This is a genomic window from Pseudoalteromonas luteoviolacea, assembly GCF_001750165.1.
GTDB classification, from domain to species: Bacteria; Pseudomonadota; Gammaproteobacteria; order Enterobacterales; family Alteromonadaceae; genus Pseudoalteromonas; species Pseudoalteromonas luteoviolacea_G.
The window spans coordinates 4,320,064-4,377,734 of sequence record NZ_CP015411.1 but is presented as its reverse complement, the minus strand read 5'-3'; the positions used below and the strand labels follow the sequence as shown (position 1 = coordinate 4,377,734).

Here is a 57,671-nt window from a genome sequence, read left to right as displayed (position 1 = left end):
TACTTTTTTCAATAAATAAGCTCTATTAATTCCAATTCGTGAATTAATTATTTAAATGAGGTGTTATGAATAATAAGTGGAATAAATTGACAGTTAAATACGCTTATTGAACTTTGCAATTAAATCCAGACAACACTCGCCTTGAACTTGACAGGTGGATTTTAACTACATGATTTAAAGATGCTTTGTAGAAATTTAGTGTCATCAATCTGACGTATAGATGAAATAAAAAAGTCATTTTTCATCCGTAGACTTGCGCCTGCTCACAATTGATTAAGTTTTAGGAACATTCCAATGAAAATTAAATTTGCTGCGCTCGCAGTGTCTGTTGCTCTGCTTTCAGGTTGTAATGACGATAATACAAACTCCGTAGAAGTCATTAAAGAAGTGGAAGTGATCAAGGAAGTTGAAGTTAGCCCAACGGCTATTACGTCTGTAAAAAATGTGATTCTAATGATTGGTGATGGTATGGGACCTCAGCAAGTTGGTTTGTTAGAAGAATATGCTCAGCGCGCACCAAATTCTGTATATAAGAGTAAAAACAATGAAACCGCATTATCCAAGTTGGCCAACCAAGGTCATTTAGGGTTGTCTTTAAATGCACCCCATGGGGCCTCAGGCAGTTTGGTTACTGATTCAGCTTGTTCTGCAACGCAGCTGGCAACAGGCATTGCCGCTGGTTCTGAAATGATTGGCTTAGATGTCGAAGGTAATAAAATTGCGACGATTTTAGAAAAAGCCAAAGCAATGGGAAAGGCGACAGGTTTAGTATCTGATACACGGATCACGCATGCAACGCCTGCTGCATTTGCAGCTCATCAACCACACCGTTCTTTAGAAAATGACATTGCTGCTGAGCTGATTTCGTCTGGTAATGTTGATGTTATGCTCTCAGGCGGTGCGCGTGCATTTTTGCCTAAAGATGTGCAGAAAAATGAAGAGGCGAAAGCACAGCTCGCTGAAATGGGTATGCCCGCTGATGTTTATGCGGCATCCAAACGTGGAGATGAAAATAACCTCGTTATTCAGGCAAAAGAGCAATTCGGGTACGATTTGGCATTTGATAAAGCGCAATTAGCTGATACTGAAGGTGAAAAACTGTTAGGTTTGTTTGCAAACTCTGGCATGGCAGATGCGATCGCATATAAAAAGTGCCAAGCTGAGAGCTCATGCACGCAGCCCTCATTAAAAGAGATGACTGTCAAAGCGCTCGATATTCTCTCTAAAGATGAAGATGGCTTCTTTTTAATGATTGAGGGCGGACAAATAGATTGGGCTGGTCATGCGAATGATGCAGGCTGGATGCTTAATGAGTTACTAAAATTTGATGAAGCTGTAGAAGCTGTGTATGAGTGGGCTAAAGATCGAAGTGACACGCTGGTGGTCGTTACTGCAGATCATGAAACAGGTAGTTTTGGTTTCAGCTATACAACACATAATAAGCCTGAAACTGGGGTGCATTTATCTGGCGATGGTATGGGGGAGCATACTTATAAGCCAAAGTTTAACTTTGGTCCGCTCGAGCAATTGGACAAGCTGTACAATCAGACTGGTACGTTTTTTAACGTAATGGCTGATGTTAATGATAACAATGACTTTAGCAATAGCACGGATCATCAGTGGCAAGAAGCTATCAAGAATAACACTTCGTATGAGGTCAGTATTGAAGAGGCTGCGATCATGCTTGAGACTGAAGGCGTCGATAGTGAAAACAGACCTTACCCTGCCTTCTCTGATTTTTCAGACTTTTATGTGTATGGGAAAGATGACTTTACCGGTAAAATTGGTCGCGTGCTTGCCAAACACCAAAACGTTGTGTGGGGGACCGGAACGCACACTGCTGCGCCAGTGCCAGTATATGCCTTTGGGCCAGCGGGTGTAACTCAACAGTTTTCGACCCTTCAACATCATGTCGATATTGCTAATAAGATGATGACCGCGCTGGGTGTCAATGAATAATCAATTCAATCCAAACGACCAAAGCCATCGAAGTTGATGGCTTTTTTTGGTTAATGTCTATGGGTAGTGAGATAGTCAATAAAGGCTGTTTTGGGCAGTGGTTTACTGTAAAAATAACCTTGACCGAAATCGCAGCCTGCTTGCTTTAACAATTCATGTTGAGTTTCAGTTTCAATGCCTTCAGCAATGACTTTAAGTCCGAGTTGATGTGCCATTAAGATCATCGTTTCACACAGTACGAGGTCATCTTGATTGTATTCAATACCATCAACAAAGCGTTTATCTATCTTAATGAATTCGGTATCCATTTGTTTGAGATAGGCAAGAGATGAGTAGCCTGTACCAAAGTCATCTAAAGCAATGGCAAAGCCTTGTTGGATCAATTTTGTTAAACGCTTTTGACTTCGTCCTTCTCCTTGCATCATTAATCCTTCAGTAATTTCCAGTACTAGCATGTCGGGTGTAAGTTGATGTTTGGCGAGTTGCTGTTGCCATGCCAATAAGGTTGTGTGCTTTGCACTAAATTGGATCGGTGAAACATTAATGCTCAATTGAATGGGTTTATTGAGCTTTTGCGTTTGCTGTAAGACCTCAATGGCTTGTTCAAATGCCAATTCACCTAGCTGGTGGATCAGTTGTGTTTCTTCTGCTAGAGGAATAAATGCTCCCGGGCTTATCATACCTTTATCAGGGTGTTGCCAACGGATCAGCGCTTCTGCTTTGGTGATCTGTTGAGTTTGCATAGAAACTATGGGCTGGAAGTGCATTTCGAATTGATGTTGTGCCAGTGCTTGACGCATATCTTTAAGTAACAGAATACGCTGTTCAGCTTGCTCTCTGAGTTCTGCGCTGAACAGCGCGAAGCCATTTCTACCGATCTGTTTGGCTTTGTACATAGCTTGATCCGCAGCTTTTAAGAGTTGCTCTGTGTTTTCGCCATCCTTTGGCGCAAGCGCAATTCCTATACTCGCTGCAATATGGCAAGCTTCACTGTCCAGGATGAATGGAGCTTTTAGCGTCTCTAAAATGTTTTCCGCGAACTCAGTAGCACATTGTTGGTCGGCGCAACGATCATATATCAGCACAAATTCATCGCCGCCAATTCTCGTTAGTCGTGCTGATGACTCTGTTAATTTTTTAAGGCGTTTTGCGATTTGTTGTAGCAGTAAATCACCGAAATAATGGCCTAATGTGTCGTTGATATCTTTAAAATGATCAATATCTAGCAGTAGCACCGCAAAGTTGTGTTCTGGTAAACCAAAAAGTGTATTGAGCTGTTTTTTTAGGCTTGTGCGATTTGGCAGATCGGTCAGTTCATCAAAGTGGCTTTGACGCCATAATTGCTCATCTTTTTGTTTTTTATCAGTAATATCTGCAAAAATACCTACCCGGCGATAGGGTTCTTCATGTTCATCATAGACGGTATCAATGGTTAGCCATTCTGTATACAGCTCGCCATTTTTACGTTTGTTGATGATCTCACCTTGCCATTTACCTGTTGTGATGAGCGACTGCCAAAGTTGCTCATAGAAGCTGGCATCATGACGGCCGGAACTGAGTATCGAGGTGGTTTTGCCAATAACTTCATATTGTTCATAACCCGTGATTTTAGTGAAAGCGGGGTTGGTATCGAGAATATAGCCCTGGGCGTCAGTGATCACCATGCACTCACTGCTGTTGTTATATGTCATTGCGGCTAGATTAAGCGCTTCTTCCTGCTGCTTTTTTTGACTTATGTCACGCATTATCAGGATGGCTTCACCATTATGTTCAATGCGTTTAATACGGATCTCAAAAACTCTTTGTTGACCATGTTCTTTATGCACATATTCAAAGTAAGTGCTGGGTTGGTTAGGTAGCATGGCCAGTGCAGCTTTAATGCGAATATTGATATGGTTTGGAAATACCTCTTGTATGGTTTTCTTGTCGCTTACCCGGTCACCATGTTTATCTAATATGTGTGCGTTTTTGCTGAGGCGAAGATAGTTGTCAGGAAGCGCTTGGATCAGAGTGTTCAGTTCAGCGTGTTTATTATGTGCAACGGTTTCTGCATCAAGTCGCACTGTGGCCATTTTATCAAAATGCACCGCAAGTTTCCCAAGCTCGATTGGCATATCTTTTTGGTCTAACTTTTGTGCCTTACCATTTGCCAGCGCGCCAATAGCGTTACTGAAATTATTCAGAGGGATCAACAGTGAGCGGTTTAATTGAATGCGCCCAAACCAACTCAGTATGAGGATAGTCAGTAAAAAAAGTAGGGTGACCATCAAGAATTGGGTATTTACTTCATGCAATACATCTTCAAACGGGAAATCAAAATAAATATTAAGTTCCGATTGGGGGGCTTGTAAGGGGAGTCTGAAATAGACATGATGAAGCCCATTTTCATCTTCTATGGTTTGTATGGAGTGTAATTGCAGGTCGGTTGGCCAATCATCGCTCACTGAGCGCCCTAACGGTTTATTGGAGTAAGGATACTCGGCGACAATTTGCGCATAGTTATCAGCAACCATTACGCGGGTACCAATGGGGAGCGGCAAGTGAGAAAGGGACTCGCTCCAGTTGGTAAGTCTTCGCACTGCAAAAATAACCATTTCTATTTGATTGTTTACATAAACAGGTTGAGCGAAGTTTAAGGTTTCCGTGTATACACTTCGATCCTGTTGATATTCACCAATACTAAAGGTACCAGTGGTGATGGCTTGCAGAAAATAAGCGCGGTCGGCAATGCTAATTGGGGCTTTCAATGGCTGTAGCGAGCAGAAAACATGACCGCTTGGAGTGGCTAAGCCAAAATTTGCAAATTCTTGGTTTATCAATAGTGCATGCTTTAGCAATTGTGGACAGCCTTGTTGCTGCGTATTCAATAGTGCTGGGTTTTTTGCTAAGTTTTGCAGTAGCAGCTGGGTGTCCGTAATATCTACTCTTTGTAAAGTCGCAATCTGATTGGCGAAAAACAGTGCATCCTGTTCTTTGCTATGCAAAATATCTGAACGTTGTGCAACTAACAGCGCAAAAACAGCTAAAAATCCAGGGATTGATAGCAAAAGCATTAGTCTAAAAAAACGTTTTTTTATTGATGAATAAAGAATAGTTAGGTCTCAATTTGTAAATACATGTATATCATAACCGCGACTGTGTAAATCGCCAAACCTAAGTGCGACATATCTATTTTTCACTCCACTTTTTATAAGTTTATCGTTTTTACCAGTATTGCTTTGGGAAATATTTTTCATTCTTGTAGTACTTATTTTTCGCAAATTTTATATTAATCTGTGTGTTTTTTTTCTGTATTTCCACTTTTTACCACATGAATCATAAACTTCTTCGAAAGCCTGATTTCTTCTGGTTTTTTGCTTATCTATTGAAGGCCTCTTAGCTTGACAAAATGGCTTGTCAAGCCCTAGACTTGTCAACTGTGGTAGAATGTGGGTTAAAGTGGATCAAATTGGATCAAAATGTACATTTCTTAGCTTGTAGAGCAGAGGCAAGATGTTTCGCGGTGCGAACTTAATTAGCCTTGATGACAAGGGGCGCTTTTCGATACCTACAAAGTATCGCGAGACGCTATTGTCTGAAGAAATGGGTACGGTTATTTGTACCATTGCGATTAATGAACCTTGCCTTTGGGTATATCCATTGTCTGAATGGCAAGATATTGAAGCGCGTTTACAGAAACTATCAAATACAAATCCACGTGTTAGGCGGTGGCAAAGAATGCTACTGGGACACGCGACTGAATATCAATTAGATAAAAATGGTCGGATTTTATTGGCGCCAGCTTTGCGCAGCTATGCCAACCTAGGCAAGAAAGTAATGCTTGTAGGCCTGTTAAATAAGTTTGAGATCTGGGATGAGTCACGTTGGAATGAGCAGATGCGCCTTGATACAGAAATTGAGCGCAGCGGCGATGTTGAAGACAGCTCAGATCTTGATGGTTTTTCTTTATAGATTATAGGTATAACTCACAATTATGAGTTCAGAATTAGAACATATATCGGTGTTGATGAATGAGACGCTCGATGCACTAGATATTAAGCCCAGTGGCATTTACATTGATGGCACTTTTGGTCGTGGCGGTCACTCGGGTCAAATTCTGAATCGCTTGGGTGATTCTGGGCGTTTGCAAGCAATTGATCAGGATCCACAAGCGATAAAAGCTGCACAAAAATTTGCGCAAGATACACGCTTTTCAATAGCGCACAACCGCTTTTCAAACATAGCACAAGTCGCTGATGAGGCCGCTTTAACAGGTCAAGTTGATGGTATTTTGCTCGATATTGGTGTGTCTTCTCCACAGCTAGACGATGCTGATCGTGGGTTTAGCTTTATGAAAGACGGTCCTCTGGATATGCGTATGAACCCCAGCGCAGGGCGCAGTGCGGCTCAGTGGTTAGCAGAAGCTGAACTTGAAGACATGGTATATGTGATCAAAAAATATGGCGAAGAGAAATTTGCGAGACGAATTGCGCACAAGATCATTGAAACTCGTGCAGAAACTGACATTACAACAACCAAGCAGTTGGCAGATTTAATCGATGAAGCTGTGCCTGTAAAAGATAAACATAAGCACCCTGCAACACGCACATTTCAGGCGATCCGTATTTATATCAACAGTGAGTTAGAGGAAATTCAAACAGCCCTATCAGCTTCGCTTGATGTATTGAAGCCTGGCGGCCGTCTGGTTGTGATCTCATTCCATTCACTTGAAGATCGCATCGTGAAGCAGTTTATCAAAAAGCAAAGTAAAGGGGAGGCTATTCCAAGAGGCTTGCCGCTAACGGATGATCAGATCAATAGAAACTTAACGTTAAAAGCGATTGGTAAAGCGATTAAACCCAGTCAAGATGAAATTAACCGTAACCCCAGAGCAAGAAGCTCAGTGTTACGCATTGCTGAGAAGCTCTAAATGGCTAAACCTGCACAACGCAAACCTCAGTTATTTTTAGAAATTTGCCAAGTACTTTTGGCAAATAAGCTGACGTTTTTGTTACTGGTGAGTGTGTTTATATCAGCATTGATCGTAGTGCAAATTACACACTCTACTAGGCAGCAGTTGATTTTGCAGGACAAACTACTTCAGCAGAGGGATGAGCTTGATTTAGAGTGGCGTTATTTACTCGTAGAAGAAGAGTTTTACTCACAGCATGCAAGAATTGAAGAAATTGCAAAAACACAATTAAAAATGTTGCGCCCGACTAGCAAAGAAGAACAGGTTATCGAGCTGCCATGAAAAACAAAAAAAAATCTTCTCAAAACTTAATAGCATGGCGATTCGCATTGGTGTGTGTGATGCTGGTGTCAGTGTTTTTGGCATTGATTGCAAGGGCTGCTTATTTGCAGGTGATAGAGCCAGATAAGGCTCGTGAAGAAAATGCAAAGCGCACGGTACGAAAAGAAACCTTGCATGTTCAGCGGGGGATGATCTATGACAGGAATGGCAAAGAGCTTGCTGTAAGCGTGCCTGTAGTGAGTGTGTATGCTGATCCTTATGCATTAGAAAAAGCGTTGAAAAAAAAGGTGTTGAGACAGGCGAGGAAAAACCGTGAAGATCATGTCGCTTTAGCGGACAATGAGGCACAACTCAAATTGCGCACTCAGCAGTTATACCAAACCCAAGCCCGTTGGCGTGAATTGTCTGATGTGCTTCAGTTACCCGCTGAGCAAGTAAACGCTAAACTACGTGGCAATGCTAAACGCAGGTTTGTTTATCTTAAACGCCAAGTGACACCGGCAGTTGCTAAGTACATTCGTCAAATGCGATTGCCTGGGATTCATCTACTTGATGAGTCTAAACGGTTTTACCCCAGTGGAGAGATAGCCGCTCATGTACTTGGGGTGACAAATATCGATGGTGTTGGTATTGAGGGTATAGAGAAGCGCTTTGACTCTGCGTTGACAGGCACTGAAGGCTTAAGAACAATTCGAAAAGATGCACAGGGTAGAGAGGTTCAGGTTCTTTCTGAAGAGGAACGTGTTGAGCCTGAAGATATCCATTTGAGCATTGATCACCGTATTCAAACAATAGCATACGTTGCATTAAAATCGGCAGTATTGACCTATCAAGCCACTTCAGGTTCAGCCATGGTTGTGGATGTGCATACTGGCGAGATCCTTGCGATGGTTAATAGCCCTAGCTTTAATCCAAATGACATGAGTACCGCGGCACCTTATAAGCGTAGAAACCGCGCTATTACAGATTTATTTGAGCCTGGTTCTACCCTTAAACCATTGGCAATACTAGCGGGTTTGGAGTATGGCGTAATCACCGCTGATGAAGTCATCGATACCTTTCCTGGTTGGATGCGTCTAGGAGGCAGTTTAGTAAAAGATACCCGCAATCATGGCGAGATGTCATTGCGCGAAATTCTTAAGGTATCGAGCAATATGGGGGTTGCAAAAATCAGCCAAAAGCTGCCTAAAGATGATTTTGTAGGTATCTACCAAAAAGCGGGGTTTGGTGAAGATACTGGCACCATGATGATCGGTGAAAGCTCAGGCTTATTTTATCCCAACCGAAGGTGGTCAGATTTTGAAATAGCCACTTTATCATACGGCTATGCAGTATCTGCCAGTACAGCTCAAATAGCTAGGCTATACGCAACAATTGGGGCCGGTGGAATTTCACGGCCTTTAACAATATTAAAGCAAGATGGACCGCAGCCAGGAGAGCGAATTTTCAAAGAGGAAGATACCAAAGCGGTGATTGGCATGATGGAGTCCATTTTTGAAAAAGGTGGTACGGCATCAATGGTTAAGGTGGATGGTTACCGTGCAGCCGGTAAAACAGGTACTTCCGAAAAAGCCATTGCGGGCGGGTATGGTGATGAATACGTTGGTTATTTTGCTGGGGTAGCGCCTGCGAGTGATCCTCGATTGGCTGTTGTTGTGATGGTAAATGAGCCTGGTGGTGACGTTTATTATGGTGGTCAAACTGCTGGGCCTGTATTTGCCGAGATAGTATCGAATTCATTGCGCATGCTTAACGTTGCACCGGACAAAGAAAGAGTGGCTTATATCTCAGGAAAGAATGACGATGCGTGACTTAGCTGAAGTACTCAAAAGTTTTGGGGTAGTGAGTCCTAAAGTATTTATAAATGCGCTGCGTTTAGATAGTAGAGAGGTGTCTGATGGTGATTGCTTTATTGCTATTTCTGGACATCAATTAGATGGCACGCAATTTATCTCAAAGGCGATTAAGCAAGGTGCTGCTTGTGTGTTAGTGGATGAACAAGCTGAAGTGCAATCTCTGGAAGTACCTTTAATTCGAATCACCGATTTGAAAAAGCACTTGCCAAGTATCGCAGCACAGTTTTATCAATACCCTAGTGCAGATATGGCAGTTGTTGGTGTGACAGGCACCAATGGCAAATCAACGACTACAGCAATGATCGCGAGTTTAGCATCATATTGCGGTACACCCAGTGCAGTGATTGGGACGCTGGGTTATGGCGCGCCTGACGAACTAACGCCGTTGAATAATACCACACCATCATCTGTATCATTGCAGCAAATATTCAGTGATCTGAAGACCGACTTTCATCAAATAGCAATGGAAGTATCGTCGCATGGGATTGTGCAGGGTAGAACAGCACAAGTTGATTTTGATGTCGCTGTATTTACTAATTTAAGCCGTGATCATTTGGATTATCATGGTGATATGGCGAGTTATGCGCAAGCCAAAAAGCGTCTTTTTACACAAAGCGCTGCGCAATTTAAAGTGCTGAATATCGATGACAAGTACGCGCGCCAGTGGCTGAGTGAGTTACCGATAGAAGACTGTGTGGTATATGGAGAAAAACCCGATTCACACGCTTACCAATGCTATGTTTTTTTTCATCATGTGGTATGCGAACAAAATGGACTTTCTCTAAAGCTTAATACTTCATGGGGCGATGTTGAGATCACAACAAAGCTATATGGGTTGTTTAATGTGTACAACTTAGCGGCAGCAATCGCAGCGTTATTGGTACAGGGTTATCAATTGACAAAGTTGCAAGCGGGTACCGCTCAGTTAGAGCAAGTAGATGGGCGTATGGAAGCATTTAGCTCACCGGGCTTTCCTACCTGCATCGTAGATTACGCACATACCCCTGAAGCCTTAGAGCTTGCACTTAAAGCCTTGCAACAGCATGTACCCGGTAAGGTGAGTTGTGTATTCGGCTGTGGTGGTGACCGCGATAAAGGAAAAAGGCCATTGATGGCCAGAGCAGCAGAGCGGTTTGCCGATACTGTGGTGATTACTAGTGACAACCCTCGAAGTGAAGATCCAAACATAATTATTGATGATATTAAGGCTGGGCTCAGTGAGCCTGAGTATGCTGTGTCACAACCTGATAGGGAACAAGCCATTCGATATGCGATTAATCACGCTGATCAAGACAGCGTAGTATTGATCGCCGGAAAAGGGCATGAAGACTATCAAATCATAGGAAATCAAACACTGAGCTTTTGTGATAGAAGTTTGGTGAAATTAATTTTACAGGGGGAAAGTGCATGATCAAGATGAATTTTTCTTGGCTTGCAGAAGTACTTGAGGCCCCTTTCAGTGGGCATAATTTGGCTGTTGCCAACATCAATACAGATACAAGAACAATAACCGATAATGAGGTTTTTTTAGCACTAAAAGGTGCTAATTTTGACGGGCATAAATTTGTTGAACACGCAAAGCAAAAAGGGGCAATTGCCGCAATTGTTTCAGAGCCTGTCGATGTGGATATCCCCCAATTTGTCGTAGCGGATACACGTATTGCTTTAGGAAAGTTAGGGCAAGCTGTGATGCAGCACGTTGCGCCCAAAACTGTGGCTATCACCGGAAGTGTGGGTAAAACCACAGTAAAAGAAATGACTGCTGCTATTTTATCCAGACGCGGTAAAGTGCTTGCCACCAAAGGAAATTTTAATAATGACATTGGCGTGCCTTTGACATTATTACGCCTATCAGAAGATGATGAATATGCGGTGATTGAATTAGGCGCAAATCACATTGGTGAAATTGCTTACACCAGTGCTTTAACTAAACCTGATGTGGCCGTTGTATGCAATGTTGCACCGTCGCATTTAGAGGGGTTTGGCTCTATTGAAGGTATTGGCCAAGCCAAAGGTGAAATCTTTGGTGGGCTCAAAGACAATGGTGTGGCAATTATTAACTGTGATAGCGAATTTGCGCCAATGTGGGAAGCGAGTTTGAGTAAGCAGTCTGTTAAGCGCTTTTCAATGCAAAATAAATTGGATGTGTGGGCTGAAGGTATTCAGTTAGATGAATTTGGGTGTGCTGAGTTTACGCTCTGCACTGAGGAAGCAACTCAACAAGTTAAGTTGGCACTGCCTGGCAAGCACAATGTGATGAATGCAGTGATTGCAGCGTCTTTGACTATTCCATTTGGGTCAACATTAGAAGACATCGCAAGCGCGCTGAAAGATATGCCCGTTGTTAAAGGTCGCGTTAATGTGATTGATGTGTCAGATTCATTGCGAGTTGTTGATGACACATATAACGCCAATGTTCGCTCGGTGAAAGCGGCAATTGAACTACTGAAAGATATGCCCGGTACTAGAGTATTAGCTTTGGGTGATATGGCTGAATTAGGTGAAGATGCTCGTGCATATCATACAGAAGTGGGTGAGTTTGCTAAGCAGCAAGGCATTGATGCTGTGTTTACCTTGGGTGTGTTAAGTCGTTATGCGAGTGAGATATTTGAAGAGCCGAACCGACACTTTTCTACCCGTGAACATATGTTAGAAGTGCTATTAAAGTTCATTAAAAATGACACTGAGCAATGCACGCTGCTCGTGAAAGGATCGCGCAGCGCCCGTATGGAGCTATTAGTCGCTGATCTTATTTCAGTGCAAACAAACTCAGAAAGTGGGGACCAATAATGTTAGTTTGGTTAGCAGAGTATTTAACTCAATACTACAGTGGTTTTAATATCTTTTCCTATTTGACTGTGCGTGCGATTTTAGGCATTTTGACAGCCTTATTGATCTCACTGTATTTTGGTCCAAAGCTTATTCGTGCCTTACAGCGCATGCAAATTGGTCAAACAGTACGTGATGATGGCCCTGAATCTCACTTATCAAAATCTGGCACACCGACCATGGGCGGTATACTTATTTTGGCTGCGATTTTTGTCAGCTCTTTGATGTGGGGCGACTTAAGCAATAAGTATGTATGGGTGACGTTGTTTGTAATAGGCTCTTTGGGTATCGTTGGCTTTGTGGACGATTATCGAAAAGTGATCCGAAAAGACAGTAAAGGCCTGATTGCAAGATGGAAATACTTTTGGCAGTCAGTCATTGCTATTTCCGTTGCTGCATTTTTATATTCAACGACCACTTCTGCGGAAGAAACTTCATTGGTTGTACCTTTTTTCAAAGATGTCTTACCCCAGCTTGGTCTTTTCTACCTCGTAATGAGCTATTTTGTGATAGTGGGTACGTCTAACGCCGTTAACTTGACTGATGGATTAGATGGGTTGGCCATTGTACCAACCATTTTGGTGGCAGCTGCATTGGCGATTATTGCTTATTTGACTGGGAACGTGAACTTCTCAAATTATCTCCATATTCCTCATATACCATTGGCGAGTGAGCTTGTTGTTGTATGTACCGCGATTGTTGGTGCTGGCTTGGGTTTCTTGTGGTTTAACACATATCCTGCGCAAGTATTTATGGGAGATGTGGGTTCACTTGCTTTAGGTGGTGCGCTTGGGATCATTGCTATTTTGGTCAGACAAGAATTAGTGTTAGTGATCATGGGGGGCGTATTCGTTATGGAGGCGCTGTCGGTCATTTTACAAGTTGGTTCATATAAATTACGCGGTCAGCGTATTTTTAGAATGGCACCGATTCATCATCACTATGAATTAAAAGGTTGGCCTGAACCGCGTGTTATTGTGCGATTTTGGATCATTTCATTCATTTTAGTATTAGCTGGTTTGGCGACGTTGAAGATTAGATAAATGAGTTACTTAGATACGTTGAAGCATAAAACGGTTACTGTGTTAGGCCTGGGAGTTTCAGGCCTTGGCACTGTTCGGTTTTTGTTACAACATGGGATTTCCCCAAAAGTCGTTGATACTCGCTCTGTACCGCCAGGTGCCGATTGGCTCGCACATAATGCACCCGATTGTGAAGCTGTATTTGGCCCCCTTGCTGAAGGCGCATTGCTTGAGGCCGATATCATTGTGATCACGCCGGGGATCCCGCTATATGATCGATATGTTGCGCAAGCCATCACGCATGGTGTAGAAGTGATTGGTGATGTTGAGTTGTTTGCTCGACTGAATACCACACCAGTTGTTGCTGTAACAGGATCAAATGGGAAATCAACGGTTGTGAGCCTTGCACATGCTGTGTGCCAAGCAGCAGGGCTAAAAGTCGGCTTGGGCGGAAATATAGGCACTTCAGTATTAGAGTTTCTCGATCAAGATCTCGATGTCATTATATTAGAATTATCAAGCTTTCAGTTAGAAACCACGCAAAGCTTGAAATGTGCTAGTGCGATGATCCTCAATATTACTGAGGATCATATGGATAGATATCCGGATTTTGAGGCCTACTGTATGGCTAAGAAACGTATTTATCAGCAAACGGATTGCTTAGTTTATAACATACATGATGAAAAAACGTATCAATCTCACCAATCAGCATTGAGTGTAGGTTTAGAGGCTGCAGACTACTGTATATCACCTACGCCAGAAGGTGACTTTTTCTGTGTAAATGGGCAGCCTTTGCTTTCCGTGGAGCATTTAGCTTTATCGGGTAAGCACAATCAGTTTAATGCGCTATCTGTGATGGCGCTGCTATCTCCTTTTAAAATTAAGTTAGACGCTTTTCAAGAGGCTTTTTTGCATTTTACCGGCCTCTCACATCGTTGCCAATTAGTCGCTGAAGTGGCGGGCGTTAAGTACTTTAACGATTCAAAAGCAACGAATGTAGGCGCAACAGTTACTGCACTTGAGAGTTTACATACAGAAGCTCAAAAGATTATTTTAATTTTGGGGGGCGATGCAAAAGGGGCCGATGTATCTCCGTTAAAGGCGCCTATTCTTGCTCATTGCCGTGCAATTTTTTGTTTTGGTAAAGATGCGGGTTTATTTTCATCCATGCATTTGCAAAGTTACTCTGTATCATCTTTGAAAGAGGCTGTGATAGGGGCAAATCAACTGGCACAAAATGGCGATATTGTATTGCTTGCCCCTGCATGCGCGAGTATTGATATGTATGCCAATTACATGGCTCGTGGAGATGATTTTTGTAAGTGGGTTGAGGAACTTTAAATGATTGCAGCCATCAACCTAAAAGGCATTTTTGAATCTAAAAAAGCAGACACTTTGTTTGATTTACCTTTGCTGTATGCAATGTTGTGCCTGATAGGTGTTGGGTTTGTCATGGTGACAAGCGCTTCGATGCCAGTTGCAGAGCGACTTTTCGATAACCCTTATCACATCATTGTACGCCACGGCATGTTCTTATTCATGGGAATGGTGTTGTTTTGGTTAAGCACGTCAGTTTCGATGATGTGGTGGAAACGCTTTAACCCCTATTTGTTGTTACTTGGTGTACTGATGTTGATCTTGGTTTTGATCATTGGTCGTGAGGCTAACGGAGCGCGACGATGGATCCCTGTGGGTCCAGTCGGTATACAAGCTGCAGAAGTCGCAAAGCTATTTTTTATCAGTTATATAGCTGGTTACTTGGTGCGTAAGCGAGACGAAGTTCAAGAAAATATTAAAGGATTTGCAAAACCAATAGTCGTATTTGCTGTTTATGCTTTTTTAATTTTGATGCAACCAGATCTAGGTACAGTGGTGGTTATTTTTGTCACGACGGTGGGTTTGCTTTTTCTCGCTGGTGCCAAATTGTGGCAGTTTTTTGTATTGATGCTAACAGGCATTTTTCTAGTGATTATGCTGATAATTTTTGAACCCTACCGTATGGCCAGAGTGGTTGGCTTTTTAGAACCGTGGAAAGATCCCTTTGGCAAAGGCTATCAACTTGTGCAGTCATTAATGGCTTATGGTCAGGGTGGATGGTTTGGACAAGGTTTGGGAAACAGCGTGCAAAAACTGCAGTACCTTCCTGAAGCGCATAATGATTTTATTTTCGCAGTAATCGCTGAAGAGCTTGGCTTTCTTGGGGTCGTTTGTGTGTTGTTAATGTTGGGGACCTTAGTCTTTCGCGCCTTGATCATAGGCCAGCAAGCACTCAAGTCACAAAAAGAGTATGAAGGATATCTGGCATTGGGAATTGGAATCTGGTTTGCATTCCAAACTTTGGTGAATGTTGGGGCGAGTGCAGGCATGTTGCCGACTAAAGGGCTTACATTACCATTTGTATCCTATGGTGGTTCAAGTTTATTGGTAATGACAATTGCGGCAGGCTTGTTACAGCGCATAGATTTTGAAACCAAAATGTCGACAAGGCAAGCAACATCGAGAGGCAGTAAACGATGAGTAGGCGACTATTGGTTGCGGCTGGCGGCACTGGGGGGCATATTTTTCCCGGTATTGCTGTTGCAGAAAAATTAAAACAACTCGGCTGGGAAGTTTCTTGGGTTGGTACTGAAGATAGAATGGAATCTCAAGTGGTGCCAAATCATGGTATTTATATCGATTACATAAAAGTGAAAGGGCTACGAGGAAACGGAATTAAACGTCTCATCAAAGCGCCGTTTATGATTGTTAAAGCGATTTTCGCAGCAAGAAAAATAATTAAAATTCAAAAGCCTGATGCAGTACTTGCGATGGGGGGGTATGTTACAGGCCCTGTCGGGATCGCAGCCAAAATGCTAGGAGTTCCTTTAATAATTCACGAGCAAAATGCTGTGGCAGGTTTTAGTAATAAATTACTGGCTAAGCTTGCTACGCGAGTCTTGTGTGCTTTTTCCGGGGCGTTTAAAGATAAACAATATGATGTTGTGGGCAATCCTATTAGGGAGTCTGTGTCACAGATCCATGCAAAACCGATTGGCCAGAAAATAAATTGCTTGGTTGTTGGCGGCTCCCTCGGTGCCAGAGCGCTTAATGAAGCGATGCCGAGCGTATTTTCTTCGTTAGGTAATTCGGCAAATACATCACTATCTGTTTGGCATCAAAGCGGTAAAGGCAATGGTCAGTTAGTGTCAGGTAGGTATGAGCAAAGTGCATTTACATATAAAGTTACTGAGTTTATCGAAAATATGGACCAAGCCTATGAATGGGCTGATATTATTATTTGTCGCGCGGGTGCCTTGACGGTGAGTGAAGTTGCAGCTGCTGGAAAAATGGCAGTATTTGTACCATTGCCTCATGCAGTTGATGACCATCAAACGTTAAACGCACGTGCATTAGTTGATAAAAATGCGGCTTTGTTGATGCCACAGTCTGAATTGAACGAACACAGTATGGCCAATTTGTTAAAGCCATACTTTGAGCAACCACACTTAGTTGAAGAAAAAGCTAAGCGCGCTAAAGCATGCGCGCAACTCAATGCTACAAACTCTGTGGTCGAAATAATTAAACAAGTTACAAATTGAAGAGAAAGTTGTGAAAGAAAATAAATATCGCCGGGCTATGAGACGCATCAATACTATCCATTTCATCGGAATTGGTGGTGCGGGTATGGGCGGTATAGCAGAAGTGTTAGCCTATGAAGGTTACCGGATCACAGGCTCAGATATTGCGCAAAATGCTATGACGGAGCGCTTGTTAAAAGTTGGCGCTGAGATCTTTATTGGTCATGATGCTTCTAATGTGACGGATGCGAATGTTGTTGTTGTATCTAGTGCGATTGACACTAGTAATCCAGAGGTTGTTGCAGCTCAACAAGCACGTATTCCTGTGGTGAGGCGTGCAGAGATGTTGGCAGAGTTAATGCGTTTTAGGCATGGAATTGCAGTTGCCGGTACGCATGGTAAAACGACGACAACAAGCCTTGTTGCGAGTATTTTTGCAGAGGCTCAGCTTGATCCAACATTCATTATAGGCGGCTTACTTAATAGCGCGGGCAGTAACGCCAAAGTGGGTAGCAGTGATGTACTAATCGCTGAGGCAGATGAAAGTGATGCGTCTTTTTTACATTTACAGCCTATGGCATCGGTGATTACGAATATTGAAGCCGATCATATGGACACCTATGGTGGTGACTTTGAAAAGTTAAAAGATACCTATATCGACTTTATTCAAAACTTACCATTTTACGGTTTAGCGGTTGTGTGTATTGATTCACCAGTTGTCCGCGAGCTTCTGCCTAGATTTGCAAGGCCGACAATCACCTATGGTGAGTCGGAAGATGCGGATTACCGCATGACCGACTATGTGCAATATGTGGGAAGTTGCAACTTTACGGTATTACATAAGTCGGGGCAAAGCATTGATATTACGCTTAATATGCCAGGTAAACACAATGCACTAAATGCAACGGCAGCAATTGCGATTGCTAAAGATCACGATATTGAATGTTTAGCCATACAAACTGCACTCAAAGAGTTTGCAGGCATAGGGCGTCGTTTCCAGCATTATGGCACTTTTAATAATGATTCAGGTGAAGTCATGTTAGTTGATGATTATGGACATCATCCGTCTGAAGTGGCTGTAACTATTCAAGCTGCGCGTGCGGGTTGGCCAGATAAGCGACTAGTCATGTTATATCAGCCTCACCGATATACGCGCACGAGAGATTTGTATGAAGAGTTTGTTAAAGTCCTCGCAGACGTCGATCAATTAATTCTTCTAGATGTATATGCGGCAGGTGAGACGCCAATTGTTGGTGCAGACAGTAAAGCATTGTGTCGAAGCCTAAGACAGCGTGGTGTTGAACCTATTCATGTAGCAGATCACGGTGAACTGCAACACATATTAGGGGATGTGATCCAAGACAAAGATTTAGTGATTACTCAAGGGGCTGGTAATATTGGCCAGATAGTTAAGCAGCTAGCAGCGACTGAGTTATCGAAGCAAAATTTAAAAGCGGGGAAGCAATGAGTAAATTTGGTAAAGTAGCTGTTTTACTTGGTGGCAGTTCAGCAGAACGAGAGGTGTCATTAGCTTCTGGGAATGCAATTGTCGAAGCGCTTAAAAAGCAAGGGGTTGATGTTATTGCATTTGATCCGGCACAGCGTAGTGTTTCTGAGCTTACTTCACTGAATGTTAAACGTGTTTTTATTGCTTTGCATGGCAGAGGCGGCGAAGATGGCACGGTGCAAGGTGCACTGGAGTTTATGGGGATCCCATATACTGGTAGCGGGGTGCTGGGAAGTGCTTTGGCTATGGATAAAATTCGCTGTAAGCACTTATTTGAATCCGCAAAGCTTAGTACTGCTAGATATGCCGTTGTCGACAGGCACAGTGGCTATGATGCCAAGGCCATTATAAACGAACTTGGGCAAGTGATGGTAAAGCCAAGTCATGAGGGGTCCAGTGTTGGTATGGCGAAGGCGCATGATGAAACCTCATTAATAGAAGCATTAAATGCGGCCTTTAAATTTGATAATCAGGTGTTGGTAGAGCAGTGGATTGAAGGGCGTGAATTTACGGTGAGCATATTAGATGGTGAAGCATTGCCTGTTATTGAAATGCGTACGCCGCGAGGGTTTTACGACTACCAAGCTAAATATAAAGAAAATTCAACAGAGTATATTTGTCCTGCTGAATTAAACCCTGCACATACAGAACAGCTTCAGGTCATGTCGTTACATGCATTTGAGTTAGTTGGTGCGAGTGGTTGGGGCCGTGTTGATGCGATGCAAGATGCGAATGGTCAATTTTATTTATTAGAAGTAAATACAGTACCTGGGATGACTGAAACGTCTTTGGTGCCTAAAGCTGCAAAATCAGAGGGTATTAGCTTTGAGCAGTTAGTCGTTCGCATTTTGGAGCAAACGTTATAATATGCGCGCCAATATGAAAAAAGCGTTTACATCGATCAGAGGCTTTAATTGGCCCAGAGTGTTGGGTGTAAGCTTTTTTTTCAGCGTTTTATTGGTGCTAGTACACAGCATAAATTGGGTTAGCGATTGGTTGGTTGAGCATAGAGATGCACAAATCAAGACTTTAACAGTATTAGGAGACCCTCTTTATACTGATGAAAGAGAGATCGTTGAAGCGATAAAGAGAACTGATTTAACAAGTTTTTTTCAATTGAACGTGAAAGCTGTGCAACAAGCTGTGAAAGGGCTACCTTGGGTTGCGAGCGTATCGGTACGTAAACAGTGGCCAGATACAATCCAAGTATATGTGGTAGAGCACAAACCTGTAGCTTATTGGAATAGTGACTCACTTTTAAATGTGAACGGCATAATATTCCAAGCGGACAGTGACAAGTTATCTACTAATCTACCTCAGCTATATGGGCCAGAGGGCAGTGAATCAGAAGCTTGGGAAACGTTTTTACAGTTAAAAGAAATGTTAGCGGTCAATTCGTTTGAATTAACAAGCCTAGCATTGTCAGAGCGATTTGCTTGGCAGTTATGGCTAAAAAATGGCATCAAGCTCAATTTAGGCAGAGAAGAAAAGGCTAAAAGAGTGCAACGGTTCATAGATGTGTATCCATTGTTAGAAAGACCTGACGGAGCACTGCTTGATGTGATCGATTTGCGTTATGATACAGGGCTGGCGGTGAGCTGGAGATACCCCCAGATACAAGAGAATAAAGATAAGAGTAAAGCATGACCAAGTCAGCAGAAAGAAACTTAGTGATAGGACTTGATGTAGGCACTGCTAAAGTAGTGGCCACTGTCGGTGAGATCACATCTGATAATCAATTAAGTATTGTTGGCGTTGGTAACCAAGTTGCGCACGGTATGGATAAGGGTGGTGTAAACGACCTTAACTTGGTATCTGATTCAATAAAACGAGCGATTGATGAAGCTGAGCTAATGGCGGATTGTAGAATTAGTTCGGTGTATTTGGGGATATCAGGTAAACATATTCAATGCCAGAATGAAAGTGGTGTCGTTGCTATTAATAACGCGGAAGTAACGGATGATGATATTGCAAATGTTATTCATATTGCACGTTCAGTTCCAATTTCAGCCGAGAGAAAGATGCTACATTCGTTACCTCAAGAGTACAGCATTGATATGCAAGAGGGGATTAAAAACCCATTGGGCATGAGTGGTGTTCGAATGGAGGCCAAAGCACATATCATTACATGTTCAAATGATATGGCGAAGAACATAGAAAAATGTGTTGAACGCTGCGGTTTAGAGGTCGATCAGCTCACGTTTACTGCTTTAGCTTCTTGCTATTCAGTTTTGACAGAAGATGAAAAAGAATTAGGTGCAGCAGTTGTTGATATCGGTGGCGGTACCATGGATATTGCTATTTATGTCAATGGCGCACTTCGTCATACTGCAGTTATTCCAGTTGCTGGTAATCAGGTCACCGGCGATATTGCAAAAATATTTAGAACACCTCTCTCACATGCAGAGTCTTTGAAGGTACAATACGCTTTTGCCAGCAGTCAAATGGCAAGTGTTGAAGAAACCATTGAAGTACCAAGCGTGGGTGGTCGACCGTCACGTATCATGTCACGTCATACGTTGTCAGAAGTGGTTGAACCAAGGTTTAGAGAGCTATTTGAATTAGTTCAAGAAGAGATTCGTCGCTCAGGATTTGAAGATCAAATTGCGGCTGGGGTTGTCATGACAGGTGGCAGCGCCAAAATGAAAGGGGCTTTGGAAGTCGCAGAAGACATCTTCCAAATGCCTGTAAGGATAGGAAAACCTGTTGGGATCACGGGATTAACAGATTATGTTGATGATCCGGCATATGCAACAGCGGTAGGTTTGTTACAATATGGCCGAACGCTGCAAGCCAAAAATGCACAAAAGGCGAAGGTAGATGCCGAAGATGGTTGGTGGAGCCGAGTAACTAAATGGTTCCAAGGTGAGTTTTAAAGCTCAAGTCGGAGAGTGAAGATGTTTGATATTATGGAGCAACACGGCGAAGAAGCCGTAATAAAAGTAATTGGTGTTGGCGGCGGCGGCGGTAACGCTGTTGAGCACATGGTAAAACAAGAAATTGAAGGTGTGCGCTTCATCGTCGCGAATACTGACGCACAAGCACTGAGAAAATCATCTGCAGATGTGACAGTACAGTTAGGCACGCAAATTACGCAGGGCTTAGGCGCTGGTGCCAACCCTGAAGTAGGTAAAAATGCCGCAGAGGAAGATGTTGAAACAATCAAGGCAAGCCTTGAAGGTGCAGACATGGTGTTTATTGCAGCAGGTATGGGTGGCGGTACAGGCACAGGTGCAGCACCTGTGGTTGCACGCGTGGCTAAAGAACTGGGTATTTTGACTGTTGCGGTTGTTACTCGTCCATTTGACTTGGAAGGGAAAAAGCGCATGGCGGCTGCCGATCATGGTATCGGAGAACTGTCTGAAATTGTAGACTCGCTTATTACAATTCCTAACAACAAGTTACTGAAAGTGCTTGGCAAAGGAACTACATTATTAGACGCGTTTGCGAAAGCGAATGACGTTTTGTATGGTGCCGTACAAGGTATTGCAGAGTTGATTACTCGTTCAGGTCTGATTAATGTCGACTTTGCTGATGTAAGAACTGTAATGTCAGCGATGGGCACGGCCATGATGGGTACTGCTGCGGCGTCAGGACCTGATAGGGCACAAGAAGCTGCAGAAGCGGCAATCTCAAGCCCATTACTTGAGGATGTTGACCTGACAGGTGCAAAAGGCATTCTTGTTAATATTACAGCTGGCATGGATATCACCATTGAAGAATTTGAAGTGGTTGGTAATCACGTTAAAGCGTTGGCATCTGAAAATGCGACTGTTGTAGTGGGTGCGGTTATTGATCCTGAAATGAGCGATGAGTTAAGAGTGACTGTTGTCGCGACGGGATTAGGTGGCGAACGTAAGCCTCAATTTGGCATCGTAGACAAAGGCATTCAAGGGCTTGCTGGACAAGCTGCAACGGGTACTCATGGACCAAGTCATACCAATGACGATTTTGTACCAAGTTTTGGTGGTGCAGGAAACAAGCCTGTTGAGACACAACAAAACAATGATGCAGGTTCGGGCTTTAATGTTGAATCTAATACTGCGTCAGTAAAAGAATCGATCAAAACGACTGAGCAACCAAAAGAGTCTGGTGAGAAAGAAAAAGGTGATTATTTCGATATCCCAGCATTTTTGAGAAAACAGTCAGACTAGGATAAATAACGACCGATTGGCAAGGGGTGTTAAATATGATACACTCCGCGGTCTATTAACTTAAAGTGGGCGAATATATGATTAAACAACGTACAATTGCTGAAGTTGTTAAAGCCACAGGTGTAGGTTTACACAAAGGTGAAAAGGTCACGATCACTCTCCGACCTGCGAGCGCAAATACAGGTGTTGTATTTCGTCGCGTAGATCTAGACCCAGTTGTCGATTTTGAGACAACCCCTGAAGCTGTGGGTGATACGCAATTATGTACTTGTTTAACCAACAAAGATGGTGTTCGCCTTTCTACAACCGAGCATTTGATAGCAGCGGTTGCGGCTTTAGGTATTGATAACTTGATTGTTGAACTCGACAGTTCTGAAGTACCAATTATGGATGGTAGTGCATTACCATTTATTTATTTGCTGCAAAAAGGCGGTATTGCCGAGTTAAATTCTGCTAAGCGTTTTATTCGAATTAAAGAAGCTGTGCGTGTTGAAGAAGGTGATAAGTGGGCAGAGATTGAGCCTTATGACGGCTTTCATATTGACTTTGAGATTGCCTTTGACCACCCAGCTATCAACGCAAGTCGTCAGCGTATTGGCTTGGATATCACAGCACAAAGCTTCACTGAAGAGATAAGCCGAGCACGTACTTTTGGCTTTATGAAAGACATTGAGTATATGCATGCTAATAACCTAGCATTGGGTGGTAGCATGGATAATGCAGTTGTGTTAGATGACTTTAAAGTACTCAACCCGAATGGCTTACGTTATAAAGATGAGTTTGTTAAACACAAGATTTTAGACTGTGTTGGTGACTTGTTTATGACGGGGCATAATATTCTCGGCAAAGTAACGTGTTATAAATCAGGTCATGGTTTAAATAATAAACTACTACGCGAAGTGATGGCCAATGAGCAAGCGTGGGAGTGGGTAACCTTTGATGAACCAGTGACAATGCCAGCCCCAGGGTTGGAAGCTGGTCAACAGGTTGTTGCAGGATAAGAAATGACGCGAAAGCGTCATTTTTTTTGTCTTCGCTGTAATGAAATAGCTTACTTTTTTGCGTGCCTGGCGAGTTTTAAAAGTTTTTCTTTGAGGCCTTCGGGAGCTGATTCAGCCAACATAGTGAGTTGCTCTGCTGTAGACTCACTTAGTTTATGTTGTTTTTCCGATTTGGGTTGTGTGCGTACTTGGCGTTGTGACAAACGTTGCTGTGCTTCGGGGTTTGTGGTGATTTTAACTTGGCTACAGTCATGAAATCCAGATTGTCTAAATTCAGATAAAATTTCCATTTTTAGATAACCAAGTCGAGTAGCCAAAGTGGCAGAAGCGGCCTCAATACACAAAGTACCATTGTGATAATTAGAGACTCTACATTTTTTACTTAAAATAGGACCTAACGCTTTATTCAACGGGGCTTGTAAGGCTGCAATATCCTGTGCCTTTTCAACATAGCTGGATATTTTATTAGACCATTTTGGAGCTAGCTCAGAGAGCGATTTTGGATCAAATCTATTTTTTGCCATGTCGCACCTCCACCAATAGACAATAAATGACCACGTTTTAAATTGTCGTCGCTTTTCACATTCGTTTTATTATGACGTATATTCTACCTGATTTTTAGTAATTGGTATCGCTACCTATTGTTAAAACCAAGCAGATACTCGGAAGAAAAAACCAGCTTTTTCCACTGTACTTGAAGTTTCGAGTAGTTATCCCCATATCTGCATAATTACCAAACAATACCGTCATATCCGATGGGTAATATTTAAGTGATCATATGCGTTATTACGTGTATTCTTGAAACGCCTTTGCGACAGATATGTTATTAAATGGGAACAGTTTTCGCTTAGGTGGTTTGCAGATGCGCATAGTCTGGTATGATAGGTATAAATTTAACTCGGCACACAGCACAAACACGACTTTGTCGCCAACAGGACTTAGTAAGCCTTTTGGGAATACGCGAATGCACGGGCTTACAAACATAAGATTGAAATGGTTTAAACATGATAACTAAAATTTTTACCAAGATTTTTGGTAGCCGTAACGACCGGATGATCAAAAATTTACGCAAAACGGTCGCTTTAGTTAATGCTTTAGAAGAGCAGTATAGCAAGCTATCTGATGAAGAACTTAAAGCAAAAACAGCAGAGTTTAGACAAAGATTTGAGCAAGGAACCAGCTTAGACGAATTACTTCCTGAAGCATTCGCTACAGTTCGTGAGGCCTCAAAACGCGTCTTTGAAATGCGTCATTTTGACGTGCAAATGATAGGCGGTATGGTGCTGCATCAAGGCCGTATTTCTGAGATGCGTACAGGTGAGGGTAAAACCCTTACAGCAACGTTACCTGCATATCTAAATGGTTTAACAGGCAAAGGTGTTCATGTTATTACCGTAAATGATTATTTGGCTAAACGTGATGCTGAAAACAACCGTCCGTTGTTTGAGTTTTTAGGTTTGAGTGTTGGTTGCAATATCCCAGGTATGATGCCTGCGCAGAAGAAAGAAGCGTATGCGGCAGATATTACGTACGGAACGAATAATGAATTTGGTTTTGATTATTTGCGTGACAATATGGCGTTCAGCATTGAAGAGCGAGTGCAACGCCCTTTAAATTATGCTGTTGTGGATGAAGTTGACTCAATCTTAATTGATGAAGCCAGAACGCCACTCATCATTTCAGGCCCAGCCGAAGACAGCTCTGAGCTATATACTCAAATCAATAAAATAGTCCCTGAACTAGTCCAACAAGAAAAAGAAGATGAAGAAGGTGTGGAAGGTGATGGCGACTACACGATTGATGAAAAATCTAAACAAGCTCATTTAACAGAGCGTGGTCAAGTCAATGTTGAAGAGTTACTGATTAAGCATGGCCTAATTGAGGAAGATGACTCTTTATACTCTGCGGGGAATATTACTCTGCTTAGCCATGTCTACGCGGCATTGCGAGCGCATAAGTTGTATCAAAAAGATGTAGATTATGTTGTAAAGGATAACGAAGTTATCATCGTTGATGAACACACTGGTCGTACGATGGAAGGGCGTCGTTGGTCAGAAGGGTTACACCAAGCTGTTGAAGCAAAAGAAGGTGTACGTATTCAGAATGAAAACCAGACATTAGCTTCGATTACGTTCCAGAATTACTTCCGTTTATATGAAAAGCTGTCTGGTATGACAGGAACAGCTGATACAGAAGCTTTTGAATTCCAGTCTATTTATGGCCTTGATACAGTCGTTATTCCGACAAATAAACCGATGATCCGTGATGATCGTGCAGATTTAGTATATTTAACACAAGAAGAAAAATTTGAAGCGATTTTAACGGATATTAGAGACTGTCAAAAGCGCGGACAGCCAGTATTGGTCGGTACTATTTCGATTGAAAGCTCTGAATATTTATCTCATTTCTTACGCAAAGAGAAAATCGAGCATAATGTGCTTAATGCTAAATTCCATGCGCAAGAAGCGGATATTATTGCTGATGCTGGTTTGCCTGGTAACGTGACCATTGCAACAAATATGGCAGGCCGTGGTACCGATATCGTATTAGGCGGTAACTGGCAAAATGACATTGCAAAAATTGAGAACCCTACAGAAGACCAAATTGCTCAAGCGAAAGCGAAGTGGAAAGAGCTTCATGATAAGGTGCTTGAAGCTGGCGGCTTACATATCATCGGTACAGAGCGTCATGAATCACGCCGTATAGATAATCAATTACGAGGTCGTTCAGGCCGTCAAGGTGATGCTGGTTCGAGTCGTTTCTACTTGTCTATGGATGATGCGTTGATGCGTATTTTCGCAGGTGAACGTATGACAACAATGATGCGCAAACTTGGGATGCAGCGTGGTGAAGCAATTGAACACCCATGGGTTAACCGAGCGATTGAAAATGCGCAGCGTAAAGTTGAAGCACGAAACTTCGATATCCGTAAGCAGCTTCTTGAATATGATGATGTTGCTAACGATCAACGTCGCGTTGTGTATGAACAGCGTAACGAGCTGCTTGAAGAAGGTGATATCTCAGAAACGGTGAATGCTATCCGTAGTGACGTACTCAATGGGACAATTGATCGCTTTATTCCACCACAAAGTTTGGCTGAAATGTGGGACATTCCAGGCCTTGAAGAGCGCTTAAAAGCTGATTTATTATTAGAGCTACCTATTGCTAAATGGCTTGAGGAAGACAGTAAGTTATACGAAGAGTCATTACGAGAGCGTATTGTTGAGGAAGCTGAAAAAGCATATAAGCAAAAAGAAGAGCAAGTAGGTGTAGAAGTACTTCGTCACTTTGAAAAAGCGGTTATGTTGCAAAGCCTAGATCAACATTGGAAAGATCATTTAGCGGCTATGGACCACTTGCGTCAGGGCATTCACTTACGCGGTTATGCGCAGAAGAATCCTAAACAAGAGTACAAACGCGAGTCATTTGAATTATTCTCTAATATGCTTGAGACCTTGAAGGTTGATGTCGTTGGTGTGCTAAGTAAAGTACAGGTACGTGCTGAAGAAGATGTTGAAAAGGTTGAAGCGCAACATCGTCGCAGTGAGCAAATGCCAAGGCAGTATCAGCATGAAGAAGCTGAAACGGTTGGTGGTGAAGCTCCCCAAGGAGCTGCCGTTGCAGCACGTGCAGAGCCGAAGGTCGGTCGAAACGAGCCTTGTCCTTGTGGTTCTGGGAAAAAATATAAGCAGTGCTGTGGCAAATTAAGCTAAGCGCACATACATCTTTTTATGTAAAAGCGACCTTAGGTCGCTTTTTTTATGGGATATAATGATGAGTAAAAAAATAGTCAATGTGGCTGTTGGTGTCGTTCTTAAAGAAGGTCAATATTTTGTTTGTAAACGCAGTGATGAACAGCATCAAGGCGGGCTTTGGGAATTCCCTGGCGGCAAGGTTGAGCAAAATGAAAGTGTAGAGCAAGCGCTTGCCCGGGAGCTTGCTGAAGAGATAGGTATTGAAGTTAAAAGTTCAGTACATTTGATGACCATTGAGCACGATTATGGTGATAAAGCGGTTAGACTCGTTGTTCATATCGTTGAAGACTTTACAGGCGAAGCTAGGGGACTTGAAGGACAACCGTCACAATGGGTGGATCTCAACCAGCTAAGAAAGTTGGCGTTTCCGCCTGCTAATGTGGCAATTATTGAAGCTTTATCAACATCTAAATAAGCAGTTACAATTGATTGTGGCGTTAAGATATTAATCTAATGTGCTGCGATGTATGATTTATATATGTATTTTAAGGAGCCAGTATATATGCGTAAAACATTCGCAGCAATTAGTGTGGCATTGGCACTTGGCCTTGTTGGCTGTAGTGAGCAGCCACAAACTAAACCGACAACTGAAGTTGTACAGCAACACACCTTGAGCTCAGGCATTGAACTTGAAAATATCGACCAATCGATTCGCCCGCAAGACGATTTCTATCGCCATGTGAACGGCAAGTGGTTTTCACGTACAGAAATTCCTGCTGACAAATCCAGTTATGGTTCATTTACTGAGCTGCATGAAAAGTCTCAAGCTGCGTTAAAGGTAATATTAGAAAAAGCAGCTAAAGATGCTTCTGCTACTCCAGGAAGCGATGAATATAAATTAGGCGCGTTTTACAAAAGTTACACGGATGAGTTAGCAAGAGAAGAGATTGGCGTGGCTGCATTGGATGACTATTTAGCACCTATTACAGCATTAACGAATAAATCTCAGCTGCCAGGACTTATTGCTAAACTACAGTTGCAAGGCGGTACAACCCCTTTTTCTTGGTATGTATATAATGATGCCAAAAACTCAACGGAAAATGCATTCTATTTATACCAATCTGGTATTGGTCTACCAGATCGTGATTTTTATCTTAAAAACACAGAAAAGTTCAATAACAACCGGGCTGCTTACAAAACGTATATTACGAATATGTTGTTCGAGTTTGGCTACGACGAAAAAGGTGCTGAACAAGCTGCAAGTGAGATACTCGCCTTAGAGACAGAAATTGCGAAGGCACAGTGGACGCGCGTAGATAGCCGGGATGCCTCAAAAACGTATAATAAACTTACGGTAAGTGAGCTGGATAAGCAAATGGCTGGATTTGATATTGCTGCCTACTTTAAAGCATTAGGTGCCAATACCGAAGAGGTTATCGTTTCGCAACCATCCTACTTTACGCAGCTGTCTACTATTGTAGAGAGTACAGATATTGCTGTATGGCGCGCTTATTTTACATTCCACTTTGCAAGTAATTATGCAGAATTACTAGAGCGCAAGATTGTTGATTTGCGCTTTGATTTTTATGGAAAAACCCTAAGAGGGTTGGAAGCCCAATCCCCCATGTGGAAGAAGGCTGCCGATGCTAGTAATGACGTACTGGGTGAACTATTAGGCAAAATTTATGTAAAAGAGCACTTCCCACCAGAAGCTAAAGCGCGTATGCAAGAAATGGTGGACAACTTGATCCTTGGTTTTGATACATCTATCGATGAGTTGGAATGGATGAGCGCAGAGACAAAAGTTGCAGCCAAAACAAAACTGGCAAAGTTTACGCCTAAAATAGGGTACCCAGATAAATGGCGTGACTACTCTGAACTAGAAATGAGTGCTGATGATTTAGTCGGTAACTATGTGCGTTATAACGAGTGGTCACAACGTGCGATGATTGATGATTTGGATAAACCTGTAGATCGTTCAAGGTGGTATATGACTCCTCAGACTGTCAACGCATACTACAATCCAGTGAATAATGAAATCGTCTTTCCTGCTGCGATCTTACAACCGCCATTCTTTAATTTAGAAGCTGATGATGCGGTGAACTATGGGGCAATTGGTGCAGTAATAGGGCATGAAATTGGTCACGGGTTTGACGATCAAGGTGCTAAATATGATGGTGATGGTAATTTAAGGAACTGGTGGACCGACAGTGATTTATCTCAGTTTGAAGCACGAGGAAAGCAACTCGTTAATCAATTTAATGGCTTCAGACCGTTTGAAGATGCACATGTTAATGGCGAACTCACCTTAGGTGAAAATATTGGCGACTTGGGCGGCTTAACGGTGGCTTATCAAGCCTACAAATTGTCACTCAATGGTAAAGAAGCACCTGTTATAGACGGTTATACAGGCTCACAACGTTTCTTTATGGGTTGGGGACAAATTTGGCGTCGCGAATACCGCGAGGAGGAATTGAGAAACCGTTTGATGACTGACTCTCATTCACCAAGCGAATATCGCGTAATTGGTATTTTATCGAATATGCCACAATTTCATGATGCATTTAATGTGAAAGAAGGCGATGGTATGTATAAAAAACCAGAAGAGCGTGTGAAGATCTGGTAGCTGTTAACTGACTATAAAAACCCGCTTTGAGTTAATCTTGAGCGGGTTTTTTTGTGGAATAAACGGGCTTTTTTAAAATTTGATAGCGCTGTCATTTTTTCTTCTATATGATGAAAAGCTAACAATAAGTTGGTTAATGCTATTTATTTGGGCCACATATATCCTATCGCTGCGCAATATCATAAATCGTATAATTCAGAATGCGTAACGCTTGAGAGGAGCTTTTGCTAAAATGTGGTTTCAAGGAGTAGCCTTTAGGAGCTAATATGAATCTACGAAAAAATATGCTTGCGCATATGTTTGCAACGACGCTGGTCACTGCCTCGTGGGGCGCAAGTGCTATGCTTTCACAACCTCAGCTAGACACCTTTGCTAAAGGTACACAACTCACTTTTGCAGTAGAAAATAACTTCCATGGTGGTGCTGGTAGTTTCATCGCTTCTATGAAATTAGAAAATCGCTCGAATGTTGCTTTGCCTAAAGGGGAAAGTGATTGGCAGATCTATGTGCATTCAGTTAGAAAAATTAAGACATTAGCTTCGGCAGGTTTGCGTATCGAGCATGTGAATGGTGATTTGCACCGCTTTGTTCCGACTCCTGAGTTTGCAGGGTTAGCAGCGAACGAATCACTTAAAATTGAATTTGAAGCGGCAGCTTGGATTGCTGCTTATACAGATTTTATGCCACGTGCATTCATTGTATCGGGTCAGTCTTTACCAGTGATTTTTGCCAATACAGACACAGAAGATATGTTGTCGTTCGTTGCACCTATTGAGCGAGAAAACCAACTGAAAAGGCATAATGAGCCACTAGACTATTCTCCATTGGCTACAGCTGCTTGGCGCTATGAGCACAACGCACACGGTGTAAAAGTAGATAAAGAGGCTGCGTTAAAACGTATTATTCCTAAACCGCAAAATGTTGATTTTAATCGCGGTGTAGCTCAGCTAAGCGATAAATGGCAAATTCGATTTGCAGGACGCTTGAAATCAGAAGTGGCTGTTTTTCAAGAGGACCTAAGTGAATTAGGTTTAACTTTGGATGCAAAAGCGGATCATATCTCGGCTGGTAAAGTTTCAACTATCTTTCTAAAAGTTGAAGCTGATGATGAGCGCTATGCTCGTCAATCTGGAAGCTATAAACTAGAGATAGACGACGATAAAATTGAAATCATAGGTGCAGACAATGCAGGCGTATTCTATGGGATCCAAAGCTTATTAGCATTACTGACCCAGACGCAGGATGGCAGCGTCGAAGCACCAAACGTTGAAATTGATGATACGCCGCGATATGGCTGGCGTGGTATGCATTATGACAATGCGCGAAATTACCATGGAAAAGAAGCTTTATTTAAGCTTGTGGAGCAAATGGCACGCTACAAGCTCAATAAATTCCACTGGCATTTTTCAGATGACGAAGGTTGGCGTTTAGAGATCCCAGGCTTACCTGAACTATCGGAAATCGGGGGATATCGCTGCTTTGATTTAGAGGAGCGCTCATGTTTGCTTACTCAGCTAGGTACCGGTCCATTTAAGACGGGTTCTGGAAATGGGTATCTATCACGCGCAGACTTTATCGAGCTACTTAAATTTGCGAAAGCTAGACACATAGACATCATTCCTGAAATCGAAGGCCCTGGTCATGCTCGTGCAGCGATTAAAGCGATGGAAGCGAGATACCATAGATTAATGGATCAGGGGAAAGAGTCGGAAGCGCGTGCTTTCCTATTAAGTGATCCTGAGGATAAGTCTGAATATTTGACGGTACAGAATTATACAGATAATTCATTCAATGTATGTATGGACTCAACATATGCGTTCGTTGAAAAAGTGACTTATGAGTTGCAAGGCATGTATCGTGAAGCCGGTACTCGCTTGGAGAATTTACACTTTGGCGGTGATGAAGTTGGTGCTGGTTCTTGGACGAAATCGCCTGCATGTGATGCTTTATTTAAAGTGGCGAACAATGGCATTGCAGGGCCTGCGGATCTGAAACCTTACTTCACGCAGCGCATCGCGAAAATCTTTGCTAAACGTGGGATCGCACCTGGCGCTTGGGAAGATGGCCTGATGTATGATCGTGTAAACCCATTTAAACGTGATGAGTTCCCTAATCAAGTCTTTACGGCTAACGTATGGGATAATATCTGGGAGTGGGGTGTAGCAGATCGAGCTTATCGTTTGGCCAACGATGGTTATCAGGTAGTTCTTTCTCACGGCACACATTTGTACTTTGACCATCCTTATGAAGCACACCCAGCTGAACGTGGCTATTATTGGGCTGCAAGATACACTGATACTAAAAAAGCATTTAGCTATATGCCGGATGATGTCTATGCAAATGCTGACTTCACACGTAATGGCGAAGCGATAGATAATTTAGAAGCACTCGTTGGTAGGCCGCTGCCTAAGTTGGAGAAACCTGAAAATATCTTGGGTATGCAAGGGCAGGTTTGGACCGAAACGATCCGGACTGAAGATCAGGTCATGGCAATGATGTTCCCGCGTGTATTGACTGTCGCTGAGCGTGCTTGGCATAAAGCAAGCTGGGAAGGTGAACAGCCAAATGAAAAAGCGCGCGCAGCTGATTGGCAAGAGTTTTCGGCAACATTGGCGTTAAAGGAACTGAACAGGTTGGTTTCAGATGGTGTGAATGTGAACTTACCTGTGCCAGGTGCGGTAATTAAAGATGGTCAGCTACTAGCCAATAGTGCATTTTCATTTTTGACGATTGAAGTAAGTCTGGATGCCGGTAAATATTGGCAGACTTATTCAGGTCCGATGACAGTGGCTAATTCATCAGATGTACGTTTAAGAACCACATTAGACGGCAAAAAATATAGCCGAATTACAGGTTTAGAGTAAACATACGGAAAATCAAAAATAAAAACAGGGGCGTTTGCCCCTTTTTTAAATCCAGTTTAGTATAATTTCTAACTAGAAATACGTGTAAAATTAACGTAAAGTTAAATGTCAGCGCTGTCATTTTTGTTGTTTGAACTCATTTTCATCTACAGCACCGACAGAGTTGCGAGGCTTTAAGCCTTGGAAAGCGGACATAAAAAGAACATATATCGTGTACCTGTGATAAGTGGTCACATGTACAACTTGTCATAAGATTTTATTGCAACAAGAAGAGTATTATGGAAGCAACAGTGGATATGAACGAAAAAGCGAAGCAGAGTGTCTGGTTGCCGATGACACTGGCTGGTTCTATGTTTTTTATATTGGGGTGTATAACCTGGTTGAACGGTGCTATAACTCCATTTCTACAGCAGATGCTTGAACTATCGCCGTTACAAGCATCATTTATTATATCGTCATTTTATATTGCCGTAACGATTGCAGGTATCCCATCTGCAATGGTGATAAAAAAAGTGGGATATAAAAATGGTATGGCAGTAGGCTGTGTGATCATGGCCTTGTCAGCGCTACTCTATATTCCTGCTGCAAAAATGCAGGCAATTGAAGTATTTCTATTAGCGCAGCTATTAATCGGTGTTGGTCAAACTGTATTGCAAACTGCCGTTAACCCATACGTCGTTAAAATGGGTTCTGAAAAGTCTGCGGCAGTGCGTGTATGTATTATGGGTCTGTTGAATAAGTCAGCCGGTGTAATAGTTCCTATTGTATTTGCTGCTGTTGTGGTGAGCGGAGTTGTTAATGGTGGCGAAAGTTTATCGCAAGAACAAAAAGATGCGATGGCAAATAGCTTAATAGCACCTTACCTAGCAATTGCCGGTTTAATATTTTTATTTGCACTGTTCGCAAAGTTTGCACCTTTACCTGATTTGGTTTTTGAAGAAGAAAGTAAAACATCAAAAGGTGAATTGAGAGAAGCCTTACAGCACCCACATCTAGTGCTAGGTGTGATTGGTATTGCACTGTATGTTGCTGTTGAAGTTATTGCAGCGGATACAATTGGTTCTTATGCACTGCATTTGGGTATTGCTGATTACTCTATTATGACATCATATACCATGGGTTGTATGCTGCTTGGTTATGCAATTGGTATTGTCTTAATTCCTCGCTTTATGTCTCAGCAAAATGCTTTGGTGATGTCTGGCATAGCAGGGATTATCACTGTGCTTGCTGTCGTGATGGGTGATAACAGCTCTTTTGCACTTTCTAATCTATTGTTGGTGCCTTTTGGTGGACCTCAGCTACCAGATCCGTTATTGTGTATTGCACTACTAGGTTTTGCTAATGCAATGGTATGGCCTGCGATTTGGCCACTGGCATTAGATGGTCTTGGTCGACTAACAGGCACGGCTTCTGGCTTATTGATAATGGGTATTGCCGGTGGTGCTTTAGGTCCATTGCTTATTGGCTTGGGAAATGTTGCTGGTCTTGGTGCGCAAGGCGCATACAGCTTAATGATCCCAAGTTACATATTTATACTTTTCTATGCTTTAAAAGGTCACAAAATGAGAAGCTGGAAATAAGTAAACAGAATTTCTATTTATAAGTAGAAATAATCCCGTGTGTAATGCCACCTAAATTAGGTGGCATTTTTTTTGCCTTCAGAATAAGTTATTTCACACCGTTAGCAATGGACATTTAGGGTTATTCATCATTGTAAAGTAGCTATGGGGACTGCTGTGATGATAAAAAATGAAATAAGGTATAGGAAAACAAAGAGATAAATTAAACTTATAGTAAGGAAATAAAAGCAATTTTAAAATAAACAAAAACTAAATAAGCAGGTTTTAAAAAGGATACACGAATAAGAAGGGAGATGGGGCGACTGATGGGGCTCGAACCCACGACAACCGGAATCACAATCCAGGGCTCTACCAACTGAGCTACAGCCGCCACAATGTTTCGTGTAACACCTCTTGGGTGTGGCGCGAATATTACAGCGTTTTGCTGATAATGCAAAGTCTTTTTTTATTTTTTTGTCTATTTTAGTCTGTTTGGGGAAAAACTCCACAAAATGTCTAATATTTATACCTGTTGTAAATAATTATATTGATAACTCTCTGAAATAGGACGCTTTATGGACATCATATTAGATTGGTTCAACAACAATTCAGATTTAATTGTGCACTATGCGCTTCAAGCTTTACTCGCCTTAGTTATATTTTTGATTGGCCTTAAAGTAACGCGCTTTTTATCTAACCTAACGGAAAAGGCGATTTGTAACCGCAAAGTGGATAAAGCCGTAGGTGTTTTCTTAGCAAATATTGTATATGCCTTGGGTTTCGTTGCGACACTACTTATGGCTTTATCTCAGGTTGGTGTAGAGACAACTTCATTCATTGCCATTTTAGGTGCAGCAGGTCTGGCTGTTGGGCTAGCTTTACAAGGGTCACTTTCTAACTTTGCTTCGGGGGTGTTAATTATTATACTGCGCCCATTCAAGTCAGGTGATTATATAGACGCAGGTGGAAAATCTGGCAGTGTTCGTAAGATTGAGATATTTTCGACAGAACTAATTACGCCAGATAATAAAGTAATTATAATACCCAATTCTTCCATCATGTCTGGTGCGATAGTAAACTATTCAAGGGAAAAGACGAGACGAATCGACTTAGTCATTGGCGTAGGTTATGAGTCAGACTTGAAACATACCAAGACCGTACTGGAGACTGTTTTGAATCGTGAGGATCGTATCTTGAAAGACCCTGCGTATACTGTTGCCGTATTAGAGCTTGGGGAGTCGAGTGTGAATTTTGCGGTCAGGCCTTGGGTCAATACTGGTGACTACTGGCCAACTTACTTTGATTTGCTAGAAAATATTAAAATTGCACTGGATGAAGCAAATATTAATATTCCGTACCCGCAAATGGATGTGCACTTACAAAAAACTGAAAAATAAGGTTGATGTTAGAATGAAATTTAAACTGCTCTCTTTGTGTGCATTGATGACTGTATCGTCTCAACTTGCAGCAGAAGAAAATAATAGTGGCAATAAACTCTCAGAAGAAAAAGAGTGGGATATTACCAGCGAAGTCGGTGCCATTATCACAAGCGGTAATACGGAGACGACGACGTTAAAAGGAGAGATCAAAGCAAAGCACCATCTTGATAATTGGCGAAATGAATACAAGCTTGATGGCATTTTCAAAGAAGATGAAATTGAAAATGATGATGGTGAAAAAATAAAAGAACGTACTAATGAAAAGTACTCTTTATCAGTGCAAGGTAATTACAAGTTAGTAGATGAACATAGTCATTTATTTATTCTTGGCTCTTATGACTCTGATTATTTTGGCGCATATAGAAGTGAGTCTGTGTTCTCTGTAGGTTATGGTTTGCGAGTACTTAGCCGCCCTAATATGTATCTAGACTTTGAAGTTGGTCCAGGTATCAAGCGTTTTGAGTATCAAGACAACAGTACTGAGACAAAGGGTGGTCAATCTTTAGCTGGTGAGACGGAAAGTGAAGCAATTGGTGTTGCTAAGCTCGACTATGAGTGGACTATTTCTGACAATGCTAAATTTACGCAGGTCGTTGCTGTTGAGTATGGTGATACAAATACAAAGTCAGAATCAGAGAGTGCATTAATGACGAAAGTAAATGGGTCATTACAAATGAAGGTTGCTTACAAAATTACGCATAACTCGGAAGTAGACGAAGGCAAGGAAAAAACAGACACAGAAACGTCTTTGACACTTGTTTACAGTTTTTAACGAGTTGAATTACATGTTCACAAAGTTATGACAAAAAAAAGGGCTCAGGCCCTTTTTCTATTTCACCGTTATCGTGTAGAATGTGCAATCTTTTTTTGGTTATTGACTAACAGGATACTAACTGAGATGCATTTTAGACATTTTTTAGCAATAGTTTTATGGGGCTTCAGTGCCTTGGCTGGTGCATTCACGCCAACTGCGCAGCAACTAGAACAGTTTAAAAAGTTGCCTAAGTCTCAACAAGAAATGTTAGCCAAACAATACGGTATTGATTTATCACGCATAGGGGAAGCAAATAAAGCTGGGCCTCAGGAACAACAATTAAACAAAAAAAGCATCCTACCTCGAGAAGATATCTCAGTAGAACACGGTGCGGACTCGCTAAAACCAGAAGAAAAAGAATTAAAACCATTTGGATATGAGCTATTTGCTGGAGAGCCAACTAGTTTTGCGCCGACAGAACAATTGTCAGTTCCAAGTGATTATATTATCTCAAACGGTGATAGTGTATCAGTGAGCCTTTATGGTAAAGAAACCGCTACACATATTATCTCTATCGATAGAGAAGGTCGATTAAATATTCCCAATTTTTCACCTATTTATGTCGCGGGTTTGACATATGGTGAACTGAAAGAATTAATTAATGAAAAAATAGCTACAGAAGCAATCGGCCTTAAAGTGTTTGTATCAATTTCAGAGTTAAGAAGTTTACGAGTGCTAGTGGTTGGTGAAGCGCATAAACCAGGCAGCTATGCTTTGTCACCGTTATCTACTGTTACCCATGCCTTATTCGCAAGTGGTGGTTTATCTGAGATAGCCTCTTTAAGAAACATCACAGTGAAACGAAAAGGTGAAGTGATTGCACAGTTAGATTTATATAACTTGTTGCTGAAAGGAGATAGCTCAGGGGATGTGACTTTGCAATCTGGAGACGTGGTATTTATTCCGTCAGTTGGGTCGCAAGTTACAGTGGAAGGGTTCGTCAAACGCCCGGCTATTTTTGAGTTGAAAGACGGTGAGACTGCTAAGTCTTTAGTCAGTATGTTTGGTGGATTTAAAGAAAGCGCTTATCTTGAAAAAGTAGAAGTAAGGCGTGTCATTGAGCATAGCAAAAAGTCAGTCATTTCTGTCGACTTTACTCAAAACAATACAGCTTATACCCCGCAAGGTGGAGACTATTTAAAAGTAAAAAGTGTAAGCAGCGAAGTGCTTGATTCTATAACGCTGATTGGAGCAGTTTCTCGTCCAGGTTATTATGAATGGAAAAGCGGTCTTACATTTGACCAATTGATAAGTAATACAAAAACCGATCTTCTTCCTCAAGCAGATTTGGATTATGCGCTGATCGTAAGAGAAATCTCAACGACGAATGAAATCGAAGTTTTACAGTTTTCGATTGTTGATGCATTGAAAGCTAAAAATGTACGGTTAGCTAAAAATGATAAAGTTTTTGTATTTAGTCGATTCAATGATTTAGAAAAAGAAGAAGCGGCACTTAAAAACTTAGCTCTCACAGAAACAGAGCAAGAGCTCCAAGAGAAAGTTAAGCTGTGGCACTTATATGAGCGCAGGCTGTTTGATCAGAAAGTGCTATTTGACATGGCTTTAACTGATGCTTTGAGCGATGAGCGCGAAGATAAAGTTGAAATTAAAGTCGAAGAGGAAATCACACCGACCGCTTTTGGTAGAGAGAGCTTACTCGCTCCGATTCTTGCTCAATTAGAGTATCAAGCGACTGTGGGTAACTCTAAAGCGACGTTTGAAGTCAACGGTCAAGTCCGTTTCCCTGGGATATTCCCTTTAGCAAAAGGCCTTGATGTAAACGCTGCCATTACTGCAGCAGGCGGATTACTTGAGTCTGCTTATGTGGATATTGCAGAAATTACCAGAGTGTCTCCCTCTGGTGATGTGAGTCATATTAAAGTGAAAGATCTCGATAACAAGCAGTCTGCAGATAGCCTTTTACTGCAAGGCCGAGATACATTAAATATTTTAATGCAACCAAATTGGCAAGAAAGCTACAAAGTCCATTTGAAAGGGGAAGTTGTTTTTCCTGGTACTTACACGATAAAACGCGGTGACACGCTGCGAGAAGTCCTTGCTAGAGCTGGCGGTATAACCGAGTTTGCTGAACCTAAGGCTGCTATCTTCACTCGAGAGACGATTAAAGAGCAAGAACAGACACAGCTGAAAAGGTTATCTGAGGAATTAAGAAAGGACATTGCGTCAAAGAGTTTTCAGAAGTCAATTGGCTCAAACACATCATTAACCTATGAAGAGACTAATAACCTACTTAAAGACTTAGCCAGTGTAGAGGCTTTGGGTCGCCTAGTAATTGATTTACCGAGCATTCTACAGGACCGAACTGTATTGAGTTTACAAGACGGTGATACTTTGTATGTACCTGGACTTCAAGACTCAATTTCAATCATTGGTGAAGTCAATTACAGCTCATCTCACTTGTTCAAAAAAGGGACTTCGATTGATGACTATATCAATTTAAGCGGTGGTATGAGGGATAGAGCAGATGAAGAAAAAGTCTACGTCATAAAAGCTAACGGTGCTGTATTGATACCAAATAGAAGTAGTTGGTTTGCGGTCAACAATACAGTTCAACTTGAAGCTGGGGACACCATTGTCGTTCCAATGGATGCATCGCATATGGATAGTTTAACTCTTTGGAGTACTGCAACTCAGATATTTTATCAGTTGGGTGTAGGGGTGGCTGCTATTAGTGGTATTTAACCCTAGAGTAGTAGGTTTAAAGCGGTCGTATTTAATTATTTTGAGCAGATAAGCAGGGTTAATAAAGTGACAAAAACAACCGAAAATATAGTTCAGGTTGAAGAAGATATTATTGATTTGCGAGAGATCTTCTACGCTATTTGGCGCGGCAAATTAATAGTTATATCTACTACGATTGTTTTTGCGATCGCTTCGGTTATTTACGCGTTAAATCAGCCAAATATTTATCGCTCTGCAGCTTTATTATCTCCTGTTGTTGATAGCCCAGGGGGAGGTATCAATTCTTTGGCTAATCAGTTTGGTGGATTAGCCAGCATCGCAGGTATTAGTCTCGGTAATTCCGGTGGAGTAGATAAGGTCAGCTTAGCGATACAAATAATGCAGTCGAGGCAATTTGTCTCATCTTTTGTAGATAAGTATAAAATTAAACCAGAGTTGATGGCTGTAGAAGGTTGGGATTTGCATAGTAATACATTGATCTATGCGGAAGAAGTATATGACCCAAAATCAGGAAAATGGTTGCGAGAAGTGGAATCTCCCATGATGCCCGAGCCATCAAACCAAGAGGCCTACAAAGAGTTTTTGAAGGTATTCAGCGTAGAGAAGTCGAAAGAAACTGGTTTAGTAAGTGTTTCGGTACATCATTACTCGCCTCATATAGCTAAAAAATGGGTCGATGCACTCATTTTTGAAATTAACGAAAATATGCGAAATCGAGAGTTAATTGAAGCAAATAAGAGTATCAATTTTTTACGAGAGCAATTGCAAGATACAGATGTTTCTCAAATGAAAACAGTCTTATATAAGTTACTTGAAGAACAAACAAAGCAAGTTATGTTCACAAATGTCAGAGATGAATTTGCGTTTAAAACCATTGATCCAGCTTTAGTAATGGAAAAGAAGGCTAAACCTAATCGTGCTTTAATTTGTATTTTAGGGACTTTTGTTGGCGCAATGCTTGGCGTTTTTTTTATTATATTCAGATTTCTTTTTAAGTAACGCTGAACTGATAATTGTGAATGTTCAAATAGCTGTAGTGGACTAGATTTGTTAAGGGTTACGTTTAAGATAAAAGCTTATGGAATATATTTTACCAATTTTAACTTCCTTTTTGTTTTGCTTTATCGCAATCCAAGTAGTGGGTCCAATCGCAATTAAAGTTGGACTTGTGGATGTACCTAATGCACGAAAACATCATAATGGGCATATTCCCCTCATTGGTGGTGTCGCAATCTATATAGGTGTGATTACTTCTTCTCTCTTCTTTGTTGAGACGAATAGCGCATTTGTCATTTACCTATTATCTGCATCTTTATTGTTGTTTATTGGTGTGCTAGATGACTACTATGACTTGCCCGTGCGTGCGCGGATTGTTGCTCAGATTTTGGTTGCATGCATGATGATTTTTGGAGCAGGTTATTATTTAGAAAGCTTTGGCTCAATATTTGGTAGTGACGAGGCGCACTTAGGTAAAATAGGCGTTTTGGTAACTATTTTGGCTGTCTTAGGTGCAATTAATGCATTTAATATGGTTGATGGAATCGATGGTTTAGCTGGCGCGCTTAGCTTAGTGACGTTTATGAGCTTAGGTGTTTTGCTCGGTATAGCTGGTAGCAACTGGTATTTATTAGCACTTCTTTTTATTGCTTCTATTGTCGCTTTTCTCATGTTCAATTTAAGATGGCCAAATCGCTCTTTAAACAAAATCTTCATGGGGGATTCTGGCAGCATGTTGATAGGTCTGACAGTCGTTTGGTTATTGGTGATTGGTGCCGACGATAATGTGAGAGCTTTTGAACCTGTTACGGCACTTTATCTGATAGCTGTCCCTCTTATGGATATGGTCGCAATAATGTACCGCAGGCTGAAAAAAGGTAAATCTCCTTTTAAACCAGATAGAGATCATCTGCATCATATTTTTGAGCGTGCAGGATACACTCGAAAACAGTCTCTGGCAGCTATTACGTTAGCCAGTGCGTTGATAGCTTTTATAGGGTGTTTCATGCAGATAATTGCGATACCTGAATGGATTCGTTTTTGCATATTTGTTCTTATGTTTGGTGTGTATAACTATACCCTTATTCATATTTGGAAAGTAATTACTTGGCTTAACAGGAAGAAGAAGCACTAGTAATTTCGCGTTATTTTTTCTTAGATATCCCCGGCTTAAAAGGGGGACAATCAGCTTGCAGCATCAGTATTAAATAGTTAGGTGAATTAAGATGGGTCGTATTAAAGTTTTGTCTGTGTTTGGAACTCGTCCAGAAGCAATAAAAATGGCGCCTTTGTGTAAACTTTTAGATAGCGATGAGCGTTTCGAAGCAAAATGTTGCGTTACAGCGCAGCATCGAGAAATGTTGGATCAGGTGTTAGAGGTATTCGACATCAAACCAGATTATGACCTTGATATTATGAAACTTGGCCAAAGCTTAAATGACGTTACCGCAAGAATTGTGCAAGGTATAAAGCCAGTATTGACAAGCTTTAAGCCAGATATTGTACTCGTTCATGGTGATACTACAACTACTTTTGCTGCGAGTTTAGCTGCATATTATGAGCAAATTAAAGTTGGTCATGTTGAAGCTGGATTAAGAACTGGTAATATTTATTCCCCGTGGCCTGAAGAAGCTAACCGCAAATTGACTGGTGTTTTAACTGATTATCACTTTGCGCCAACAGAAACTTCAAAGAATAACCTACTAAATGAAGGTTTCGATCAAGCGAACATCCATGTCGTTGGAAACACAGTCGTTGATGCATTAATGTCAGTAAAAAATAACATATTTTCAGATGCTGCATTGTTAAGGAAAATGGACGAAAAGTTCGCCTTTTTAGGTAGTAATAAAAAGATGATATTAGTCACTGGGCATAGAAGGGAAAGTTTTGGCGACGGCTTCAGACAGATATGCCAAGCATTGGCTGAAATAGCAAAGCAACATCAGGATGTGCAAGTTGTTTATCCGGTGCACCTAAATCCAAATGTCCAAAAGCCGGTTAATGAGATACTCTCAGGTATAGACAATGTATTTTTAATTGAGCCACAGCAGTATTTGGAGTTTGTTTATTTGATGGATAAATCTTATCTAATCTTAACCGACTCAGGTGGTATACAAGAAGAAGCTCCTTCATTAGGCAAACCTGTCCTAGTGATGAGAGACACAACGGAGAGGCCTGAAGCTGTCTCTGCTGGAACAGTAAAATTAGTTGGTACAGCAAAAGATTCTATTGTGAACTCGATAAACACACTCTTACAAAGCCAAGAGGCATATACAGAGATGAGTTACTCGCATAACCCATATGGGGATGGAGAGGCATGCAAGAGAATTCTAGAGGTGTTAGCAGAATGAAGCTGGTAGTAATACCTTCTGAACCATTAGAAGAATATGAGAAAAAAGGTTTAGATAAATTAAAACAATATTACAACCCAAGTGCCTTTTTTGACGAAGTACATGTTCTTTCTCCTTGGGAAACTAAAGTAGGTTTCCACCATGGGATGCATATTCATGAGGTTAACTCTTGGTCTGAATATAGGAAAAAGCTTAAAGAGATTTCGCCTGACGTAGTCAGAGCTTACGGTGGCTATTGGGCGAGCCAGCTAGCATGCTTGAATAAAGTTGATGGAATACCGGTAGTATGTTCGGTGCATGATACAAATAAACTTCTTATATATAAGTCTCTAAAATACGCTGATCATATTATTTGTATGACTAATGTAGTGAGAAACTCTGTTTCTAACTTAACGAGCTTTGATGGAGGCTACTCAATTTTGCCTAACAGGGTTGATTTTACAACCGTAGAAAGTAATGTTGATGAATTTTTAGAGAATCTCCCTGAAAAGTATTTACTACATATAGGTCGCAAGACTTCTCAAAAGAACCTTGATACTGTGATCAAAGCGCTGCCAAAAATCGATCCTGATGTGAAGGTTGTAGCTTTGGGTAATGGAGATTGTTCGCCGTACAAAGCATTAGCTGAACAGTATGGTGTATCTGAAAGAGTGCTATTTGAGCCATCAGTGAAAAACTCTCAATTGCCAATTTATTACAAAAAAGCGCTGGCGTTGGTTGTTCCTTCTCGTTGGGAGGGCTTTGGGATTATATTCATAGAAGCACTGGCAAACAAATGTAAAGTCATCTCTTCAGATTTGGCCCCTATGAATGAGTTTTTAAATGATTCAAATAGTTACTTGCTAAGAGACGTCAACAACGACTCTGAGTTGGCTGAACTTATTACGTTCGCAATAAGTGATGACCAAAGTAAAGTGAAACAAGGATTTGAAGACTCTAAACAATTCGAGCGAAAAGAAGTAGATCAAAAAGAAGTAGAAATCTATAAAAAAATCATAGAATCCAAAGAAAGAAAGAATGTTAATTCTGTTCAGCGAGTGGTTTCTTTTTGTTCGGACTCTATTTTTAGGCTCTATAGAAAAGTGGAAAACAAAATCCTATGAATCCATTAATTAGCTGTATTCTCCCTGTTTATAATGGTGAAAAGTATTTAAAAGAGTCAATAGAGAGTATTTTATCTCAATCTTGTAATGACTTTGAATTAATTATCATTAACGACTGCTCTACAGATTCTACTGAAGAAATTTGTATGGAATACCAGTTTGATGAACGTGTAAAGTACGTCAAAAATGAAAAAAATCTGAGGCTACCAGCTTCTTTGAACAAAGGGTTTGAATTAGCAAAAGGACGGTATCTCACTTGGACTTCTGATGACAATCGGTTCTTAAAGAATGCATTTTCAAAACTCAGCGCCCAATTGCAGCAAAACGAGCAAGTCGGCCTTGTTTACGCTGATCAGTATGCCATAGATGCAGCGGGCAATGTCATTGAAGAAAATAGACGTCCTGCTGTTGAAGATATTTTTAATAAAAACCCTGTTGGGGCTTGCTTTATGTATAAAAAGGAAGCGCTTGAAAAACTTGGAGGCTACAACACAGATTTATTTTTGGTTGAAGATTACGAGTATTGGCTAAGAATTTCTGTAAATTATCCCGTTCTACATTTGCAAGAGTTACTTTATGAATACAGGTTTCACGAAGGTTCCCTAACTTCACAAAGAAGAACCCAAATTCTCAAAGCAACTAACTTAATGATAAATAATTACTTGAAAACCGAAATGTTGTCAAATGCAGTTAAAAGTGACGCATATATGGCTATGGCTATTCGATGTTTACTGGTTAAAAGTTTTCCAGGATTTATAAAAAATGTTTGTAAGGCTATTTGTCAAAGTCCTAAACAAGTGCTCACTAGGTTGATTACAAAAGTCTTCAAATGAAGAGTTTAAGTAACGTTTTATTTTATACATTTTTAGAGGGGATAAATAAAGCTATCCCCTTTTTGCTCATCCCTGTCTATACACGAGTTCTGAGCAAGGAAGATTACGCGCTAATTGAAGTTTTTAACTTATATTTAAGTGCATTTACTCTTCTTGTTTTTTTTAATTCAAATACATTCTTCCAAACTAGATACTATGACTTCTTCAAAAAGCAGGCGTCTTTAGTTTTATACCCTGTATTAGTTGTTTTGATTAATATATTAGCTCTAAGTTTGCCTTTTTATTTTTTCGTACCTGAAAGTGCATCCTATATTTATTTTATCCCTATATATGCTCTGTTTTTCTTTTATTTATCTATCCAGTTGATCGATTGGCAAATGAGAGAGGAAAAGATTTCTTACTTTACAGTTCAAATATCAATGACTGTGATCAATATGGTGGTTAGTCTTGTCTTGATTTTGCAATTTGAGTCTGGTGGTGAGGGGAGAATATGGGCGGTCCTTTTAGCTCCGATTGCTATTTTTTGTTTCTTTATGCCAACTAAAGTACTCAACTTCTATAGAACAAGACCTAAAAAAATAGAGCTTCAAGTTGTAAAAGATATATATTTGTTTGGTGCAAAGCTGTTACCTTACAATTTGTTGAATGGATGGCTGCGAGATAATGTCGCAAGGTTGTATTTGCTATATTCCAGCCAAACTTTATTACTTGGCACTTGGGCTGTGGTTTTTAATTATGCTTTTGTGACGAATGTAATTGTAAATGCTGTAAATTTAGCGCTGGCTCCAAGATTAATAAAGTCGCTATCTAATCAAGACTTAAAAGGCTTTGTTAAGTTGATGTTTGTGGGTGTTGTATTTTTTGTTATGCTGATATCGTGTTCAGCTGTATTTTTGATATATAGCTACAACATATTCATTGGTGAGCAGTTTCACTTTGATACTTATATTCCAGTTGTTTCTATCCTATGTCTAGGGTTCTTCTTTAACGGTGTATCTGTAATGGTTGCCCACGCTCTTAATTATTTCAAACTGCCTCACTATCTCTCTTTTTCGTCAATGATTTCTGTTTTTGCTTATATAGTGATGATAGTTTCAATGGAAACGAGTGCGGTTAATATTGCAATTTCATATACTGCAAGCTTTGCATGTCTTGCGTTAATAAATAGCGCTGTACTTATTTACAAAATATTGCCTACGCAAAATGATAAAAGTTATTCTTGAGGATGTATGAAGAAAGTTCTTTTTTATAGTGATACGCCTACTTATGGTGGTCACGAGCAGATGTTTTTAAACTTCATTACCTCACAAGATTTCAATGACTGCGAGTTTTTCTTATTGCACTCGATGCACAACCATAAGCTATCGGAAAAAGTGGCAGTACATAGCCGCTCGTTTAAAAAGGTCTTTACCTTTAGGCATATGTCAAAGTCCTTCAATGGAATACGTAATTTTTTTAGCTTTAAAGCAAAGCAAGAGATTGTCGAAGTCATAGAGGAAACAAAGCCTGATGTGATTGTGTTGATACAGGGTATGATTGAGTTAAGCTCATTGCCAGTTATACTCAATAGAGGTTGTAAAGTTGTCAGCTACATACCTCAAGTATTACCACTGAGTCAAACGGGTGCTAAATTAGGTGCCCTTAGAGATTTCCTTAATAAATATTATTACTCTTCATTGGATAAGGTGATCACGATTTCACCAGATAACGCAAGCGTTTGCCGTGAACGGTGGGGGGTTGCTGATGATAAGTTAGCGATTGTTAATAACGGGATTGATGTCGAGCATCAAACAGTAAAGCATGAAGAGCATTCAAAGTTTAGGTTTCTATGCCTGGGTCGTTTTGACTTGCACTGTAAAAGGCAAGATTTGCTTATAACTACGTTTATTTCTAGATTCAAAGGCTGTTCCAACACTGAGCTACATATTGTTGGCACCGGCGATGAACAGAGCACAGAGCTACTTAAAAGCCTTGCAGCAGAAGCTGACAATGTATTTATTAGTCCATGGGTAGAAGATTCATTGAGTTTAATTGATAATTTCGATGCTTTAGTCATTAATTCAGCATTTGAAGGTGTTCCCTTAGTCGCATTGGAAGCAATGTCTAAAGGTGTACCTGTAATAAGTACTGATTTGCCTTATTGTACAATGTTTCAGGATCTAGAAGAGTTCCATATTGTAAGTAGAGAAAATATGCTTGAAGACGCTTTGCAGCATTTGGCGTCTCATGGTAAGCGTAAATCCCCTCTGTTAAAACAAAGAATAATTGATGATTTTAGCTTAAAGTCAAATTCTTTAAAGTTTGTTCAGGAAATACTGGGCTAAATCTATGGTTAATGCGGTAACAAAATTGAGAGATTTAGATCAGTTAGCAGCATTCTTTTTTTGCTTTTTCTTTGTCAATACAATCTTTTCACTTTACATTAGCGGCTTTGCTCTTTGGCTGTTTGTTTTTATGCCGTTTTTGAGTCCCGCATTTATCCGTTCTGCAGCATATGTACGAAGAAATATATTTATTATTATCTTTCTCGGTATTTCCATAGCAATATTTTCATTGCAAATAGTAACGGCGCTTAAAGTCGTATTCGCATATATATGTGTAACTTACGTCATGTTTTTATTAAAACATCGAGAATTTAAGTGGTTCCACTTCTTCCTTGTCACGAATGTTTGCATATGTGTTGTACAGTTTTTTGGTTATAAGTTTTTAGGCGTTAAGCTTTTAGACCCGACTTTTATTGCCTCGCTTTATGGTGATTTTGGTCTTACTACCGGAGATACATTTGCTGAGGGCTTTTTATTAGAGTATCGAGTCTCAGGTCTGAATCGGGAGCCGGCATTTTTATCTTCTCTACTATTGAGTGGCTTACTGCTTGTATTATATCAATCTAAATATTCTGGAAAGGTAAAACGAGGGTTGTCATCTGGCAGTAAAGTTCTAATTATGTTCTACTTGCTGGGGTTGTGCTTAACATTCTCCAAAGTAACTTTTTTTCTTGCAATGCTGTTACCTCTCGCTTACGCATTACGTAAATTAATTAAGTCACTTGGTCCAGACGTAGTTACAATTTTATTCTTATTGTCAGTTTCTACGGTTGTAGTCATATTTTATGAGTTTACTAATATCCATAACTTCCCGACGTCTGTTTATCACGGGCTTTCTGTATATCACCGAACAATAGGCTACTATGTTCTGTATGATATGAATGTATTTGACCTGTTTTTAGGTGTTAGAGGAGACATTGCCAGCTTAGCTGAATATCTACCATACATCAAAAATAGTGAATGGTGGGGTCATGATAGGCTCATATTTGATAACTCGGGGTTAGCTCAACTTATAATTGAGTTTGGTTTTTTATCTGTTCTCCCATTTTTATTTTTTATGAGGATTGCCAAGGTTGATGCGTTTAAATGGTGTTTATTCCTGCTATTAACAGTAAACGTTAATCCATTAACTTCAACATCTTTTGTGATCCTTTCTCTAGCAATTGTTTTTTATAATGGTAAGTAAATGAAAGTAATAAGAATCTCTGCATCTAATGCAAAGTATGGTGGAAATGTCTACGAAAAAATGATCGACTCTGCTTTGAGCGGAGAAAATAGTGTAGAGACTTTTCATTGCATGCCAGATGTCAGCGGTTACCTTAAGTATTTAATGGTTCCTATATTTTATCTTCGCGTCTTTTTTAAATCTCTGTTTAATAGAGCAGATATTGTTATTCAACCTTTGGAGTCAGTGTTTTGGTTGAATAAACGCAAGAAAAATATTGTACTGTTACACCATTTTGATCCTAGCTATAGTAACTCTCTTTCTAGATTAAATCAGGCATTCACCTTTTGGCTTTTAAAGATAAATATGAACAAAGTCGATAAGCTTGTGGTGGTTAGTAACTACTGGAAGCGTGAAATGGAAAAGGTTGGTTTTAAAGATGTTACAATTGCATATAATGCATTCGAAATAGACAAGTTTAAAGAGAAAAAGCTTTCAGACTCTATATTTGATGAGTTGAAAAATAATGGAAAATTAAACATTTATATCGGGAATGCACATCCTAAAAAAGGCTATTTTAAAGTAGTTGATGCAATTGGTGACTTATCGGTGAACTTGATTTCATCGGGTTATCAGAATAGTGCACCTGATACTGATAGGGTGACTAATTATACATTGAATTATGATAGCTACTTAGAGATGCTAAAGAGTGTTGATTTAGTTATCACTTACTCCCAATTCAAAGAGGGATGGTGCAGAACTGCACACGAGGCCCTTCTCCTTGGTACTCCAGTTGTTGGTTCTGGCTTTGGTGGTATGGGCGAGCTATTGGAGTTCAGCGGGCAAGATATATGTGCTTCGGATTCAGAGCTTAGGAAAGTTACCCAACAATTCATCAAAGATAGATCCTCTATGAAAGCAATTGATCAAAGTTATGTCGAAAGTTTTTCTATCGAAAGGTTTAATCTAACTTGGCAAAAGATCATTAAGGAAGTGTCCTGATGTTTTCAGTCATCATGCCTGCATATAATGCAGAACGCTTTCTTGAAACGGCGATTCTTTCGGTAATTGCCCAATCATACTCTCATTGGGAATTGCTAGTCGTTGATGATGGTTCGAGTGATAAAACAAAAGAACTAGTAGAGCAGTACGCTAAACAAGACTCTCGTATAAAGCTTTTAAATAATGAGTTTAAAAAAGGTGCTGCTGGTGCTAGGAACACTGGGATCACTCACGCAAAGTATAAATATATTACTTTTCTAGATAGTGATGATTTTTGGAAAGAAGGGAAACTTGAAAATCAGCTCGCGGCTTTTGATCAAAGTGGACACAAACTATTGTATTCTAATTATCATGTTGTGTCCGAAGGCGCTTCCCTAGACAATTTTATGATTAAAAATACTTTTCATGCTCCCGATCAGTTATCGTTTGAAGATTTATTGAGAACTTGTTCAATAGGTTGTCTTACAGCTGCGTATGATGCAGAATATTTTGGAAAAGTACTCTTTCCTAATTCGCCAAAGGAAGATTATGCTTTATGGCTATGTTTATTGAAAAAATGCACGGTTGCTTCAAATACTGGCCATGTTGATGCGTTTTATCGACAAACCCCAGGCTCTCTGTCTTCAAATAAAATACAAGAGTTTTCTAGACAAGCTTATGTACTTAAACACTACGGAAACATTGGTGGGATAAAGCTAGCATTAAATTTAATATCCTATGCATATCACGGGTTTACAAAGTATAGGAAGTGAGCGCAAGAACTGTCTATAGGTACGCCCTTATTGAAAAATGAGCTCATGCGACTAGGACTTAGAGGTTTTATCTTTTAAAAAAGGTAATCTACTTATATAGAGTTGTTTACTGGTGTGATTAAAATTGATAGTAATGTCATAAAGTCGAGTTTCACATTATTCTTGTTAATTTTTATTATTTTTACTGGTTAGCATACTATATTCTATTTTGAAAATGCCCTGTTGTTTTAATCATGCAACTGGGCATTGCTACACGTTTAAGAACACAAGGCTTATATCATGATACTTCCCATTATTATGGCAGGTGGCTCAGGGACTCGTCTCTGGCCTTTATCACGAGGTAACTACCCAAAACAATTTTTAAAGTTGCATGGTGAACAGACCATGCTACAAGAAACGATTGCTCGTCTAGAAGGGTTAGAGGCGGCACCAGTTATGCTAATCTGCAATGAAGAGCATAGATTCATTGCCGCTGAGCAAATGCGTCAATTAAATACGGTCCACAATGGCATATTTCTAGAGCCTGTTGGTCGTAATACGGCACCAGCAATTGCATTAGCCGCTTTTAAAGCCCTAGAAGAGAATAGTAATGCAATGCTATTGGTTCTAGCCGCTGATCATGTTATCGCAGATAAAGAAGCATTTCAGAGCAGTATTAAAAGTGCTGAGGCACTTGCTGAGCAAGGCAAATTGGTGACTTTTGGTATTGTTGGCCATACACCTGAAACTGGATACGGTTACATTAAACGCGGTGAAGCCATTGATAGTGGATACATTGTGGACCGTTTTGTTGAGAAGCCAGATTTAAAGACTGCACAGGGCTATATAGCAAGTGGAGATTATTACTGGAATAGCGGCATGTTTTTATTTAAGGCTAGTCGCTATTTAGAAGAACTAAAATTATTTAGGCCAGATATTTACGATGCCTGCCAAAATGCCGTAAAGGTTCAAAGCAGTGATATGGATTTTGTGAGAATAGACAGAGCTGCATTTGAAGCTTGTCCTGATGAATCCGTCGATTATGCGGTTATGGAGCATACTCAAGATGCAGTAGTTGTTCCTATGGATGCTGGTTGGAACGATGTTGGTGGGTTTGCTGCCCTTTGGGAAGTGTCTGAGCAAGATAGCCAAGGTAATGCATTTATTGGTGACGTGAAATCTGTTGATACTAAAAATACTTTGGTTTTTGGTGGCGATAAGTTAGTTACAACAGTAGGTGTTGAAGACTTAGTTGTGATTGATACTAAAGATGCCGTTTTAGTAGCACACAAAGACGAGTGCCAAAAAGTAAAACAAATAGTACAGCAGCTAAAGGCTGATGAACGCTCTGAAGTGACTTTTCATCGTGAGGTTTATCGTCCATGGGGTAAATATGACTCGGTTGATAGTGGAGATCGTTTCCAAGTTAAACGGATCACCGTGAAACCAGGGGCGAAACTATCTGTGCAAATGCACCATCATCGCGCTGAGCATTGGATTGTAGTGTCTGGAACGGCGAAAGTGCAAATCGATGACACTGAGCAGTTTGTCACAGAAAATGAGTCAGTTTATATTCCAATTACTGCAGTTCACGCACTGGAAAATCCAGGTAAAGTTGATTTGGAACTCATAGAAGTGCAATCTGGTTCGTATCTGGGAGAAGATGATATTGTTCGTTTTCAGGACCGTTATGGTAGAGTGACAGGCAAATGATGAATACTCGAACAATTATAAAAGACAGTGGGATTTCGTTTGGCACAAGTGGGGCGAGGGGGCTAGTGACAGACTTTTCGCCAGAAGTTTGCGCTGCGTTTTCAATCGCTTTCATTGATAGTATAAGTGAGCAATTCAGCGTTGATACGGTTGCAATAGCCATTGATAATCGCCCAAGCAGTTTAGAGATTGCGAAAGCTTGTGCTGCTGGACTAAAGCAGTTAAATGTAAACGTTGTTTTTTATGGTGTGCTGCCGACACCAGCACTGGCATACACAGCAATGAAAGATGGTATGCCTTCTATCATGGTAACTGGTAGCCATATTCCATTTGATCGAAATGGTTTAAAGTTTTATCGACCGGATGGAGAAATAACGAAACAAGATGAGTTGTCTATCATATCGTCTGATGTTGAGTTTTCAGCTATAAACACTGCGAATATGGCGTTAGAGACTAGCTCACGAGCGAAGGACTTATACGTATCACGTTATACTTCGATGTTTAACTCAACGACTTTATCGGGTAAAAAAATAGGCATTTATGAACACTCAAGCGCCGGTAGAGACATTTACAAAGCGCTCTTTGAGCAGCTTGGTGGTGAAGTAATTAGCTTAGGTCGAAGTGATCAATTTATACCAATTGATACGGAAGCGGTGTCTGATGAAGATAAAGAGAGAGCTAAATCATGGGTTAGTCAGCATAATTTAGATATGCTGTTTTCAACAGATGGGGATGGTGATAGGCCACTTGTTGCAGGTGAAGACGGTATATGGCTAAAAGGCGATATTCTCGGACTCTTATGCAGTCATGCCCTCAATATTGAAGCGTTAGCAACACCGGTGAGTTGCAATACAGCGATAGAATTAGCGGGTTCTTTTGAAGAAGTCACGAGGACCAAAATTGGTTCTCCTTATGTGATAGAAGCTTTTTCAAAGTTGGAATCTAAATACAAGCGTATTGCAGGTTTTGAGGCTAACGGTGGTTATTTGTTAGCAACGAGCATTGAAGTGAACAATAAGCTACTAACGGCGTTGCCAACTCGAGATGCTATTTTACCTGCCTTGATTTTGATTTCACAGGATAAACCGATATCTCGCTTGCAAGAGTCACTGCCACAACGTTTTACTGCAAGTGATAGGTTAAAAAACTTCGCCACCGAAAAAAGCAAACTGTTGATCTCTGAGTTTAGCGAGGATCCCAATAAGCTACTGGAGAAAATGGACTTGGCTAATATGCGCGTTGATAAGACGTGTTTAATTGATGGCCTGCGCCTTTCTCTGGATTCTGGAGACATAATTCATTTAAGACCTTCTGGGAATGCGCCTGAGTTAAGGTGTTATGTTGAATCTAATAGCCCTCAAGTGAGTGAACTTTATCTCGAGTCGTTCTTAAAGGCTTTTGGTGGGACTAGCTAACTCTGAGTCTCTTTATTTATTTTCCAACGTATGTAACTTTTGTTATTTACGTTGGTCGATTCTTGTATCTACATATTCTCTCTTAGCACTAAGGTTTGGCATCTAAGTACTCCTTAATTGGAGCGAGGTTTTAGTATATAAATACGCTTGTTATGCTTTAACTCGCCGCAACTAACGCGAGGATATGGGCAGAGCAAGTCGTGTTTATTGTCGAGTGAAGTTATATAAGACAGGCGAGGTATTGATATCTGTTAAAGGCTTTCTGTGGGATCAAATCTGAATGAGTTATCATCAGACAGCATAGTTCTATCAGCGAGCTTCACTAAAGTAGGGCCGTTAAATGCAGAATCAAATAGATTGTTTGTCCTTTTAATTGGCATGTGTTTTGTTGATTACAGTCTTAATTTTGTTTGTTACAATTCTCGCCTGAAACTGGCGTTAATGTTAGTCGATTTAATTTATTAGTAGGTTTAAGAATGAAAATTACAGTCGTTGGCACTGGCTATGTTGGTTTATCCAATGCACTTTTATTATCTCAACATAATTCGGTAATTGCTTTAGACATAGATGCCGAAAAAGTCCAATTACTGTGTAATCGAAAGTCTCCAATAGAAGATCAGCACATTACTGAGTATTTAGGAAACGAAGACCTAGATTTTATGGCTACGACAGACAAGCATCAAGCATTACAAGGTGCGGATTTTGTCGTGATTGCAACGCCTACTGATTATGACCCTGAAACCAATTATTTTAACACTGCCTCTGTAGAAAGCGTGATTCAGGATGTATTGGAAATAAACCCTAGTGCGACAATGGTTATTAAGTCTACTGTTCCAGTAGGTTATACTGAGTCGGTTAAAGAAAAGTTTAACACCGCACAAATTATTTTTTCACCAGAGTTTCTGCGTGAAGGCAGTGCTTTGTATGACAACTTATACCCCTCACGGATTATTGTGGGCGAAGAAAGTGAACGCGCTGAGGTTTTTGCAAACTTACTGAAGCAAGGCGCTGAGAAAAAGTCGATAGATATATTATTAACAAATTCTACCGAGGCTGAAGCGATAAAGCTGTTTTCAAATACCTACCTTGCAATGCGAGTGGCATATTTCAATGAGCTTGACAGCTATGCTGAAGCGCACAATTTAGATACAAAGCAAATTATTGCGGGTGTTAGTTTAGATCCTCGTATAGGTGGTCATTATAACAATCCTTCATTTGGTTACGGAGGCTATTGCTTACCGAAGGATACGAAGCAGCTGCTTGCCAATTATAAAGACGTACCAAATAATATGATAAGAGCTATCGTTGATGCTAACTCGACTCGAAAGGATTATATTGCTGACTCAATTGTAAAAAGAAATCCAAGGGTTGTCGGGATTTATAGACTAGTCATGAAAGCAGGGTCCGACAATTTTAGAGCTTCAGCGATCCAAGGCATAATGAAGCGTATCAAAGCTAAAGGTATAGAAGTTGTAGTTTTTGAGCCTTCACTACAGGAAGAAACATTTTTCAATTCAAAGGTTGTTTCTAGTGTTGAAGAGTTAAAATCAATGTCTGATGTTATTGTTGCAAACAGAATGGATGATGTTCTAAGTGATGTTGCGGACAAAGTCTATACCAGAGATTTATTTGGAAACGATTGATCAAAGCCCATAGTGCAAATGGTTTTTGCTGAACAAGAGGCGCTTTAAACGAGCGCCTATGTTTTAGGTATACATGACAATAATGGCAGCGGAGCTTTTTGCCATATTGTGAATGTGCACTTAGAAAATAAGGTAATTGTCTGTTATATGTTCAATTAGACTAATGTCTGTATTATTCAGTTGTCTCACTAAGTGTTTAATTCGTAAGTGTTTTCTATACTAATTAAGGGGGGCATAACGAAAGCGCTTGAAAGCAAGATACAGTGCATTGTCATTGAAAGCTATAAGCGACAATAATTTTGAATGTATCACTGTTAGATCTTAAATTCATAAGTTGATAAATTGGCCTAATATTTTTTATATAGTATAATACGCCAATCATAGGGACTGTGGACCCCAAAGCACTGGAAAGCTTATCTGACTCAAACCTGTTCGTTTCTCGAATTTGTTAATTAATTTTTAGTGGGCAAGCTGCGCTGTACGTTTCTTTTTTGGAACTATTTAGTTGCATGATTTAGTTGTTTTGTTTTTTACAATTATTTTTTTTTGACAGTTGCTTGTAGGGGGAAAATATCACTGTTTCTCTTGTGGGTAAAATTGTTATTTTTTAGCTGCTTAGGTGGTGGTTTTGAGTAAGAGATTAAATACAAATACGTCTAAAGTGAAACTAAAAGTTGTTGCAACAAATCTTTAGTAAAACTCATGTAACATTAACGCAATGTAAACTTGCGATTGAGAACATCGCATGGTTTAATTAGCCATCGCATAAGTAGGAACTATGTTGTTAAGTAATCTAGAGCTTAGTAACAAAGAATAAGTATTAAAAAATATTTAGGAAGAAATAATGGCCCTATGCTGTAAAAAAACCATTGCCAATACTATGATGTCAGCATGTATTTTGGTGATGAGTGGCTGCACCTTAATCCCAGGTGGGCATTACGAAGGAATTACGTCAGGTGATAAAACAACTAGCTTGGAGCAAGACCTTTCAAAAGTAAATATCCAGCTCATTGATTCAACTCTAATAAAGCAACAAAAGCTAAAGTCTCAGTCACCTATTCTCCCTGCCTCTAAAGGTGTGGATGTATCTAATTATGAATATCGCCTCGGTATTGGTGATGTTATTACAGTGGGGGTTTGGGATCACCCAGAACTAACGATCCCAGCTGCAGTGCAACGAACAGCTGAGTTTGATGGTTTTAGAGTACAAGCTGATGGAACGGTGACTTATGCTTATGCACCAAAAGTACCTGCTGTAGGAAAGACAGTTGTCGAGTTGAGGGCAGAGTTGGTTAAACGCCTCGGCCGTGTTATTGAAGACCCACAGATAGACGTTAAAGTAGTTGGCTTTAATAGCCAAAAGACTTATGTAACAGGTGAAGTTAATAAACCTGGTGTATATCCAATTACTGAATCCCCTTTAACTCTTATTGATGCTATCAACTTAGCTGGTGGTTTATCAGAGAGAGCTGACTGGAAGGTTGTTACTTTTACTCGCGGCAATCATGTCGAGCGCATTGAATTAGACAATTTCTATGCGAAGGGTGACATATCTCAAAACCGATTGCTTCAACACGGTGATGTAATTCACGTCTCTCGTAACGATAAGCGTAACGTTTATGTGATGGGAGATGTACAAAAAGTTGGTACAGTTGAAGTAAATCGTTATGGCTTAAGCTTAGCTGAAGCACTATCTGAAGTGGGCGGGATTAATGAGCGCAGTGCGAATGCAAATGGAATTTTTGTATTGAGAAAAAGAAACCTGGAAACTGATGGCGTAATGGCTGATGTGTATCAGTTAAGAGCCAATAATATTGCAGCTTTAGTTTTCGCAGAGCAGTTTGATTTACAGCCCCAAGATATCGTATACGTAACGAGTGCTCCAATTGCCCGTTGGAATAAAGTAATTAGTTTATTACTGCCTTCATTGACGACAGTTGACGCGATTCAAGATATAGATAATCAATAGGTAGGTATGGATTAAGATGTTTGATAATATATTGGTTGTCTGTGCCGGAAATATTTGTAGAAGTCCAACCGCTGAGTATGTTCTTAAAGATAAACTTGTCGGGAAGAGTATTAACGTTTCTTCCGCGGGTTTAACCGCACTAGAAGGTAAGGAAGCTGACTCATTAGCAAAAGATTTGGCCAATTCTCGAAATATAGATATGTCAGCTCATCAAGGCCGTCAGATAACTTCATCATTAGTGAGTAAAAATTCGCTTATCTTAGTAATGGAGCAAAGGCATCTGCAAGATCTTTGTGCTCGTTACCCTGAAGCGAGAGGTAAAACTTTTTTACTCGGTAAGTGGCTAGGCGATAAGGAGATCCCAGATCCATATCGTCAAAGTCGAGAAGCTTTTGAACATGTTTTCGAATTAATAGATAGCGCTTGTAGCGCTTGGCAGAAGTATTTATAAGGATGAAAGAGTCAATGAATGCTCAATCAAACCTAACGACTGGCGCACAAAGTAAACAAGCTGTATCTCAATCTAGCGATATTGATTTGATGGCTTTATTGGGGACTTTACTCGACCGAAAATTTTTTATACTAGCAAACACCGTCCTATTTATGATGATAGGTGTGTGTATCGCGGTATTTAGTACTCCTATATATCAAGCAACTTCTATGATTCAGGTAGAAGAGAAAGGTGCATCGGTTCCTGGCTTTGATGAACTTGGGGGCATGTTCGAAAGTACGTCAGCAGCAGTGACCGAAATCGAATTGTTAAAATCTAGAACTATTATTGGTGAAGCGGTTGACGCTTTAAATTTAGATGTGATTGCTGAACCAAAGTTATTCCCTATCTTTGGTGGCCGTTCTTTTCGAAACTTTACTCCTGTACAAACTGACGAGCTAGCGGACGCGAGGTTTGGTGCAAGTAGCTACGCTTGGGGAGGAGAAGAAATAGATGTATTTCGTTTTGATGTCCCAAAAAGTGCGATTGATGTTGAGTATACATTAATTTCGCATGGCAATGGGAAGTTTGGGTTATTGGATGCTGGTGGTGAAGAGTTCCTCCGTGGTCGTGTTGGCGAGGAAGTAACAAATGGTTTATTTACCATAACGCTTAGAGCATTAAATGCACGAGCAGGTACTGAATTTACGATTACTAAACAAGAACGTTTGAAAACTATTTTGGCTCTACAGGCCTCTATTGGTGCAGGTGAAAAAGGAAAGGACTCTGGCATAATTAATTTAAGTTTCCAACATAAAAATCCGACATATGCTGAAGATGTGTTGAACAAGGTTGCTGGAATTTATGTACGCCGTAACGTTGAACGAAATAGTGCTGAAGCGCAAAAATCACTTGAATTCTTAGAGCATCAATTGCCGCAAGTTAAAAAACAACTGGAAGCAGCTGAGCAGCGATTCAATGATTACCAAGTCAAGCAGCAGTCTGTTGATATAACACTTGAGACTGAAGGTGTGCTAAGACAGATTGTAAAGCTAGAAACGCAACTTCAGGAGTTAGAGCTAAAAAGACTTGAGTTAGGTCGAAAGTTTAAGTTAAGCCACCCAAGCTACCAAGCGGCTATTGAGCAAATTGACGCTGTTGAGAGTCAGAAAAAGCGT

Annotated in this window: 43 protein-coding genes and 1 tRNA gene (1 of these 44 running past the window's edge); 41 read left to right on the top strand and 3 right to left on the bottom strand. The window is 40.6% G+C overall.

Annotated features, from left to right (window positions below; genetic code table 11):
• Positions 1–294: 294 nt before the first annotated feature.
• The gene (locus S4054249_RS18825; RefSeq protein ID WP_046355751.1) at positions 295–1,959 is read left to right on the top strand and encodes an alkaline phosphatase; all 1,665 of its coding nucleotides are present in this window, start codon (positions 295–297) and stop codon (positions 1,957–1,959) included.
• A 50-nt stretch (positions 1,960–2,009) separates the two neighbouring features.
• Here the strand turns inward: S4054249_RS18825 and S4054249_RS18820 are convergent, their stop codons facing one another.
• Positions 2,010–5,012: an EAL domain-containing protein gene (locus S4054249_RS18820; RefSeq protein WP_145925052.1), complete on the bottom strand. Its 3,003-nt coding sequence runs from the start codon at positions 5,010–5,012 to the stop codon at positions 2,010–2,012.
• Between the two features lie 439 nt (positions 5,013–5,451).
• On the opposite strand from S4054249_RS18820, the gene mraZ reads away from it, so the two are divergent.
• The 16 genes from mraZ to lpxC all read left to right on the top strand — a co-directional run bounded on the left by mraZ (position 5,452) and on the right by lpxC (position 23,118).
• On the top strand, positions 5,452–5,910 hold the full coding sequence (mraZ, locus tag S4054249_RS18815; protein WP_046355750.1) for a division/cell wall cluster transcriptional repressor MraZ: 459 nt from the start codon (positions 5,452–5,454) through the stop codon (positions 5,908–5,910).
• 22 nt (positions 5,911–5,932) lie between these two features.
• The gene (rsmH, locus tag S4054249_RS18810) at positions 5,933–6,868 is read left to right on the top strand and encodes a 16S rRNA (cytosine(1402)-N(4))-methyltransferase RsmH (protein ID WP_046355749.1); all 936 of its coding nucleotides are present in this window, start codon (positions 5,933–5,935) and stop codon (positions 6,866–6,868) included.
• The gene (gene ftsL, locus S4054249_RS18805; RefSeq protein ID WP_046355748.1) at positions 6,869–7,192 is read left to right on the top strand and encodes a cell division protein FtsL; all 324 of its coding nucleotides are present in this window, start codon (positions 6,869–6,871) and stop codon (positions 7,190–7,192) included. It abuts the gene before it with no gap.
• Positions 7,189–9,003 carry a peptidoglycan D,D-transpeptidase FtsI family protein gene (locus S4054249_RS18800; RefSeq protein ID WP_046355747.1) on the top strand — a complete coding sequence of 605 codons (1,815 nt, stop codon included), beginning with the start codon at positions 7,189–7,191 and terminating at the stop codon, positions 9,001–9,003. Before ftsL ends, S4054249_RS18800 begins: the two co-directional genes overlap by 4 nt.
• Positions 8,996–10,459 carry a UDP-N-acetylmuramoyl-L-alanyl-D-glutamate--2,6-diaminopimelate ligase gene (murE, locus tag S4054249_RS18795; RefSeq protein WP_046355746.1) on the top strand — a complete coding sequence of 488 codons (1,464 nt, stop codon included), beginning with the start codon at positions 8,996–8,998 and terminating at the stop codon, positions 10,457–10,459. Before S4054249_RS18800 ends, murE begins: the two co-directional genes overlap by 8 nt.
• Positions 10,456–11,838, top strand: coding sequence for a UDP-N-acetylmuramoyl-tripeptide--D-alanyl-D-alanine ligase (locus S4054249_RS18790; RefSeq protein WP_046355745.1), 1,383 nt, complete (start codon positions 10,456–10,458; stop codon positions 11,836–11,838). The genes murE and S4054249_RS18790 overlap by 4 nt, the downstream gene beginning before the upstream one ends.
• On the top strand, positions 11,838–12,920 hold the full coding sequence (gene mraY / locus S4054249_RS18785; protein ID WP_046355744.1) for a phospho-N-acetylmuramoyl-pentapeptide-transferase: 1,083 nt from the start codon (positions 11,838–11,840) through the stop codon (positions 12,918–12,920). Before S4054249_RS18790 ends, mraY begins: the two co-directional genes overlap by 1 nt.
• On the top strand, positions 12,921–14,240 hold the full coding sequence (gene murD, locus S4054249_RS18780) for a UDP-N-acetylmuramoyl-L-alanine--D-glutamate ligase (protein WP_046355743.1): 1,320 nt from the start codon (positions 12,921–12,923) through the stop codon (positions 14,238–14,240).
• Positions 14,241–15,416 (top strand): cell division protein FtsW, encoded by a 1,176-nt coding sequence (gene ftsW, locus S4054249_RS18775; protein WP_046355742.1) that lies wholly within the window; start codon positions 14,241–14,243, stop codon positions 15,414–15,416.
• Positions 15,413–16,477, top strand: coding sequence for an undecaprenyldiphospho-muramoylpentapeptide beta-N-acetylglucosaminyltransferase (gene murG / locus S4054249_RS18770; RefSeq protein WP_046355741.1), 1,065 nt, complete (start codon positions 15,413–15,415; stop codon positions 16,475–16,477). The genes ftsW and murG overlap by 4 nt, the downstream gene beginning before the upstream one ends.
• A 37-nt stretch (positions 16,478–16,514) precedes the next feature.
• Positions 16,515–17,924 carry a UDP-N-acetylmuramate--L-alanine ligase gene (gene murC, locus S4054249_RS18765; protein ID WP_230851924.1) on the top strand — a complete coding sequence of 470 codons (1,410 nt, stop codon included), beginning with the start codon at positions 16,515–16,517 and terminating at the stop codon, positions 17,922–17,924.
• Complete coding sequence (locus tag S4054249_RS18760) at positions 17,921–18,829, top strand: D-alanine--D-alanine ligase (protein ID WP_046355739.1); 909 nt, start codon at positions 17,921–17,923, stop codon at positions 18,827–18,829. Before murC ends, S4054249_RS18760 begins: the two co-directional genes overlap by 4 nt.
• A gap of 1 nt (position 18,830) precedes the next feature.
• Positions 18,831–19,610: a cell division protein FtsQ/DivIB gene (locus tag S4054249_RS18755; RefSeq protein WP_046355738.1), complete on the top strand. Its 780-nt coding sequence runs from the start codon at positions 18,831–18,833 to the stop codon at positions 19,608–19,610.
• Positions 19,607–20,839: a cell division protein FtsA gene (ftsA, locus tag S4054249_RS18750; RefSeq protein WP_039608215.1), complete on the top strand. Its 1,233-nt coding sequence runs from the start codon at positions 19,607–19,609 to the stop codon at positions 20,837–20,839. The genes S4054249_RS18755 and ftsA overlap by 4 nt, the downstream gene beginning before the upstream one ends.
• 21 nt (positions 20,840–20,860) lie before the next feature.
• Positions 20,861–22,117 carry a cell division protein FtsZ gene (gene ftsZ, locus S4054249_RS18745; protein WP_046355737.1) on the top strand — a complete coding sequence of 419 codons (1,257 nt, stop codon included), beginning with the start codon at positions 20,861–20,863 and terminating at the stop codon, positions 22,115–22,117.
• Positions 22,118–22,194: 77 nt separating this feature from the next.
• Positions 22,195–23,118: a UDP-3-O-acyl-N-acetylglucosamine deacetylase gene (gene lpxC, locus S4054249_RS18740; RefSeq protein ID WP_046355736.1), complete on the top strand. Its 924-nt coding sequence runs from the start codon at positions 22,195–22,197 to the stop codon at positions 23,116–23,118.
• A gap of 50 nt (positions 23,119–23,168) precedes the next feature.
• On the opposite strand, the gene S4054249_RS18735 is transcribed toward lpxC, so the two are convergent.
• Complete coding sequence (locus S4054249_RS18735; RefSeq protein WP_046355735.1) at positions 23,169–23,642, bottom strand: DUF721 domain-containing protein; 474 nt, start codon at positions 23,640–23,642, stop codon at positions 23,169–23,171.
• Positions 23,643–24,122: 480 nt separating this feature from the next.
• On the opposite strand from S4054249_RS18735, the gene secA reads away from it, so the two are divergent.
• From secA to nagP, 5 genes are all read left to right on the top strand, one after another.
• Positions 24,123–26,831, top strand: coding sequence for a preprotein translocase subunit SecA (gene secA / locus S4054249_RS18730; RefSeq protein ID WP_046355734.1), 2,709 nt, complete (start codon positions 24,123–24,125; stop codon positions 26,829–26,831).
• Between the two features lie 61 nt (positions 26,832–26,892).
• A complete protein-coding gene (mutT, locus tag S4054249_RS18725) occupies positions 26,893–27,288 on the top strand; it encodes an 8-oxo-dGTP diphosphatase MutT (protein ID WP_046355733.1) in 396 nt (131 codons plus the stop codon).
• 87 nt (positions 27,289–27,375) lie between these two features.
• Positions 27,376–29,439, top strand: coding sequence for a M13 family metallopeptidase (locus tag S4054249_RS18720; protein WP_046355732.1), 2,064 nt, complete (start codon positions 27,376–27,378; stop codon positions 29,437–29,439).
• 266 nt (positions 29,440–29,705) lie between these two features.
• Positions 29,706–32,303, top strand: coding sequence for a family 20 glycosylhydrolase (locus tag S4054249_RS18715; RefSeq protein ID WP_046355731.1), 2,598 nt, complete (start codon positions 29,706–29,708; stop codon positions 32,301–32,303).
• A gap of 278 nt (positions 32,304–32,581) precedes the next feature.
• Entirely contained in the window at positions 32,582–33,883 is a 1,302-nt protein-coding gene (gene nagP, locus S4054249_RS18710) for an N-acetylglucosamine MFS transporter NagP (RefSeq protein ID WP_046355730.1), read from the top strand.
• 294 nt (positions 33,884–34,177) lie between these two features.
• Here nagP and S4054249_RS18705 read toward each other — a convergent pair.
• A tRNA-His gene (locus S4054249_RS18705) sits at positions 34,178–34,253 on the bottom strand.
• Positions 34,254–34,437: 184 nt separating this feature from the next.
• Between S4054249_RS18705 and S4054249_RS18700 the strand changes: the two genes are divergently transcribed.
• From S4054249_RS18700 to S4054249_RS18610, 19 genes are all read left to right on the top strand, one after another.
• Complete coding sequence (locus S4054249_RS18700) at positions 34,438–35,259, top strand: mechanosensitive ion channel family protein (protein WP_046355729.1); 822 nt, start codon at positions 34,438–34,440, stop codon at positions 35,257–35,259.
• 13 nt (positions 35,260–35,272) lie between these two features.
• Entirely contained in the window at positions 35,273–36,073 is an 801-nt protein-coding gene (locus S4054249_RS18695; RefSeq protein ID WP_046355728.1) for a DUF481 domain-containing protein, read from the top strand.
• Between the two features lie 126 nt (positions 36,074–36,199).
• Positions 36,200–38,818 carry an SLBB domain-containing protein gene (locus S4054249_RS18690; protein WP_046355727.1) on the top strand — a complete coding sequence of 873 codons (2,619 nt, stop codon included), beginning with the start codon at positions 36,200–36,202 and terminating at the stop codon, positions 38,816–38,818.
• 66 nt (positions 38,819–38,884) lie between these two features.
• A complete protein-coding gene (locus S4054249_RS18685) occupies positions 38,885–39,817 on the top strand; it encodes a Wzz/FepE/Etk N-terminal domain-containing protein (RefSeq protein WP_230851880.1) in 933 nt (310 codons plus the stop codon).
• A gap of 79 nt (positions 39,818–39,896) precedes the next feature.
• On the top strand, positions 39,897–40,949 hold the full coding sequence (gene wecA / locus S4054249_RS18680; RefSeq protein ID WP_046355725.1) for a UDP-N-acetylglucosamine--undecaprenyl-phosphate N-acetylglucosaminephosphotransferase: 1,053 nt from the start codon (positions 39,897–39,899) through the stop codon (positions 40,947–40,949).
• Positions 40,950–41,040: 91 nt separating this feature from the next.
• A complete protein-coding gene (gene wecB, locus S4054249_RS18675) occupies positions 41,041–42,165 on the top strand; it encodes a non-hydrolyzing UDP-N-acetylglucosamine 2-epimerase (protein WP_046355724.1) in 1,125 nt (374 codons plus the stop codon).
• Positions 42,162–43,268 carry a glycosyltransferase family 4 protein gene (locus S4054249_RS18670; RefSeq protein ID WP_046355723.1) on the top strand — a complete coding sequence of 369 codons (1,107 nt, stop codon included), beginning with the start codon at positions 42,162–42,164 and terminating at the stop codon, positions 43,266–43,268. Before wecB ends, S4054249_RS18670 begins: the two co-directional genes overlap by 4 nt.
• Entirely contained in the window at positions 43,265–44,101 is an 837-nt protein-coding gene (locus S4054249_RS18665; protein ID WP_052960938.1) for a glycosyltransferase family 2 protein, read from the top strand. The genes S4054249_RS18670 and S4054249_RS18665 overlap by 4 nt, the downstream gene beginning before the upstream one ends.
• A complete protein-coding gene (locus S4054249_RS18660; protein ID WP_046355722.1) occupies positions 44,098–45,324 on the top strand; it encodes a lipopolysaccharide biosynthesis protein in 1,227 nt (408 codons plus the stop codon). Before S4054249_RS18665 ends, S4054249_RS18660 begins: the two co-directional genes overlap by 4 nt.
• 6 nt (positions 45,325–45,330) lie before the next feature.
• Entirely contained in the window at positions 45,331–46,425 is a 1,095-nt protein-coding gene (locus tag S4054249_RS18655) for a glycosyltransferase (protein ID WP_046355721.1), read from the top strand.
• Between the two features lie 4 nt (positions 46,426–46,429).
• Positions 46,430–47,611: a hypothetical protein gene (locus tag S4054249_RS18650; protein ID WP_046355720.1), complete on the top strand. Its 1,182-nt coding sequence runs from the start codon at positions 46,430–46,432 to the stop codon at positions 47,609–47,611.
• Complete coding sequence (locus S4054249_RS18645) at positions 47,612–48,592, top strand: glycosyltransferase (protein ID WP_046355719.1); 981 nt, start codon at positions 47,612–47,614, stop codon at positions 48,590–48,592. It abuts the gene before it with no gap.
• On the top strand, positions 48,592–49,344 hold the full coding sequence (locus tag S4054249_RS18640) for a glycosyltransferase family 2 protein (protein ID WP_046355718.1): 753 nt from the start codon (positions 48,592–48,594) through the stop codon (positions 49,342–49,344). Before S4054249_RS18645 ends, S4054249_RS18640 begins: the two co-directional genes overlap by 1 nt.
• A 279-nt stretch (positions 49,345–49,623) precedes the next feature.
• Positions 49,624–51,036: a mannose-1-phosphate guanylyltransferase/mannose-6-phosphate isomerase gene (locus S4054249_RS18635; protein ID WP_046355717.1), complete on the top strand. Its 1,413-nt coding sequence runs from the start codon at positions 49,624–49,626 to the stop codon at positions 51,034–51,036.
• Positions 51,036–52,451 (top strand): phosphomannomutase, encoded by a 1,416-nt coding sequence (locus S4054249_RS18630; RefSeq protein WP_046355716.1) that lies wholly within the window; start codon positions 51,036–51,038, stop codon positions 52,449–52,451. Before S4054249_RS18635 ends, S4054249_RS18630 begins: the two co-directional genes overlap by 1 nt.
• A 476-nt stretch (positions 52,452–52,927) precedes the next feature.
• Entirely contained in the window at positions 52,928–54,094 is a 1,167-nt protein-coding gene (locus S4054249_RS18625) for a nucleotide sugar dehydrogenase (protein ID WP_046355715.1), read from the top strand.
• Positions 54,095–54,938: 844 nt separating this feature from the next.
• On the top strand, positions 54,939–56,063 hold the full coding sequence (locus S4054249_RS18620) for a polysaccharide export protein (protein ID WP_046355714.1): 1,125 nt from the start codon (positions 54,939–54,941) through the stop codon (positions 56,061–56,063).
• A gap of 16 nt (positions 56,064–56,079) precedes the next feature.
• Positions 56,080–56,514 (top strand): low molecular weight protein-tyrosine-phosphatase, encoded by a 435-nt coding sequence (locus S4054249_RS18615; RefSeq protein WP_046355713.1) that lies wholly within the window; start codon positions 56,080–56,082, stop codon positions 56,512–56,514.
• Positions 56,515–56,528: 14 nt separating this feature from the next.
• Positions 56,529–57,671 carry the 5' portion of a polysaccharide biosynthesis tyrosine autokinase gene (locus S4054249_RS18610; RefSeq protein WP_046355712.1) on the top strand. It continues 1,098 nt past the right edge of the window, so the window shows 1,143 of its 2,241 coding nt (coding positions 1–1,143); its start codon is at positions 56,529–56,531; its stop codon lies beyond the right edge, outside the window.

Excerpts from the sequence above, each read along its gene's own strand:
- S4054249_RS18690 (WP_046355727.1), top strand. The coding sequence starts at position 36,200 with ATGCATTTTAGACATTTTTTAGCAATAGTTTTATGGGGCTTCAGTGCC.
- ftsA (WP_039608215.1), top strand. The coding sequence starts at position 19,607 with ATGACCAAGTCAGCAGAAAGAAACTTAGTGATAGGACTTGATGTAGGC.
- ftsZ (WP_046355737.1), top strand. The coding sequence starts at position 20,861 with ATGTTTGATATTATGGAGCAACACGGCGAAGAAGCCGTAATAAAAGTA.
- S4054249_RS18650 (WP_046355720.1), top strand. The coding sequence starts at position 46,430 with ATGGTTAATGCGGTAACAAAATTGAGAGATTTAGATCAGTTAGCAGCA.
- S4054249_RS18655 (WP_046355721.1), top strand. The coding sequence starts at position 45,331 with ATGAAGAAAGTTCTTTTTTATAGTGATACGCCTACTTATGGTGGTCAC.
- S4054249_RS18615 (WP_046355713.1), top strand. The coding sequence starts at position 56,080 with ATGTTTGATAATATATTGGTTGTCTGTGCCGGAAATATTTGTAGAAGT.
- murG (WP_046355741.1), top strand. The coding sequence starts at position 15,413 with ATGAGTAGGCGACTATTGGTTGCGGCTGGCGGCACTGGGGGGCATATT.
- S4054249_RS18800 (WP_046355747.1), top strand. The coding sequence starts at position 7,189 with ATGAAAAACAAAAAAAAATCTTCTCAAAACTTAATAGCATGGCGATTC.
- ftsW (WP_046355742.1), top strand. The coding sequence starts at position 14,241 with ATGATTGCAGCCATCAACCTAAAAGGCATTTTTGAATCTAAAAAAGCA.
- murE (WP_046355746.1), top strand. The coding sequence starts at position 8,996 with ATGCGTGACTTAGCTGAAGTACTCAAAAGTTTTGGGGTAGTGAGTCCT.
- S4054249_RS18670 (WP_046355723.1), top strand. The coding sequence starts at position 42,162 with ATGAAGCTGGTAGTAATACCTTCTGAACCATTAGAAGAATATGAGAAA.
- murC (WP_230851924.1), top strand. The coding sequence starts at position 16,515 with ATGAGACGCATCAATACTATCCATTTCATCGGAATTGGTGGTGCGGGT.
- S4054249_RS18715 (WP_046355731.1), top strand. The coding sequence starts at position 29,706 with ATGAATCTACGAAAAAATATGCTTGCGCATATGTTTGCAACGACGCTG.
- rsmH (WP_046355749.1), top strand. The coding sequence starts at position 5,933 with ATGAGTTCAGAATTAGAACATATATCGGTGTTGATGAATGAGACGCTC.
- S4054249_RS18645 (WP_046355719.1), top strand. The coding sequence starts at position 47,612 with ATGAAAGTAATAAGAATCTCTGCATCTAATGCAAAGTATGGTGGAAAT.
- S4054249_RS18635 (WP_046355717.1), top strand. The coding sequence starts at position 49,624 with ATGATACTTCCCATTATTATGGCAGGTGGCTCAGGGACTCGTCTCTGG.
- nagP (WP_046355730.1), top strand. The coding sequence starts at position 32,582 with ATGGAAGCAACAGTGGATATGAACGAAAAAGCGAAGCAGAGTGTCTGG.
- S4054249_RS18755 (WP_046355738.1), top strand. The coding sequence starts at position 18,831 with ATGCGCGCCAATATGAAAAAAGCGTTTACATCGATCAGAGGCTTTAAT.
- S4054249_RS18760 (WP_046355739.1), top strand. The coding sequence starts at position 17,921 with ATGAGTAAATTTGGTAAAGTAGCTGTTTTACTTGGTGGCAGTTCAGCA.
- S4054249_RS18665 (WP_052960938.1), top strand. The coding sequence starts at position 43,265 with ATGAATCCATTAATTAGCTGTATTCTCCCTGTTTATAATGGTGAAAAG.
- ftsL (WP_046355748.1), top strand. The coding sequence starts at position 6,869 with ATGGCTAAACCTGCACAACGCAAACCTCAGTTATTTTTAGAAATTTGC.
- S4054249_RS18735 (WP_046355735.1), bottom strand. The coding sequence starts at position 23,642 with ATGGCAAAAAATAGATTTGATCCAAAATCGCTCTCTGAGCTAGCTCCA.
- mraY (WP_046355744.1), top strand. The coding sequence starts at position 11,838 with ATGTTAGTTTGGTTAGCAGAGTATTTAACTCAATACTACAGTGGTTTT.
- S4054249_RS18720 (WP_046355732.1), top strand. The coding sequence starts at position 27,376 with ATGCGTAAAACATTCGCAGCAATTAGTGTGGCATTGGCACTTGGCCTT.
- S4054249_RS18825 (WP_046355751.1), top strand. The coding sequence starts at position 295 with ATGAAAATTAAATTTGCTGCGCTCGCAGTGTCTGTTGCTCTGCTTTCA.
- S4054249_RS18630 (WP_046355716.1), top strand. The coding sequence starts at position 51,036 with ATGAATACTCGAACAATTATAAAAGACAGTGGGATTTCGTTTGGCACA.
- mraZ (WP_046355750.1), top strand. The coding sequence starts at position 5,452 with ATGTTTCGCGGTGCGAACTTAATTAGCCTTGATGACAAGGGGCGCTTT.
- S4054249_RS18620 (WP_046355714.1), top strand. The coding sequence starts at position 54,939 with ATGGCCCTATGCTGTAAAAAAACCATTGCCAATACTATGATGTCAGCA.
- S4054249_RS18820 (WP_145925052.1), bottom strand. The coding sequence starts at position 5,012 with ATGCTTTTGCTATCAATCCCTGGATTTTTAGCTGTTTTTGCGCTGTTA.
- S4054249_RS18625 (WP_046355715.1), top strand. The coding sequence starts at position 52,928 with ATGAAAATTACAGTCGTTGGCACTGGCTATGTTGGTTTATCCAATGCA.
- wecB (WP_046355724.1), top strand. The coding sequence starts at position 41,041 with ATGGGTCGTATTAAAGTTTTGTCTGTGTTTGGAACTCGTCCAGAAGCA.
- S4054249_RS18660 (WP_046355722.1), top strand. The coding sequence starts at position 44,098 with ATGAAGAGTTTAAGTAACGTTTTATTTTATACATTTTTAGAGGGGATA.
- S4054249_RS18640 (WP_046355718.1), top strand. The coding sequence starts at position 48,592 with ATGTTTTCAGTCATCATGCCTGCATATAATGCAGAACGCTTTCTTGAA.
- lpxC (WP_046355736.1), top strand. The coding sequence starts at position 22,195 with ATGATTAAACAACGTACAATTGCTGAAGTTGTTAAAGCCACAGGTGTA.
- S4054249_RS18700 (WP_046355729.1), top strand. The coding sequence starts at position 34,438 with ATGGACATCATATTAGATTGGTTCAACAACAATTCAGATTTAATTGTG.
- secA (WP_046355734.1), top strand. The coding sequence starts at position 24,123 with ATGATAACTAAAATTTTTACCAAGATTTTTGGTAGCCGTAACGACCGG.
- wecA (WP_046355725.1), top strand. The coding sequence starts at position 39,897 with ATGGAATATATTTTACCAATTTTAACTTCCTTTTTGTTTTGCTTTATC.
- S4054249_RS18790 (WP_046355745.1), top strand. The coding sequence starts at position 10,456 with ATGATCAAGATGAATTTTTCTTGGCTTGCAGAAGTACTTGAGGCCCCT.
- murD (WP_046355743.1), top strand. The coding sequence starts at position 12,921 with ATGAGTTACTTAGATACGTTGAAGCATAAAACGGTTACTGTGTTAGGC.
- S4054249_RS18695 (WP_046355728.1), top strand. The coding sequence starts at position 35,273 with ATGAAATTTAAACTGCTCTCTTTGTGTGCATTGATGACTGTATCGTCT.
- mutT (WP_046355733.1), top strand. The coding sequence starts at position 26,893 with ATGAGTAAAAAAATAGTCAATGTGGCTGTTGGTGTCGTTCTTAAAGAA.